The 41,052-nt window shown below is 40.8% G+C and carries 29 protein-coding genes; 11 read left to right on the forward strand and 18 right to left on the reverse strand.

Annotated elements, in window-relative coordinates; all coding sequences use genetic code 11:
* Nucleotides 1–66: 66 nt before the first annotated feature.
* The 8 genes from VB654_RS21230 to VB654_RS21265 all read right to left on the reverse strand — a co-directional run bounded on the left by VB654_RS21230 (nt 67) and on the right by VB654_RS21265 (nt 4,896).
* Nucleotides 67–2,121 (reverse strand): transposase-like zinc-binding domain-containing protein, encoded by a 2,055-nt coding sequence (locus tag VB654_RS21230; RefSeq protein ID WP_323215815.1) that lies wholly within the window; start codon nt 2,119–2,121, stop codon nt 67–69.
* Nucleotides 2,122–2,123: 2 nt separating this feature from the next.
* Nucleotides 2,124–2,249 (reverse strand): hypothetical protein, encoded by a 126-nt coding sequence (locus VB654_RS21235; RefSeq protein WP_323215787.1) that lies wholly within the window; start codon nt 2,247–2,249, stop codon nt 2,124–2,126.
* Nucleotides 2,246–2,908: a hypothetical protein gene (locus VB654_RS21240; protein WP_323215788.1), complete on the reverse strand. Its 663-nt coding sequence runs from the start codon at nt 2,906–2,908 to the stop codon at nt 2,246–2,248. Before VB654_RS21240 ends, VB654_RS21235 begins: the two co-directional genes overlap by 4 nt.
* A complete protein-coding gene (locus VB654_RS21245) occupies nt 2,901–3,092 on the reverse strand; it encodes a hypothetical protein (protein WP_323215789.1) in 192 nt (63 codons plus the stop codon). The genes VB654_RS21240 and VB654_RS21245 overlap by 8 nt, the downstream gene beginning before the upstream one ends.
* Nucleotides 3,093–3,162: 70 nt before the next feature.
* Nucleotides 3,163–3,498, reverse strand: coding sequence for a hypothetical protein (locus VB654_RS21250; RefSeq protein WP_323215790.1), 336 nt, complete (start codon nt 3,496–3,498; stop codon nt 3,163–3,165).
* Nucleotides 3,499–3,502: 4 nt separating this feature from the next.
* On the reverse strand, nt 3,503–3,691 hold the full coding sequence (locus VB654_RS21255; RefSeq protein ID WP_323215791.1) for a hypothetical protein: 189 nt from the start codon (nt 3,689–3,691) through the stop codon (nt 3,503–3,505).
* Between the two features lie 166 nt (nt 3,692–3,857).
* A complete protein-coding gene (locus VB654_RS21260; RefSeq protein ID WP_323215792.1) occupies nt 3,858–4,529 on the reverse strand; it encodes a hypothetical protein in 672 nt (223 codons plus the stop codon).
* Between the two features lie 4 nt (nt 4,530–4,533).
* Nucleotides 4,534–4,896: a hypothetical protein gene (locus VB654_RS21265; protein WP_323215793.1), complete on the reverse strand. Its 363-nt coding sequence runs from the start codon at nt 4,894–4,896 to the stop codon at nt 4,534–4,536.
* 281 nt (nt 4,897–5,177) lie between these two features.
* Between VB654_RS21265 and VB654_RS21270 the strand changes: the two genes are divergently transcribed.
* From VB654_RS21270 to VB654_RS21310, 9 genes are all read left to right on the forward strand, one after another.
* The gene (locus VB654_RS21270; protein ID WP_323215794.1) at nt 5,178–5,324 is read left to right on the forward strand and encodes a hypothetical protein; all 147 of its coding nucleotides are present in this window, start codon (nt 5,178–5,180) and stop codon (nt 5,322–5,324) included.
* A gap of 33 nt (nt 5,325–5,357) precedes the next feature.
* Nucleotides 5,358–5,705, forward strand: a complete 348-nt coding sequence (locus VB654_RS21275; RefSeq protein WP_323215795.1) for a hypothetical protein — start codon at nt 5,358–5,360, stop codon at nt 5,703–5,705.
* A 156-nt stretch (nt 5,706–5,861) separates the two neighbouring features.
* The gene (locus VB654_RS21280) at nt 5,862–6,104 is read left to right on the forward strand and encodes a hypothetical protein (RefSeq protein WP_323215796.1); all 243 of its coding nucleotides are present in this window, start codon (nt 5,862–5,864) and stop codon (nt 6,102–6,104) included.
* Between the two features lie 80 nt (nt 6,105–6,184).
* A complete protein-coding gene (locus VB654_RS21285; protein WP_323215797.1) occupies nt 6,185–6,907 on the forward strand; it encodes a hypothetical protein in 723 nt (240 codons plus the stop codon).
* Nucleotides 6,908–7,216: 309 nt separating this feature from the next.
* Nucleotides 7,217–10,591 (forward strand): hypothetical protein, encoded by a 3,375-nt coding sequence (locus VB654_RS21290; protein WP_323215798.1) that lies wholly within the window; start codon nt 7,217–7,219, stop codon nt 10,589–10,591.
* Between the two features lie 263 nt (nt 10,592–10,854).
* Nucleotides 10,855–11,919, forward strand: coding sequence for an ATP-binding protein (locus tag VB654_RS21295; protein ID WP_323215799.1), 1,065 nt, complete (start codon nt 10,855–10,857; stop codon nt 11,917–11,919).
* Nucleotides 11,912–14,572 carry a S8 family peptidase gene (locus tag VB654_RS21300; RefSeq protein ID WP_323215800.1) on the forward strand — a complete coding sequence of 887 codons (2,661 nt, stop codon included), beginning with the start codon at nt 11,912–11,914 and terminating at the stop codon, nt 14,570–14,572. Before VB654_RS21295 ends, VB654_RS21300 begins: the two co-directional genes overlap by 8 nt.
* A 140-nt stretch (nt 14,573–14,712) precedes the next feature.
* A complete protein-coding gene (locus tag VB654_RS21305) occupies nt 14,713–14,913 on the forward strand; it encodes a hypothetical protein (RefSeq protein ID WP_323215801.1) in 201 nt (66 codons plus the stop codon).
* 194 nt (nt 14,914–15,107) lie between these two features.
* Nucleotides 15,108–16,073, forward strand: coding sequence for a tyrosine-type recombinase/integrase (locus tag VB654_RS21310; protein WP_323215802.1), 966 nt, complete (start codon nt 15,108–15,110; stop codon nt 16,071–16,073).
* Between the two features lie 225 nt (nt 16,074–16,298).
* Here VB654_RS21310 and VB654_RS21315 read toward each other — a convergent pair whose 3' ends face one another.
* The 10 genes from VB654_RS21315 to VB654_RS21360 all read right to left on the reverse strand — a co-directional run bounded on the left by VB654_RS21315 (nt 16,299) and on the right by VB654_RS21360 (nt 36,306).
* On the reverse strand, nt 16,299–16,751 hold the full coding sequence (locus VB654_RS21315) for a hypothetical protein (protein WP_323215803.1): 453 nt from the start codon (nt 16,749–16,751) through the stop codon (nt 16,299–16,301).
* A 1-nt stretch (nt 16,752) separates the two neighbouring features.
* Complete coding sequence (locus VB654_RS21320; RefSeq protein WP_323215804.1) at nt 16,753–17,532, reverse strand: ParA family protein; 780 nt, start codon at nt 17,530–17,532, stop codon at nt 16,753–16,755.
* Nucleotides 17,533–17,789: 257 nt separating this feature from the next.
* Nucleotides 17,790–21,947: an amino acid adenylation domain-containing protein gene (locus VB654_RS21325; RefSeq protein ID WP_323215805.1), complete on the reverse strand. Its 4,158-nt coding sequence runs from the start codon at nt 21,945–21,947 to the stop codon at nt 17,790–17,792.
* Between the two features lie 419 nt (nt 21,948–22,366).
* On the reverse strand, nt 22,367–29,698 hold the full coding sequence (locus tag VB654_RS21330) for a non-ribosomal peptide synthetase (protein WP_323215806.1): 7,332 nt from the start codon (nt 29,696–29,698) through the stop codon (nt 22,367–22,369).
* Nucleotides 29,695–29,988 (reverse strand): acyl carrier protein, encoded by a 294-nt coding sequence (locus VB654_RS21335; RefSeq protein WP_323215807.1) that lies wholly within the window; start codon nt 29,986–29,988, stop codon nt 29,695–29,697. Before VB654_RS21335 ends, VB654_RS21330 begins: the two co-directional genes overlap by 4 nt.
* Before the next feature lie 127 nt (nt 29,989–30,115).
* The gene (locus VB654_RS21340) at nt 30,116–30,673 is read right to left on the reverse strand and encodes an FcoT family thioesterase (protein WP_323215808.1); all 558 of its coding nucleotides are present in this window, start codon (nt 30,671–30,673) and stop codon (nt 30,116–30,118) included.
* A gap of 233 nt (nt 30,674–30,906) precedes the next feature.
* The gene (locus tag VB654_RS21345; protein WP_323215809.1) at nt 30,907–31,785 is read right to left on the reverse strand and encodes a TauD/TfdA dioxygenase family protein; all 879 of its coding nucleotides are present in this window, start codon (nt 31,783–31,785) and stop codon (nt 30,907–30,909) included.
* Nucleotides 31,786–31,922: 137 nt separating this feature from the next.
* Nucleotides 31,923–33,179 carry an MFS transporter gene (locus tag VB654_RS21350; RefSeq protein ID WP_323215810.1) on the reverse strand — a complete coding sequence of 419 codons (1,257 nt, stop codon included), beginning with the start codon at nt 33,177–33,179 and terminating at the stop codon, nt 31,923–31,925.
* 65 nt (nt 33,180–33,244) lie between these two features.
* Entirely contained in the window at nt 33,245–34,822 is a 1,578-nt protein-coding gene (locus VB654_RS21355) for a long-chain-fatty-acid--CoA ligase (protein ID WP_323215811.1), read from the reverse strand.
* A gap of 101 nt (nt 34,823–34,923) precedes the next feature.
* Complete coding sequence (locus VB654_RS21360; RefSeq protein ID WP_323215812.1) at nt 34,924–36,306, reverse strand: transposase; 1,383 nt, start codon at nt 36,304–36,306, stop codon at nt 34,924–34,926.
* A 753-nt stretch (nt 36,307–37,059) separates the two neighbouring features.
* Here VB654_RS21360 and VB654_RS21365 point away from each other — a divergent pair.
* Together VB654_RS21365 and VB654_RS21370 are read left to right on the forward strand one after the other, a co-directional pair.
* The gene (locus VB654_RS21365; RefSeq protein ID WP_323215813.1) at nt 37,060–39,576 is read left to right on the forward strand and encodes a TonB-dependent receptor domain-containing protein; all 2,517 of its coding nucleotides are present in this window, start codon (nt 37,060–37,062) and stop codon (nt 39,574–39,576) included.
* A gap of 216 nt (nt 39,577–39,792) precedes the next feature.
* Complete coding sequence (locus VB654_RS21370) at nt 39,793–40,974, forward strand: MFS transporter (RefSeq protein ID WP_323215814.1); 1,182 nt, start codon at nt 39,793–39,795, stop codon at nt 40,972–40,974.
* Nucleotides 40,975–41,052 lie beyond the last annotated feature (78 nt).

Genomic DNA, 41,052 nt, shown 5'->3' on the forward strand with positions numbered 1-41,052 from the left:
ATATCCGGGTTCGTGGTCGCTTTTGGCTTGGTAGTTGCCACTAGTAAAGTATCTATTTTCCATTGCCTACACCAAAAAATTTTTATTGCAGTCTCGGCACTGTAATCGCTGTTTACCTTGTGCCTTGCCATTTTTCTTGTGACTTGTAGAGCCACAGTGAGGACAAACAGTTTGTCCCTCTACAGCTTGACCACGGCGCAATAATTCAATTTGGCTTAACTGGCCCTGGTAGGACTCCAAATCAATATCAACTGAATCGAAGTATGGCAACTGGTAAAAGACGGGCGAACGGTCTTGGCAAACCATAGCGATTCTAAATTCTCTGGCAGTGTCCGCAATGCTTTCGTTCTGTTCCTCCAGTTCTAGTTCTAGCTGTTCAAGGTTAGCGATCGCTCTCTCCACTGCTGACTTACTGTAGAAGCGATCGCCATACTGGGTTAAGAATGTTCTGATACTACTGGGGTCAATGTAAATATCAGTAAACATCTTCATATCATCAATTTTCAGGGCTTTGGTGTTGCTGACCATCGCACTTTGACCGAGAACAATGATGCCTATGTTGGTGTGTCCGCCGTCTTTGAGTGCTGTTTTAAATACCTTTGCGCCGTCTGGGTAGTCGCTCACAGCGTTATCAAACTCATCCATGATCCACAGATAGCCCACATTATCCTTATATTCAGAATTCAGGGGTAATTTCCGAAAATCATACTCACTGGCTAACCCACTAAATCCGGCTTTCGCTGTATCCCACTGCAAACAAAAATCTAAATCACTGCTGTTTTTCACACTGATGCCAGCCAAGGGGTTACAAAAAGCCAATTTCAAATAATTTAACTTTTTACCTGTGGGCATATTCCCACTGAGAAAACCACGTTTTACAAGGTGAGACATTAGCACTAAAGCCGTGGGAGTTTTACCCGCTCCAGGTTCGCCAATTATGCGAAGTCTTACGGGTTGGCTCAAAATGTAGTCGATAAAGTTTTGCTGGCTACGGTATAAAGTACCTTTATCGGCTTTTCGTTGTGGGCGATCGCGTCGAAACTTGACCACCAATACATCGGCATAGGGCAATTTTTTAACATCCGTGACGGCATAAATTCCCAGATTTTGGGCGATGGACTTGGAGGAATCTTTGATTAAATTAACCAGTCCATCTGGGTTAATCGCCTTTGAGTAGGAATAGCCAGCCGTCACAATTCCCCCGTCCTCTTCTGCACCTGTAACGCGGAGTGGGATTTGCTTTTGGGAATATAGCCAGAGTGCGATCGCGTTGGCAATCCGTCCCGATTCATTAAACCCAAAGTCTTTGTACTCCGGCTCTAACAAGTCGCCGGCTAACGCTTGCTGCAATTGCCCCACTCGCTCGTTTAACAGTTCGATTTGTTCAAGGTAGTTTGAGCGCTCGGCTTCTACTGCATTCCCAATCTGATCCAAATTTTGGTTGTAGGAGTTGGCAAGGCTTTTGATAATTTCCTTTTTGGAGTTGTGACCGTGTGCTACTTTCTCACTCCAACTTTGAAGCCGGCGAAACAGTTCCATTGATTGTTCTGTGATTTGGTCATGCTCCTGATAGATTTTTTCTAGTTCTGTCTGTTTAGCCAGTTTTAACCTGTGGGTAACTTCAGTTTCTAATTTGGCGGTAAAATTCTCCTCCCAAGCGATCGCTAATTCCTGATAGTAGGTAATTTTTCCCGCGTCGCCTTCTCGGTCTAGTTCTAATTGCTTGATTGTTTGGGTTAGTTGGTTAAGTTGCGATAGCAATCTTTCACACTCCCCAACACATTCTAATTTTCCCCTGCCCAGTGAGTTAACAGTGTTTCTGGCTTGTGCCAATTCACTCTTTAAATCCTCCAACTGGGCTGTAACTGTGGCTAATCTGGATTTGCAGCTATCAAAATCCCGGATAACTTTGTGGAGTGTAACACCAGCTTTGCGGTTGGTTTCTAGGGCTTGGTTGATTTTACTTTGCGCTTTAGAGTCAACTGCTAAGTAGGTGACAAAGGCTGTGGGGATCGCGGCGGCGGCGGCTAGGGCAACGTTAGATTTTAACCCAGAACTGGATAATAAAAAGCCAGCGCAAAGACTGGCAACACTTAAGCTTATGCTTGTAGACAATTTCATATTTAGATTTCCTCAACATTAGCTAATCTTGGGGCAGTTTGAGGCTGGCTTGAGTAGTAGATAATATTGCCTAAACCATAACCAAAAGCCAGAAGAATTAAAGCACAAATTGTTATTCTGACTTTCATCTTGATACCTCCATGTATTCCCCTAGTTGCTGCTTAAAACTGTTTAATTTACCTTGTGCTTCAATGGTTTTGAGTCGCAATTCTTCTGATTTAATTTCCGCCTGTTTTAGCTTTTCGTCTGAATCTTGTTTGGTGAGTACGGCGATATTACCGTTAACAATGGTTGCATTCTGATTAATGTCTAAGCCAATGCCTTTCTGCGAGGTTGTCTCTTTCTGGCTAAGATAATCGAGTACATTACCGCGCACTTTCTCGGTTTCTGTAGCAGCCATAACGCCAGCACCGAAAGCTTTTGAATGCTTGCCAATGACGGTAAATTTTTCACGGGTCAAGTCTAATGCAGCGCCAGTTAGTTTAATCGCCCGTGTTGCATCTTCGTAAACCTTCATCCCTGTGTCAAACTGGCTTTGAGTAGCTTGGGGGAGTGACTCAGGAGGGTTTAAAGGGTCTTCTATTTTGTACAGTTCTGGGTTGAATTTGGGCATCATTCCCGGTACTGTTTCGGGAGTTATTGTTAAAAGTCCGGGTAGTTTAGCATCGGTGAAATTGACGGGTGAGTTAGTCGTTGTAACTGGTGTAGAAGCTGGTTGCGAACCTCTAGCAATTTTTTCTGCGACCTCTTTTGATGCGGCTTTTTGAGCATTGGTTAATTTAGCCATTATTTAAGAATCTCCTAGCATTTTTCAAGGATTGGTATTGTATTTCTAGTTGGCGGAATTGCTGATCAATCTGGTTAAATTCATTCTCTAGAAGTTCATCAATGTCATATCGTTCTAGAGTCTGGTCTAACTGTTGTGAGTCCGTTTTGAGGGATTCTATCTGGTTGTGGATTTCATCTGGCATAGTGCTAAAATCCAAGGATATTTTTGTGTCATAATTTTTGGGCTTTCCAGTGACTTGGAAAGCCTTTTTTTTACGCGGCGAATAGTTCAAGTTGGTTGTGGTTGATTTGTGGGCGGTAATCTCTAAGTGTTGATTTGATTAGCTTCTGTGTTTGCTCCCAACGCAGTTCTAAATCGCTTTCTCCGTGGCAATTGAAACTAAATACAGCTTCATCAAAGATGACAACAATTGAATTGTCCCAACTGCGATTACCAATATCCCAACCAGAAGCAACGGTTTTGAGGTAGTCGATATCATCGCCTTCTAGGGTTCCTTCGTATCCAAAACCAGACTCAATGAGTGCGATCGCTACGGTTGTATTTTTGGCATCAAGCCAGCATGGGAGGGGCGAGGAATTAATTAGCATGGTTTCATCCAAATAGGGATAACTGAAAACATGAGCCAGATTTATGTTCGTAGTGGTCAAGGTCTGAGGCGTTGTACTGGTGAGTAATGCCATTCCACCAAGTCACTATTACTTTATTTCCTTGACTGGCGATGACTTTACCCGTTTTGTAAGGTGCGGCGGTAACTTCATCACCAGGGAGGTATTTACGCATAATTGGCAAACTCTCCCCCCAAGATGGTGTTGATTGTGAAAGCGATCGCGTTGTTGAATTGGTCGAAAATTTTAAACATAACCACGTCCTGAGAATAGATTGAAGGTTTTTTCTAGTGTGAAATTAAGGGCATCGAGAGGTAAGAATAAGAGATTACGCTTGACCCTTACCGGACTAGAGACTTCCCCAGTTGTTCAATGATGTTGTTGATTTCATCGCCTAAGTCTGTATCGTCCTGGGTAACTTCTGGCTTATCTTGTGCAAGTGCGGCCACATCTCGGATACTTCCCATGATTTGGTGCTTGCGATCGCTATGTCTTTCCTGAATTTGTTGGGCAAGTTCAGCATCACGGGCGCTGAGGTTGTTGAGGATAACGGCGTTCTTTACTCGGCTTAATCCGTCAACTGCTTCTATCTCCTGAGTGGCTTGACGCGCCAGCATTTCAACTAATGAGGCTTGGTAAGCATCGGAAGGTTGGAATGGCTTATCTAGCTTGTCTTGGCTTGGTTGCTCGGCTAATTGCCCTATAGGGTCATTTGTGGTTGGTTCTGTGGCTGGCTGTGAGTCTTGCTGTGTCAGCTTTTCGCTGTTATCAGCTTGTGTCGGCTCTTGTAGCTCTTTTGTGGCTGTTGCTGGTAGTTGTGGCTGCTGTAAATGCTTGGAAACTGCCTCTAAATCTAGGCTAGATAAGGTTTTGGTGGTATCGAAGTCGTCAGGGCGTATATGAGATAAAGCCAGTCTGAGAGCTTGTTCTGTGGTTCCCAGTTTGCTAGCCGCGTCTTTGATAGTTGTTTCTGTTGCTGGCGCTGTTGCTGTGGCTTTTTTACGTGCTGGCATGGCTTCAGGCTCCTATTTTGGCTAGTTGTTTTTGGGCTTTGGTGTAGCTGTACTTGCTAAAGTCGTTGGGATTTTGGAGGATATAACCCCTCACTCTCTCGGAACGGCGTAACTGTGCCATTAACCGACCTACACGGCTCAAAACCCAGGCTTGATAAGGGCTGAGGGGTGATTCTCTGTCCCTACTCCCATCTGCTTTCTTGGGGTAGGCATCCCTAAAGCTGGTAATTCTCCAAAAAGCTATATTTTCCCAGGTGACTAAAGTGGATCGTGCGACTCCTAATAATTCAGCCAAGTGGGATTTAGTAGCAGGAAAATCTAAAAATAAATCGTAATCTGTGGAATGCTTGCAGCGTCTCGGTTTCATGGGTCATACAGCAATCAATTTAAATCGGTATATGGTCATATAGCAATCAATAGCAGTATGGGTTATTGTGTCGCGTCAATTCTTCAAAAGCCTTTCGCAGCAAAGAATTACAGGCTAGTTTTGGGGGATATCGGGACTCAATCAGTATTTGGTTGCTGTTTGATTAGCTATGCTGTTATGATAGCGACAGGTGTCGCCACCTGTCAACATATTTATAAAACCAAAGACAGTTTAGGCAAAAGGAGCGAAAATAATAGTTACCTGATGACACCTATATATTTATGCCTTCTACTAAGCCTAGAATTACCATCCGAGTATCACAGGAGGAAATGAAAGAATTACAAAGTGCGGCTGATGAAGAATACCGCACTGTACCAGCACTAGTTTTAACTTTGGTAAAAAAATTTTTAGATGATAGACGTAAATAAAATTAAATATTGCACCCAATCAGGAGTAAACCAATGACAGACGCACAGCGCCTTAATCATTTTGAAGACGAATTAGACACAGTTAAGCAACTGCTAGTTGCTACAGCCAGATATGCGGAGTCGTCAGATCACAAAATTAATCGATTGATTGATAGGCAGGATGTGACCCAAAAACAGCTTGACGGTTTATCTGTAACCGTTCAGGTTATGGGCGAAAAAATTGAGCGATTTGTAGAAAATGCCAGCGATTTTATAGATACCACCAGGGCTAGGAACACCATTTTAGATGATGTAGTTCTGGAATTAAGAGATAGCCAAATTTCTACTAATGCTGCGATAGAAAGATTAGAGAGAATTTTAGAGCAATTACTTAGACAGTAAACTACCTACCACCAATATAAACTAGAGACTGGTCTGTAGCTGCATCTGAAGAATATTGCCAGCGAATAGCCAAAAACACGGGTAGGCGACTGTTAGAAATAATTGATACAGAGGATGAACCCTTACCAATAGTTTGTATTTTTGAGGATTACGCAGATGACTGAAACAGCAACTCTAATACCCCTAATTACATTTATTCCCATTTTCACAGCGATTAGCGAGCGCAATTGGTTACGGTTCAAAGAACTGGAACTAGAGTTTGCCGATAATTACGGCGTAGAAACTTGGGCAGATGTTTTTAATTTTCGGGTTATGCCCGCGTTAGAACCCGAAGCTAAGAGGTGGCTGCTCATTCAAAAATGCAGTCAAGGCATAAAATCTGTCAAAATTTTGAAGTAAAACTCCATGACAGTGAAAAATGCCGTGTCAAGCATTAATATCAGTATAGGTATTATTAATATGCATATCTGGTCACTCGAATGTTGTCGATGAAAGACCCACCTCCCGATTTTCAACTGCCGCCGCACAATGAAGCGGCGTTAGAGATGCTTAGGGAGGCGAAAAATGCTGACTCAGCTCTGGTGTTGGCGGTGGGTGGCTCTGCATTGGCTACAGGCGCAATGATTCCGGCGGGCTTGTTGCTTTTTGGGTGTGCTTACAAACCCTTAGTACGCATTGAAAAGATTGCACGACTGGAAAAATTGACAGCCCTACTTCTGGAAGAGTTCAAAAGCGAAGGCATAGAAGTCTTTCCGGTGCTGAAGCCCACAGACAAGAATCCGATTGACTTGTTTATCAGGTTTCCAAGAAAAACACACTTGTTTATCTCCATTCGTTCGCGGGGAGATAGTCAGGTGGTATACAACGAAAAGAGGGAAATTTTACAGGTAAAAAAGAAAAATAAACAGGGTTTAACAACGTGGAAACCCTGTCCACTGGTTGAGTTATCAGACTACGAAAGATGGCTCAACAAAAACCGCGAGTTGTTTTGGATGACCTCGAAAGAGGCGATCAAAACACCCGCAGCCAAAGTTCTAATTTTATGGCCTCCTACCCAGGCTGACCCAAATCATAATGATCATCTTTATACTGAGATGGGAAGTATGAGGATTTTGGCGCTCAGGAGAAAAGGCACTGCCTTTGTCATTCAGTCGGAAGAAATAACCGAGTTTATCAGGGCTTGGTTAGCCAGATACCAATAGGAGAAATGGCGAAAACCCCTTGGTTCTCGATGAGACACAGGAGTTTTCAAAGTCGATCCAATTGCTGGAATTGGAGAATTGGAGCTGGGATTGGGTTTTGCCGCCTAATTAATATCCCTAACAGCAATCTTATCTTAGATTTTGAGCTGTAAAGCTATTGTAACAAAACCATGTCACAGTGGCGAACTCAGACAAAAAAAGCGATTCAGAAATTTTCACCTTTGAGATTGACGAACGCTTGTACTAAAAGATGACTGCCACAGGACAGCTCCAATTCCTCCCCAATACACACTAAGGAGGATTGGTCAAATGTCAGAACAAGTATTTCAAGTCTCAACCACCAACAACCAGCCAGTAGAAGGTGACAAACAAGATCAATCATCTACCCCATTCAGTGCTACACCTGCACAACCGCAGCTGCGTCAGCCGTTGAATTCCGAACTGACTCCATTCGATATTCGCAACCACATTGATTCCCTGACTCCAGCAAAGGAAAAAAATAAATATATCTGTCCAGTTTGCGAGGGGCATAACCTCAGCATCCACCCTCAGACTGGCAAGTACCAATGTTTCAATGGGTGCGAGTGTAAGGATATCCGGGAAGCAATTCGACCTTGGGCGGAAGTGGTCAGCAGTAATGCCAACAACCAAACGAGGTTTATCACTCCCATTCGGGCGAAAACAGTCGAGCCAATTGCGGCACCACTCCCTACTAAACTCCATAATCAACTTCCTAGTCAGCCGTTAGCGATCGCTCGACTGAGTAAAGTTGCTTCCGATATCCCACTCCCTAGTCAGCCGCTAGTGATCGCTCGACTGAGTAAAGTTCCTTCAGATATCCCACAACCCACCAAACCGCACCACATACCCAAGTCGGTGACATCTCAGTTTGAGAAAAAGCAAGCCAGACCAGAAGAATTAACCCAAATTTCCGTGGTCGCCTACGACTATGGTGATGGTAAGCAGACCATCAGGTGGCAATGCCCTTGTGAAGCTGAATCAAAAGGGGCGATCAAAACCTTTACAACTTTACGCAATATCGACGGCAAACCCCACTACAACAAAGGTGATTACCCTTGGAAAGCTTACCGTCAAGATGAAGCCATTACAGCCATGATGGTAACGATTCTTGAAGGCATGGACGCTGATCAGGAAGTTATACCCGTTATTTTATGGCATGAAGGCGAGAAGTGTGTAGAAGCTGCTAGGGGTGAAAGATTAGCAAGTATTAGCGTCATGGGCAACGGTGCGGAAGCAGATCAAGTTTTTGCCATGAACGAATTAAAATCAAGGATGGGTGATGAAGAATTTATCATTGCTTATCTTGCAGATAATGATAGCACTGGCGAGAAAAAAGCCCATAAACTGGCTAAATTAGCGGCTAAAGCTGGTGTGCATTTTGTCGCCATAGACTTAAAATCAATTCATCCCAATTTATGTGATAAAGGGGATATAGTTGATCTTCTAAAATCTGGCATGGACGGCGACAAATTAGCAAGCGAAATACTCAAGCAAATAGCAGCTATCAGGCAAAAACAATCCGAACCATCAGATGATCTTGATATACCCGACTCAGGCGATCCCCATAGTACATTCTTGCAGCAAGGGTTCAAATTTTTATACGGTGACAAGCCTTGGATATCGGCTGAGAATAAGCTTTATTTCTGGGATGGGACACATTATAAAAATTCTCCTGATTCAGTGGAGCGTCCACGAATTGCGAGTTACTGCAACAGCTATTGCACCACCGATGATAAAGGTAATCTAGTATTCCCTTATGCCAAGCCCAGCAAGGTTAAAGAGTTGCTAGAGTGGGCAAAGTTCCGCGTTGAAATTGACCCCACATTACTTAACCCTCCTGGGGTTAATTGTATCAATGGGGTGGTTTGTATTAAGTGGATTATGAGAAACCCTATGCCAACATTAGAGCAACATAATCCAACCAAGCATTATTTCACCTATGAGCCACTAATCAAGTATGACCCTAACGCTGATCCTACAGAGTGCGATCGCCTCCTAGCTTGCCTAGATGAACAGCAGCAACAAATCCTACTCAGGAATTTGGGCGCTAGTCTTGATTTGGAAGAGGTGCGGAAGATTAGAGGAAGAGAGATTAAATTGCTTTTGGCTTGCGGTCTAGGTTCTAACGGTAAGGATGCCTTGAGGCAAGTGGTGTCTATCATTTACGGCAATCAAGCAATTACCAGTTGTAGTTTAGCTGATTTCTCAAACTATGACGATGGCAGAAAATTTTCCTTAGCTCCACTGATGAATAGCCGAGTTAATTGGGCATCAGAGAACCCACAAACACCAAGACTTGATCGGATTCAATCGTTAAAGTTGTTTGCTACTGGCAACGTTTTACACTCCGAGCGCAAAGGTAAAGACCATTTAGAATTTATCCCCAAGGCAACTGGAATTTTCAATTTAAATGAAACACCAAGTCTACATGGAACAATTCAGGCCATACAAGATAGAATCGCCCCTCTGAAGTTTCTCAAAACATTTAAATCCAATCCTGATCCAGACAACCCGAACGAACTGCAAGCCGATCCACGGTTTGCCTATGATATCGATTTTGTGCGGGAAAAAGTAGCCCCAGCATTTTTAAATAAGATGTTGGCAGGGCTAACAGCGCTGGTATCTGAGGGAATTGATTATAGCTGCACTGCTGAGGTATTTTCCTCAATGCAGAAAGAGAATAATCATCTATTCCAGTTTGCTGAGGATTGTAGCTTGGGCTATCGCAATGATGGGGAGATGTCAGCTAAAGTGCTGTGGTCTACGCTAGAGCAATGGTATAAGGACTCAGGGACATTGGTAGAAGAGGATGGCGGCCGCAAAGTTTGGATTGATCAGGTTCGCCCTTCGGATAAAAATGTCAAGGGTATAAACCAAGTTATCCCCCGCATCTTGCAATTATTCCCGAAGGCAAGCAAAGCCACTCGCTATGATGAAACGTCAAAACGGTCGATTCCTATCATCAAGGGCATAGGGTTTATTAAGTCAGAGTGGGATGATCAACCAGTGGCGGTTCATCAACCAGTGACAGTTCATCAACCAGTTGCAGTTTATCAACCAGTTGCAGTTTATCACCCAGCAGAAGTTCATCAACCAGTGGCAGTTTATCAACCAGTGGAAGTTCATCAACCAGTTGCAGTTCATCAACCAGTTGCAGTTCATCAACCAGCAGAAGTTCATCAACCAGCAGAAGTTTATCAACCACTGGCAGTTCATCAACCAGCAGAAGTGGAAAGCGCGATCGCATCACTCAAAACCGCTACTTCATGGGCTGAAATTAGCGGCAGAATAGTCCAAAGCTTGATGGATCAGGCTTGGCAATGCCTTAGCCAAGATGAAAAAGCTAGGCTACATCAGATGTATGCTGATTTTCAGCAACCCGCAGCAGTTGAGCAACCCGCAGTAACCAATAGCGAAGAGGCTATAAAAATTGTTGATGCTGCGATCGCTCAAGCCGATCCCAATTTTACAACGGCAGACTTAAACTTCCAAACCCCTGTAGGCAGGTGGAACAAGCGATTATGTGCTGCTATATCCATCAGCCCTGATATGGCAAAAATCATTTCTACTGCTGAAGAACTACAGCGAATATTCCCAAATGTTCTAGCAGTAATGCCTAACGACATTTCAAATCAATATCGCCAGCTACTTGAGTCCAAATAATTTGTGGTATTTAAGCCTCGTTGACACTCCCCACGATAAATCGACGGGGATTCTTGGTTCAACGAAACCACTTAACCTAGAGTACTTGCGTCGTCTAAACCAGAGGTGAGCGCCTCTGGTGCTTATGAAGAATTTCATAAAGGCAGTTACACGCAGCAGTAAGGCAATGTAAGATAACGAGGAATCGGGTATTTACAAGCAATCTTGCCTTGTCCCGCACCCAGTAATACAATAGTACTATTATATTGCAGTAAATTAACAAAATGAAAGGAGAGTTGCTCAAACGGCTATTTAGAGCGATCGCCAGTGAAGATCAAACTGCGATCCAAAGTATGCTATCTGTAGTCGTTGAAGAAGAGCGTAAAAAAGGACACTCTCTCCTGGCTGAACAACTCGAAAATATTACCCACAAAAGTAGTCGTCAATCTCCTCGCCTTGCACCAGAGAAGTCAACACTTTCGCCTAATATATCTCGTGATGTAATTCCAACTACATCTTCTAGCGAAACTATTTCAAAGACATCTGACGCTCACTCCCTAACTCTGCTGTCAAGTAAGCAGCGTTTTAACCATCCATTCATTGTTACGATTCCTAGAGAGCGTTTGCGACACCACATGATTCTTTCAGATGTTGTGGAAGATCGTTTTCGTCGTATCGAAAGAGAATATGTTGCTCGTGACCGATTGGCTCATCACGGTTTACGCTACCGCCAAAAAATTCTACTCTACGGTACTCCCGGTTGCGGAAAAACGATGGGGGCTGAACGTTTAGCTTGGAATACAGGACTGACTCTTGTAAAAGTACGCTTTGATGCAATGGTTTCTTCATTTTTGGGGGAAACAGCAACTAATTTGCGCGAAGTATTTGAAACAGCATCTCAAACTCCTTGTTTGTTGTTTATTGATGAATGTGATGCGATCGCTAAATCACGGGAAGATGTTCAGGAAGTTGGCGAAATTAAACGAGTTGTTAATACTTTTTTACAATTACTTGATGAATACGAAGCATCAAATGGATTGCTTGTTGCTGCGACAAACCTGACTAAATTTCTGGATGAAGCCGTATGGCGACGATTTGATGATGTAATAGAAGTGCCAAAGCCTACAGCAGCAGAAATCGAGGCTATATTAAAACAGACACTTTCCTCGGTTGAGGTTGGCATAATCAACTGGGAAATGATCGTGCAAAAACTGGATAAACTTTCAGCTGCACAGATTGTTCGAGTTGCTCAAGATGCCGCGAAACGCGCCATCCTTGATCGAGAAGAACTTGTCATCCAAGAACACTTTGAGGCATCTATTCAAGACGTTGTAATTTCCCATGTCTGAGCAATTGAATCAATTTTCTCATTTACCTCTACGTTTGACAAATCAAGGAACTGCTGCCCCACCTACAGGAGGTGGGAGGAAAATCTCTGCAACAACTCTGGCGAATCGAGGTAATGCTGGTGGACATGGTGGCAAGCTAAAGTCTTCCATCTCAACTATTGTCTCAAATTGGGAAGCAGAACGCGAAAAAAGGAAGGAAGAGGGTAAACCTGATCTCCCAGATGCAATTTCATTCATTTTACAAGTAGATCCCAATTTATTTGATGCAGATGCGCTGAAAAGTTTCGGGATTGAGGTTGTTGCCGATTTGGAGGAAGGCTACATTATTGGAGCTTCAGCAGACATAGAACTCTCGGAACTCAGAAAAAAGATTCAGCAATTCATTGATTCCCAGAGGGGTGGTGGCAAGGTTCCAGAAATATGGGAAATTTTGGACGGGACTAAGCGACCGGAGTATATTCTTTCACCTAGTCTTCAATCCCAGTGGGATCAGATTTCAGATCATCAAGAATACATTGTGGATGTAGGTATTTCTTGCATCAACATTCAAGAACAATATTCCAAATGTCCTAAGCGGGAACGCTGTAAGAGCGATGCAGATTTTCAAAAAAAGATTGATGAATGGTTGGATAACCATAATCTCACATCTGAAGAGTGGGATGATCTGTATTTAGTGAGAGAAGACCAGTTTGAGAAATTTATTCGACAACCACTATACCGTGGAGAAATTTTGCGGTCTGTTCAAGGCTACGAAGTGGGTATTTTACGCTTACCCGATAGCTTTTCCTGCCGGATTCGCATTCTTGGAAAAGGTTTGAAAGACCTTGTTCTCAATTTTTCATATATTTTCGATGTCAGTGAACCTGATGAATTTGGCGTTCCATCTGTTATACCCAATAACTCTAAATCAGATCACGAACAGTTTGAATTAGAACCACCTCAGCCAAACGCACCCAAAGTCTGTATTATCGACAGTGGCATTCAAGAGGTTCACCCTAAACTGAGAGTTGCTATTGACCCCACTCTCTCTACATCTTGGGTGCCTGGAGAAAATAATATGACTGCTGATTATGATTATTTTAGAAATGGTGGGCATGGAACAAGGGTTGCGGGAGCAGTTTTATACCCACGAGGCATTCCTAAAACAGGTCGTCAGCAGGCAGTGTGTTGGCTTCAAAATGCCAGGATTCTCAATGACCGAAAGCAACTACCTAGACTGCTATTTCCGCCTGATGTTTTAGAGGAAATTGTAGATATTTATTATCGCCAAACTAGAACCAGAATTTATAACCACTCAATAGGTGGAATTTCGCCATGTCGCACTCAATCAATGACTCCTTGGGCAGCAGCTATTGATAAGCTGAGTTGGGAAAATGATGTTCTCTTCATTGTTTCTGCTGGTAATATTGAGGCACGCGCAAACTATGTCACACGCCCTTCAATTTTCGCTCATATACAAGCAGGTCGTAACTATCCAGAATATCTGCTGCAACCTTCTGCAAGAGTTGCTAACCCAGCTCAAAGTTTTCAAGCTCTAACTGTTGGTTCTATTGCTCACCACACTTATAGTAGTCCGCCCTTAAGTTCGATCGCAAAAGAGAATTATCCTTCTTCTTTCTCCTGCTCAGGTCCAGGCATTTGGGACACTATTAAACCAGAAGTGGTTGAATATGGGGGTGACTACGTGATTGACTCTCCAAATTTACCAAATTTTACTACACCAGAGTCAGTCTGCCCAGAATTGGTTCGTTCAACCCGTGATGGTGGTCAAGCTGTCAGTGCCGATGCCGTGGGGACATCTTTTGCCGCTCCTAAAGTCACACATATCGCGGCGGCATTAGAAGCAGCATTCCCTCAAGAAAGCACACTGCTTTACCGCGCACTCATTGTTCAATCAGCACGTTTACCAGGGTGGACGAATAACTCGGATGCTAATCTCTATCATGCCATTCGGACTATGGGTTATGGTATTCCAGATATTAATCGCGCTCTGGGCAATTCCCCAAATCGTGTAACGCTAACAACTAGAGGATTAGAACGTATTAAAGCTCGACAAGCTAAGGTTTATCAAGTAAAAGTGCCAGAAAATTTCCTGCCTCAAGGAGAAGGATTTGACATTTTGATTGAAATCACACTTTCTTATGTCGCTGAACCTCGTCGTACCCGACGTAATCGCAGGAAATATCTATCAACTTGGTTAGATTGGACTTGTAGCAAACGAGGAGAAGATCCAGACCGATTTCTCGATAGAGTCCTCAGCGAGTACGATGCACCAGAAGAGGCTGAGAAAGGTGACAAGCTGTTCCAATGGACACTAGGGAAAAGACAGTTTAAGCCTACCAATGGACAAACACGACCAAATGGTATTGATGGCATAGTAAAAGAACTGTCCCGAAGTACAGGAACTGTTCAGAAAGATTGGGCGACTGTAAAATCCTATGAGCTACGCGAAGGCTTCTGTATTGCTGTAGTTGGACATACGGGATGGAACCAGGATACTAATGCTGATGTACCTTTTGCACTGGCTGTGAGTTTTGAAACTGTAAATTCAGATATCAATTTATATGCTTCTTTCGTGAAAGCAGAGATTGAAGCTGAGGCTGAAGTACAAGCAAAAGTTAGAGCGCAGCAGGAAATACAGCTACAGAGTTAGTAGTCCAAACTCTGCATCAAGTCCTGGGGCAAACGGAAGTCGCTGACCATCGTATAGAAGATGTTCTACACCACATCATCAACCGACTCTCAGCACTGGAAGCAAATCAGGTACATAATACTTCGAGTGTAGACAATCGCTTGCAACAAATTGAAACAGTCTTGGGGCATCTCACCCAGAGTATAGAAGAAAGTATAGAATCGACATCACCTCAACAACAAGCACAAAAGCTGAAGAATCACTTGTCAGAAAAGTTAGAAACTGTTACCAAAAGCCTTGCCCAACTTAATCATACACTTGGGCAGTGGCGACGCTGCGCGAACGGTAGCATCAGTCGGTGAAGCGTCAAGTGTTTCCCCGCACCTTTAGGTCGGTGAGTATGTCAAGAATGCACTGGGTCAAGTAAGAAACGCAGATTGGGTATTGATGAATTAAGTCTGTCTAGGGAGCGAGAAAATAAAACTCCATCTGAGGAGGAAACACCATAAAATACGTGATAAGTTAATTATCGAAAAGGTTTATTTTCGATAAAATTATGTCATCTGCTGATGGGTCACATTCACTCTCCTTGGTCAATCCCTTCGCCATTGCGGCCGAGCGTGACCTGTTGGCAGAACTGTTGGTGGATAAGCGCAATAAAAGCACTCGTCATGAGTACGCTAAAGATTTAAAAAAGTTTTTTATGTCGGTATGCTCTGAAGAACCTACACCCGCTTTGGTGGTGCAGTTCTTGCAGATGGACAGATACTCGGCTGTAACTCTGGTTTTGCGCTACAAAGCGGTGTTGATTGACCAGGGGTTAAAGGAAGCAACTGTGAATCGGCGGTTGGCAGCAATTAAGTCTCTGGTTAACTATGCCTATAAGGTGGGTAAATGTAACTGGACTTTGGCTGATATTAAGAGTGAGAAAATCAAACCCTACCGCGATACGACGGGCATTAGTCCAGAAGCATTTAAAAAAATGTTAGCAATGCCAGACCGGGAAACAATCAAAGGTAAACGCGATTATGCGCTACTGCGGCTGTTGTGGGCTAATGCCCTGCGCCGGGAGGAGATTTCCCACTGCAATATTGAGGATTTGGATTTAGAAGCTAGGACTTTGAGCATTTTAGGAAAGGGAAGGGGAACCCAAAAGGATAATATCGATTTGCATCCCAAGACCTGCAACGCCCTTCAGGATTGGTTGTGGGACAGGAAGGAATTAGACATTAAGCAACCGTTGTTTATTTCTTTGCGGCCTTACTACGGGCATCGGCTGACGGGGGATGGCATCCGTAAGATGGTGGTAGCCCACGCCAAGGAAGCAGGTATTTCTAAAATTGTCAGCCCGCATAAAATCAGACATTCATCGGTGACGGCGGCGCTGGATGTAAGTGGGGGAGATGTGAGAAGTGTGCAAAAGTTGAGCCGTCACGCGAATCTAAATACTTTAATGATTTACGATGACAACCGCACTAAAGCGCAGGGAAGAATTACAGCCTTATTGGAAGATTTGGTATGAAATTTGTAAAGGTGAAAAGGTCTGGTTCAGATGCTGTCACGGTCATATATACAGAAGAGAATAGCGATCGCGTGGGGAGTTGCCTACTGTATCGCTTTATGAGCCAAGGTTAGAAATTGTTCGATAACAATGAGCAATAATTCGGGTATAGACGGATTAATTGACATCCTCTCCCGCTAAGTGTATTGGGAAAGTCTCACTTGAGTATCGCCCTCTCAACATCTATCACTTTGACGAATTACTCAACATAGTAATTAACCGTTTAATTTGACCAACTCGCTTACGTTGGTCGTAGCGGCGCTTGGCTTGGGTGGTGATTTTTTCTAAAACTGCGTTATCGGCATTAGCAAAAGTCCAAGCAGCTTCTAGAAATACCTCAACTGTGATGCCCCTATCTTTACAAAAGCGAGTTAATTCTTGGTCGAGGTCTTTTTCGAGAACGATCGCTGAATGTCGTCGAGTTTCGGGGTATTTTTCGAGTTCGGTTTGGAGTTCGGCAATGGTGTCTGCTGGTGCAGCAGTTGGGTGGGCTGGTTCGCTTGGGCTGGGTTCTTGTGGTAAGTTTTGTTTGGGTGTTGGGGCTTGGGGTTGTACTTTCGGAACGAGTGCATCCTGGCGTGGTTCAACTGTGGAGCGATTGCGTTTGTTGCGTAGTTGGTTAAGTACATCATCTGACATTTTATTTACCCCCAAGTGAAGTGTGAATTTTGGCAATTAAAATTTCAAATGGATATTCCAAGTCGGTATATCCCAATTGCGAGAGAGTTGTACGTTTGTTGATGGCTTGTTTATAGCGTTCTGATTCACGGATTGAGGGTATAACTAACCCCTCGCCAACTTCATCACGCATTCCATCTACAGCCGCCCGACTTTCATGGGCTTGGGTGTTACCAAACCAGCGATCTCGGAAGGGTAAAACACCTAATACCTCAGCATTGGTTGCGCCGACATCTTGCAAGCCGCCAAGTAAGTCCAGCGTCCGCACCAGGGAACCGTAACCTTTGACCGATGCTTCGGCGGGGATAATCAAAAAATCTGCTGCGCCAATGACTGTTAAACAAATTTGCGATCGCTGGGGTGGGGCATCGATAATACAGACTTTGAAAATTTGGCTGATGGCTTCTAATCGGCGCTTGAGTAAGGTTGCACCAACTCCACTGTTAGATAAATAATCTTGTACGGTATCAAGTTGGTCGTCGGCGGGGATGAGAAATAAATTGTCGTTGTCTTGAGTTGGGTAGATGCAATCGGATGGCGCAACTGTTTTTTTGAGAAATTCCAATAGGGTTGGTTGGTTGGGTTCTAACTCAAACCCCAGATAGGTGGTGAGATTATGTTGGGGGTCGGAGTCTAGCATCAAGGTGGGCAATCCCTGGCGCGATAGCAGTCGCCCCAGGAACAGTGATGTTGTCGTCTTGCCCTGTCCGCCACTCAAGGAGCTTACGGTAATCGTCAACATATATATTTTTATTAATTTAGCTAATTAACTTAAACTAATTTATTAAATTTGTCAATTAATAAATTTAACTTTTTAGCTTTCTATATAATTAGTTTAAGTCAAAAAGCTAATTTTATTTTTTAAGAGGTGAGGTAGAGATTCAGGGGTATTCCGCGATTTAGCCCAAAATCCTGGTTGTGAGAAATCCGGGTTATTGAGTTGGCGCGATGGACTCCTCCAGGTGCGCTCCGCTCTCAATAAACAAGCCTGGTATGTAATTAAATGTACTCTTGTAATTGCTGGGCGAGTGTTGTGTTGCAGGGGGGAAGCATGATGCTAAAATGGTTGCCATCTAAGATTTTTGTGTGAGTTGCGTTGATAGTATATTGACTCCAGTTAGTACGGGGTAACTTAGCGGTGAGTTGCTGTGCAGCCCACCAGATGGAGATTTGAGCTTGAATTTGGGGAGGTTGGTGGTTTTTTAAGAGTTTTTGGTGAATTTCGGTTATTTCTAGTTGTTTTTGCAATATTTCAATTGATACTTCTGATAGTTCTGTTGAAAGTAAATTTTGTGATTTTCCCCAATTCATCATTAATTGCAGACGTTCAACAGAAGTTAAACTTATGAGTTGCTCTCGTAGTTGCTGCTGTTGAACAGTATCTAGCGTCATCAAAGCATCAACAAAAGTACCACCAAAGACTAATGCTAATTCATATAAAGGATCGGGTGTCAAAGTTGGTATACTATCTGGAAATAAGAACGCATCTACAAGTCCAAGAAAATCAACTTTACATCCTTGCTGTTCTAATTCTTTAGTAATACTAACAGCAATGACTCCACCCATAGACCAACCCATGAGATGATAAGCACCATCAGGTTGATGTTGGCGAATGATTTTGGCGTATTCCCCAGCCATATTTTCAATGCTATTATGCTCATCCAATGAGTTGTTGAGAGCGCGAGACTGGAGAGCGTATACAGGTTGATCTGTTCCTAAACAGGTGGCAAGATGTTGATACACCATTACTTGTCCTCCTGTGGGATGAATACAGAATAATGGTGGTTGAGTTCCCTGTGGTTGAATGGGGACTAAAGATATAGGTGTTGAGGAAGCGTGATGATTTTGGATGAGAAAGTTTCCTAATTGGGCTACAGTTGGATAGTGAAAAAGTGTACTGAGAGGTATACTTGTGTGAAAATTATGATTGATTTTAGAGATTAATTGTAGTGCTAAAAATGAGTGTCCACCTAATGCAAAAAAGTTGTCATGAATGCTGATTTGTGGAAGTTGAAATAATTCCGTCCAAGTTGTAATTAATAGTTCTTCTACTTGGTTGCGAGGCGGGGTAAAAGTTTGTGTTAATTCTGGTTGCGTAGCTTCAGGAATAGGTAGCGCCTGACGATTCAATTTACCATTTGCTGTGAGCGGGAAAGATCCTAACAACACAAAAGTAGAGGGGAGCATGTATGCTGGTAATTTGGTTTGGAGAAAAGAACGTATTTCTTGAGTAGTGATGTTTGACTCTAGTTGTGGAACAATGTAAGCAATTAGTTGATGTGTTTTTGGGGTTGTTGTAACGACAACTTCTTTCACGGTGGGATGCTGTTTTAATGTGGCTTCAATTTCACCGAGTTCAATGCGATAACCATTGATTTTAACTTGAAAATCTTCTCTTCCTAAAAATTCAATATTGCCGTCGGGTAAATAACGTCCCAAATCACCTGTTTTATATAATTTTTCTTTGGTAAATGGATGAATAATGAAACTAGCATTTGTTTTTTCTTCATCTTGCCAATAACCTTTTGCTAATCCCATTCCCCCAATATATAATTCTCCTGTTACCCAAACGGGGCATTTTTTAAAAGATGTATTTAAAACATAAATATATTGGTTTTTGAGTGGTTTACCGTAGGGAATACTTTTCCAGTTGGGGTCAATTTGGGTAATTGGATAATAAATTGACCAGATGGCGGCTTCTGTTGCTCCTCCTAAACTAATGATTTCGGCTTGTGGAGATAATGCTTGGATTTGAGTGGGTAAATTTAAGGGTATCCAATCACCACTCAATAAAATTAATCTGAGAGTATTAAATGTAACTTGAGGATGATTTAAATTATACTCAATTAACATCTGCATAAAAGCCGGAACTGAGTTCCAAATTGTGATTTGGTGTTTGGTAATTAATTTACTCCAATGAGATGGATCTTTACTGTTTGCAGCGTCAGGAATGACTATGGTTCCTCCGGCTGCTAAAGTACCAAAGATGTCGTAAACTGAGAGGTCAAAGCTGAAAGCAGAAATAGCTAAGATACGATCGCTTGAATTGATCCGAAAGCGTTCGTTAATATCTAAAATCGTGTTAACTGCACTTTCATGCGTAATCATCACGCCTTTCGGTGTTCCTGTAGAACCAGAGGTGTAGATGATATAGGCTAAGTCTGTGGGTTTTGAGATTTGCTGGAATGGCTGTTGAGATGATGACGTTTGTAATGAATCTATGGACAAAGTGGGAATGTTCTCTGGATATTTCAGACTATGAACAAAACAAGTTTCAGTCAGTACTAATTTGACTTGTGCCTGTTGTAAGCAGTACCATATACGTTCTTGTGGTAATCCTGGATCGATTGGGACATAGATACCACCAGCAGCAAGGATAGCCAAAGCAGCGACAACCTGTTTCCAACCTTTTTCCATTATGATAGCGATTACCACTCCAGAACGATCGCCTAGTTGTCCTGCTAATTCAGTGACGCGATCGTTTAACTCTTGATAGGTGAGAATGCGATCATTGTTAATAATGGCTTGTTGTTCTGGACGTTGAGATACTTGTGCAAAAAATAAAGTGTGAAGTAAAGTTGTTTGCGGGATTGGTGGATGAGGATGATGAATTTGGATTGGTGGTGATAATTCTATGGGTTCTGTCCACAATTCATTTTCTTGGGCTAAACGCTCCAGCAAATTACAGTAAACTGTAAACATTTCATCCAACATCCCCATTGGGAAAAGTGCTTCTACTGCATCCCAGTTAAAAATTAAGCTTCCATTGTGTTCTGCAACTTGGTGTTCTAAGGAAACTTGCGGGGTTTGGCTAATACCATACACCACTTCTCCCAAAAAGTTATATTCTAAATCTGCCTGAGAAAAATTACTTAAACCTAAAACACTACTAAATACTATAGGCATAGCTGCGGTTAATTCTGTTTGATTTTGACTGAGCAATTTCCGCAGTACTTCTACTCCACTAATATAAATATGGTCTAAATCTTGTAGTAATTGTTGTTGGATTTTTAAAGCTAGATTTATAAATGTATTTGGTGATGAATTGTCTATTACTAAGAGGTTTGTGTTGGTAAAATCGCCGATAATTTGATTGATTTGAGGATGGAAAGGTAGACGTTCCAGAACAGTTAAATTGAGAGTAAAGGAAGGCTTTTTACTCCACAAAGTTAAAATTTCTGCAAAAGCGGTTAGCAAAATGATAGAAGGAGTTAAACCAGCTTTTTGACCACGTTGTTTTAATTTTTGCCATATATGGGGTTCTAGTTTTCCTGCATAGCGTTTAAATGTATACTCTTTTAATTCACTAGGAAAACAAGCTAGAGGTAGTTCCGGTGCTGGTGGGAGAGTATCTAAACGATTGAACCAGTAAGTTTGCGATCGCTTGACTAATTCTGAGTCTTGGAGATAATTTTTAGCAATGACGTAATCTCGAAATGATAGTTCTAATCGTGGTAATGATAATTCGAGATTTTGATAAAGTTGATTCCATTCGTGAAATAAAATCCGAATACTTGCAGCATCTATCAGCAATAAATCCATGCTCAAATGCAGTCGAATTTGTTGTTGATTTAAATAAGTGGCTCGAATATCAAACCAAGGCCATTGGTGTGAAGGTAAGTTTTGCTGAGATAATTTTTCGCGGATTGCTATTAATTCAGTTTTGATTTTTGGGGGTTCTAATTCTCGCAAGTCTAGGATAGTAATTTGATAATCGGGAAATTTATCTAAGATTTGTTGTTCTCCTGTGGGTAATACTATCGCCCTGAGCATATCATGACGTTGAATGAGTTTTTGCCAAGCTGCTGTCAGGCGGGATATGTCTAAATTATTAGTTTCAAATTCTATGTAAACATGGTTGTTGACATGGCTTAAATCAAATACTTGATTGCGTCCTAACCAATGCGCTTGTTGGATGTCGGTGAGTGTAAATGGTTGGTGAAGTTGCTGAGGATTTGGTTTGATGATTGCTAGGGAAGTTGTTTTGATGTTGTTGAGATTTAGGAGTTTGATAATTTCTGGTTTATGTTCTTTGAGGGAATCGCGTAGTTCTGGTGTTAATGTTCCTTTTGGTGCTTCGATGTTTAATAGATCATTTTCTAACCAGAGTTTGATTCCTCGTTTTTCGAGTTCGATTAAAAGTTGGTTTTTGTTCATAATGTTTTTCTTCATTTTTGATTAACGAACACCGATGGCACGGATAATAATATAGATGTATTTTGATTTTTAGCATCCCAACTTTTAAAAAATTCACTTGATGATGCAAAAACCCTTTTAAATTCTCTTAACTTTGCGTACTTTGTGGTTCGTTTATTTATAGCATTTCCTAGTTTGCTGATGTACAAATCTCTGCGTACCTGTGCGCTTTACTTTGCGTCCCTTTGCGTTTCAAAAATTTGTACCTCATTTACAGCAATTTTCAGGTAAATGAACCATACTATTTTTATCTCACGCATTAGCGCAGCAAAGCACGAAGTGCGTTAGGCGCAAAGGAAGAAATAAGACCGTGGTCTAAATAGATGAAAACTGCTGTAACTGGGAATCGCTATAAATATCAGTACACATAAATACTACATTTAAATTTGGATTATTTCTTTATCGTCATCTTGTTCTGTAGGTAATGGTTTTTGTGTAATTTTGGCTATGATTAATTGCTCATCAATGGCTAATGCCAGTTGTTGAATATTTGTTGTTTCTACTAATAATTGGCGCATGGAAATGTTGACTTGAAGTTGATTTTGTAAGTAATTTTTCAACTGCACAAGTTTGAGTGAGTCTATTCCTAATTCAAAGAATTTATGCTGTATTCCCACTGTTTCAATTTGCAGCAGTTGTTGGATAAATTCGGCTATTGTTTTTTCGGTTTCGGTTTGCGGAGGGACTAAGGTTGCTGATTTAGCTGTTGCGAGATTGGGGGTTGGTAAGGCTTTTCTATCTATTTTTCCGTTGGGGGTTAGGGGTAAGGTGTCAATGAGAATATATTCAGCAGGTATCATGTATTGTGGAAGTTTCTGCTGTAGATATTCTCGGAATTGGCTAGAATTTGATTTGGTAGTTTGAGGATTTTTAAGTATTGACCATTGCTGAGAATCTGTTGGGTCTATTTTTCCACCAACAAAGCTATAAAGGAGAATTTGATTGGCTTCTAGTTGAAATAAATCTTGAATTTGGGGAAATTCTAAATAACCAAGGGGACAAAGACCAATTTCTTGAGTCGGTGCGCTGTTCATGAGTAATTGTCCGATGTGTCCTGCTTCTAAAAGACAGAAGTCTCTAGCAATTTCTCCATACATCGGTGCGATCGCACTTAGTTTCCCAATCAAATATATCGCAAAAGCGGATTGTTCAAAAAGTGGTTGATTCTCAAGGTAAACACTACTATCTATTTCGTTGGTGCTGTAGAGTAAGATTAAATTGTGGTCGCTGGGATGATAATAATATATTCCTGCGGGAAGGGTTTCGATGCTGTTGGGTTTGATAAATAAGTAAGTTTGTACGGGATAAAGACTCCCAGCAGAAGGATAGCGATATTTGGGGAGGGGATAATCACCCAGTTGCATTTGCTGGAGACAGTTGAGAAATTGGCTAAATTGTTCTAGGGAGATTTTTTGAAGTAAAAATTGTCTGTAACTTTGGCGTTCTAGATAAGCTGTTTGCTCAAGTTCAGATTTGGGTAAGTGAATAGTAATTGGCGATGATTCTGATTTGCGGATTCCTGGTTGCTGGAGTTTAAATTCAATGCGTTCTCCAGCGTCGCTTAATACTCCTGGTTGCTGAGTTGGTTGGTAAGCTTCCCCTAAATTGGGAGTTGGTGTATCGCTAACGATATAAGCAACTAATTGTGGTGTTTGTTCTACTGTGGTGACTACTGCTTCTTTAACGGTGGGATGCTGTTTTAATATGGCTTCAATTTCACCAAGTTCAATTCTATAACCGTTGATTTTGACTTGAAAATCTTCTCTTCCTAAAAATTCTATATTCCCGTCGGGTAAATAGCGTCCCAAGTCGCCTGTTTTATACAATTTTTCTTTGGTAACTGGATGAGTAATGAAACTAGCGTTTGTCTTTTCTGCGTCTTTCCAGTAGCCTTTTGCTAAACCAATACCGCCAATATATAGTTGTCCTGTTACCCAAACAGGAGTTTGCTGCAAATTGTGATTGAATACATATACTTGTTGATTATCGAGTGGTTTGCCGTAGGGAATACTTTTCCAGGTAGAATCGACTTGGGTAATTGGATAGTAAATTGACCAAATGGAAGCTTCTGTTGCTCCTCCTAAACTCACAACTTGGATATTTGTCCACAATTTTTGGATTTGATTTGGTAAATTTAGAGGTAGCCAATCCCCACTCAACAAAGCTAAACGTAGAGATGAAGGTTGTTGTGGTTGGTTGGTAAGATATTCTACCAACATTTGCATCAAAGCTGGAACTGAGTTCCATAGGGTAATTTGCTGAGATACTATTAACTCTAACCAGTGTGCGGGATCTTTGGTTTGCTGTGCTGAGGGAATAACTATTGTTCCTCCCGCCGCTAATATGCCGAAGATGTCGTAAACTGAGAGGTCGAAGTTTAATGCTGATAAAGCTAAGATGCGATCGCCTGATTTAACTCCAAAGCGTCGATTGATATCCAAAATGGTATTCACCGCACCTCGATGATCAATCATCACGCCTTTGGGCAAACCCGTAGAACCGGAAGTGTAGATGATGTAAGCTAAAGCTGATGGATTTTGAGGGTGTAGGGGTGTAGGGGTGTAGGGGTGTAGGGGTGTGAGAGAATCAATGTAAATACGAGTCAGATTTTCTGAGCGTTCTAAAGAATTATCTAACCAAGATTGAGTCAGAACGATTTTTGCTTGGCTTTGTTCGAGTAAGTATGCTTGTCGCGTTGCTGGTAATTCGGAATCGATGGGGAGATAAGCCGCACCAGCGATTAAAATTCCTAGTACAGCAACAATTTGCTCCCAACCTTTTTCCATGACAATGGCGATTGCCTCTGGCACAGCGCTCCGCGCTATCGCATTGTCGCTACTTGCTCCCAATTCTCGCAGTTGAGATGCTAATTGGAGAGCGTGTTGGTATAATTCCTGATAAGTTAGGGTACGCTCTGGGGTAATGACTGCTGGAGAATCAGCTTGGATCTGCACTTGCTTGATAAACAAACTGTGCAAAGTTTCCTCAGAAATGGGTGGGGTGGGATAATTTACAATTGTCGGTTGTTGTAATTCTCGCTGAATCTTGCTCCAAACAGCATCTGAGGTAATTAATCGTTGGAGCAAATCGCAGTAAGCAGCAAACATCTCATCCAGTAAACCTGGGGGGAAAAGTTCTTCCACCGCATCCCAGTTAAATATTAAAGTTCCGTTTTGCTCTCTCAGTTGATTATCTAACCAAACTTGTGGGGTTTGACTGATACTGTAAACGAGTTCGCCTAACTGACTTAATATTGATGTATCCTGACCAAGTGATTCTAAACCTAGTGTACTAGTAAATATCACTGGCATAAATTGGTAACTTTGGCGTTGACGGCTAAGTTCTCGCTCTACTTGCAAACCACTGATATAACCGTGATCTAAATCTTGCCACAGTTGTTGCTGTAATTGTTGAGCGTGGTTGCTAAAGCTTTGAGGAACTGAGCGATCGACTTCCAAAAGTGTCAAAGAAGTAAAGTCTCCCATAATCTCATTGACTTGGGGATGTAAAGGTAAACGTTTAAATAATGTGAGATTAATCGTAAACTTAGGATTTTTGCTCCATTGACTGAGGATTTCTGCAAAAGCAGCTAATAAAACTCCCGAAGGAGTTAAGTTAAATTGTTGAGCGCGATTTTGTAATTTGCGCCATTGTTCTGGAGACAGTTGAGAACTACGACGTTGAAACCGAGGATTGGTAATGGAATTGGGATTTTTCGCTAGGGGTAATTCTGGTGCTGGTGGTAAGGTATCTAGTCGGTTAAACCAATATTCTTGAGAACGTTGATATTGGGGTGTATTTTTTAAAGTTGATTCCCCAAGCACATAATCGCGGAAGGAAAGTTCTAAGGGTGGTAATACAAACTCAGAATTATTATATAAATCTAACCACTCCCGCATCAGCATAAACACACTCCAAGCATCAGCAATCAAAGCATCAAAACTCAGGTGGAGTCTGGTACGCTGTTCATCTATAGGTGTAGCTCGAATTCTAAATAGAGGCCATTGATCCGCAGGTAAGACTTCATGGGACATCTGCTCGCGCATCACCTCTAAATCTTGCAAATCCAAAACTTCTATTTCATAAGCTGGTACTGTTGTCAGAATTTGCTGTTGACCATCTGGTAAAATAACAGCACGCAGCATATCGTGACGCAAAATGAGTTTTTGCCAAGCTTGATTTAATCTTGTTAAATCTAGGCGATCGCAATCTAATTCTAAATAACCATGAGCAGCAATATTTCCTAATTCAAAAGCTTCATTGCGTCCTAACCAATAAGCTTGTTGAATGTCGGTGAGGGGAAAAGGTTGATATAGCTGTTCTGGATTTGGGATAATTGTTGGTAAATCAACTGAAGATTCTGTCTTTGTAAAAGATGTCAGTGCTTCACTCAATCCAGCCACTGTGGGAGATGCTAACAAAGAGCGTAACGGTAACTCAATATTTAAGGTTTGTTGTAATCGCGCCATAACTTGAGTTGCAAGTAGAGAATGTCCCCCCAATTCAAAAAAGTTATCGTGAATCCCTACTTGTGTGAGTCCCAAAACAGCAGCGATAATATTAGCGATCGCTTCTTCCGTTGCTGTGCGCGGTGGAACAAAATCTATTTCTCGACTCTGTTCCATATCTGGAATTGGTAAAGCACGCCGATCTACTTTCCCGTTGGGGGTTAAAGGTAAAGTTTCCAGAATGGCGATCACATTGGGAATTATATAATCAGGTAACTTCTGTTTGAGAAAGTTACGCAATTCACTAGTTGTTAATGATTGCTGTCCAGAAACAATATATGCAACTATAGATTTATTGTCAGTTTGTAGTTGTCGAAGCATCACCACTGCTGCTTGAACTTGGGGATGACTACTCAAAACAGCTTCAATTTCCCCTAGTTCAATTCTAAAACCCCGAATCTTCACTTGATCGTCAATTCGACCGAGTAATTCAATATTACCGTCAGGAAGATAACGCGCTAAATCTCCGGTTTTGTACAAAATAAAGTTGTGGGGAGAATAGGAGATGAATTTCTCTTTGGTTAAATCAGGACGATTTAAATAACCTTGAGCTAAACCAGCACCACCAATATATAATTCACCAGTAACCCCAATGGGAACTAATTGTAAATATCGATCTAAAATATAAACTTGCGTGTTTGCAAATGGACGACCAATAGGAACCAACCCAGTTCCTAATTTCCCCATCCCCAATTCAAAATATGTGCTATCAATACACGCTTCCGTTACCCCATAGGAATTAATCAAACGTGTTTGTTCGCCACAAAAACGCTGAAATTCTTCATATTCTTGCACATACAAGTTATCTGAACCGACTACCAACAATTTCATAAAATGGAGATTTTTCTGAGTTCTTTGCAAATACTCAACTAAGTTTCTCAACACAGCTGGAACAAACTCCGCGCTATCAATTTTCTCCCTTAGCATCAGTTTATACAGCTTATCCGGTTCCAACAGCCACTCACGCGGACATAAAACCAACTTAGCGCCACTACAAAGAGCGCGAATGACATCCCCTGAAAACACATCAAAAGCAAAACTCGCCATTTGTAAATGACTAGTCAAAGACTGGAGTTGATAAGCTTTTTCCCAAGCATAAAACGCATTTACTAAACTACAATGAGCGATCACCACTCCTTTAGATTTACCTGTGGAACCTGATGTGTAAATCACGTAGGCTAAAACTTGAAATGTAGTATTAATGACTAAATTGTCTTCCCTCTCCTGGGAAATAGCTTGCCAATCTCGATCTAAACAAACTACAGTTAAATCCTCTATTGGTAAACTCGTGACTAATTTTTGTTGCGTCAGCAATATCAATACTTGGGAATCACGCAGCATAAAGTTCAAGCGTTCTTGGGGATACGCAGGATCTAAAGGTAGATAAGCTCCACCCGCTTTCAGAACTGCCAATAATGCAATAATCATTTCTAGGGAACGTTCCACACAAATTCCCACTAGTTGATTTTCACCTATTCCCAAAGAACGCAGGTAATGTGCTAGTTGATTGGCTTTGCTGTTTAATTGTTGATAAGTTAGTTGCTGTTCTTGAAATACCACCGCAACCGCGTTTGGTTGCTGCTTGACACAGTTCTCAAACAACTGATGAATGACTCGATCTTGGGGATAATCAACTTGGTTGGTGTTCCACTTCCACAACAAATGATTTGCTTCAGCTTCCGTGAGTAGAGGTAAGGAAGCAATTTGCTGTTCTGGGTTAGCAATAATCCCTGGGAGTAAAGTTTGAAAATGACTTGCTATCCTGCTAATTGTCGTAACATCAAATAAATCACTGTTGTATCTTAAAATACCAATTAATGATTCAGTTGTTTCCATCATATCGAACACTAAATCATTCTGTCCTTCCTGCTGGGGAATCACAAAAGGTTCGAGAGTTAACCCTCCCCAATCTTCTCGCATCTTAGTTTTATTAGATACAGATAATTCATAATCTTGAGCAATTTCACTGAGTTTTAACAAATTAAAAGAAACGCGAAAAAGACCAGGAAGACTCGGATCGCGGTTGAGTTGAGATCGCTCAATTAGTAAAGTAGAGGGATAATCTTGATGGGCGATCGCATCTAATACAGTTTGGCGGACTTGAGTCAAAAGCTGAGAAAATGTCGGATTACCAGCCAACTTTACCCGCAAAGCCAGCATATTCACGAAAAAGCCTACAGTTTCGGCAAATTGCGGCTGACTTCTCCCCTCAATAGGCGCACCCACAATTATATCTTCCTGGCCTGACAAGCGGTAAAGTAACACTTGAAAGGCGGTTAACAAAGTCATGTAAAGAGTTGCTCCTTGAGCTTTCGCCATTTCTCGTAGCTGAGAAGTCAACTCTTGATTTACTTCAAAAGTATAGGAAGCTCCCCGATAGCTTTGAATCGGTGGTCGCGGTCGGTCTGTTGGTAATTTTAATATGGGTAACTCACCCGCTAATTGTTCACGCCAGTAATTCCATAGTTCATCGCCTACAGAACTTGCTAAAGTATTTCTCTGCCACTGTACAAAGTCTTGATATTGGTACTTAATAGCAGGTAAAGATATAACTCGATCTGTATTTTCCGCTTCGTAGAGGGATCGCAACTCATCAAGAATAATTCCCAAGGAAAAACCATCAATCACAATGTGATGTATAGTTAGTAATATTACATAATTATCTTCAGAACAAGTAAATAAATTTACTCGTAATAAATTACCTTTTTCTAAATCAAAGGGACGCTGATATGCTGCTATAACTTGGCTTATCAACTCATCTTCATTCTTAGCTGAAGCGTCAATATTTTCAAAATCGACTTTTTGGTATTCATGAACCTGTTGAACAGGTTCGCCATCCTTTTGTGCAAATGTTGTGCGGAGAGTTGGATGACGATTTATTAACTTCTGAAATGCTTGTTGTAAAGCCGAAATATTTAAATAAGAGCGGATGCGAGCTGTAAAAGCAACATTATAAGCTGCACTTGTGGGTGCAAGTTTATACAAAAACCATAAACCTTGCTGACCATGAGTCAGAGGGTAGGATTTAGAACTATGAAAACCTTGGCGCAGCAAATCAATAATTTCTGTTTTATGCTGCTTAATTTGATTTAAAACTGTGGAAGTTAATACTTCTTTGCGACCACGATAACGCAGTTTAGTATCTTCCATCCACAATTCTATATTCTGTTGCGACAGTTGTGTGAGGAACTCAACTAAATTCATAATTCTCCTTCCAACAATTCATCATCATTTTCTATTTTTGAGTCAGCATTTATACTCAATTTATCGACTAATATTGCTAAATTTGCAACATTAGTATCCTCTAGAAATTTTACTGCTGGAATATCTAATTCCAAGTCTTTTCTAAACTTATTTCTGAGTTTGACAGCAATTAATGAATCAAGCCCTAAATAATTTAAAGACATTTCCACATCCAATTCAGATGCGTTTATCCCAATTGCTTTAGATATTTCGTCTTGAATATAATTTGTAAAAAATGTGATTTTAGACATACTACTTAAGCAAAACAAAGTCCTTGTTTGCGTTCTCTTCTCTGCGTAAAAAATTATTTAGGCAAGATATATACTGTTCACTAGTTTAATATCGCCTTGTAAAAAAAAAGGATTAATTCGAGTAAACCTATACCGGAGAATTTACAATAACTAATTTCACATTACCACTGCAATTACCATCTTTATCATCCCAATAACGACATTTAGTAACTATATACATCATCCCAGATTTAATCCGAATATTAGTAAACTCAATCTCACCCCAAAACTTAGAAGACTGCATAGCACGTCGAAAGGAACTTTCAAAATTCACAATATAGACATCCGGTAGCTGTTTATTCCAATAATCTGCCATAGTCCACGACTGCAATGATGCCATCAGTCTTTCTTTCACGGATTTAGCTATGACATAATACATCATTTGGTTGTAGCAAATATTGAACTCTACTGAATTAAAATGACCAGTGTCATCAATATAACATGATTCTGGAATCGAGAATTCACATCGTCCGATTACACGTCCCCCATGCTGAGGATCGCCATCTTTCGTTATTTCAGCAAATTTAAGATACTGACAATGAGCTTTATAAGGTTTGAGGACTTGTGCCAGTAATATATCATCATTATTGAAATAGATGCTATTTTTTTTGACGCTTTGTTGACTTGAATCTTGAAAATTTAACATGATATTTTATCCTGATTAAATGACTGAATAAGGCAAATTAATTTTTAATTTTTGGTGGCGTTGCTGATTGAGAATATGGATTTAACTCACGCAGAGGGGCAGAGTCGCAGAGAGTAAGAGTTGAGAAGAGTGAATTTAAAAATTTCATATTCAAATTCAACAACGCCAAATATTTAATGCATCAATCGTGACTTTTAAAACCTCCTCTTAAACGCAGGGAGAATAAAATTGCTCTATAACTGATAAAATGGATAGCTATCGTGCAAGGTCAATCGAAATGTGACCGCTGGTTCTGAATTTGTAGCATAGTGAGCGCAATGGACTAAAGATCGATTATCCCAAATCCGTATATCCCCTAATTCAAATTCATGGTGTTCGATTAATGGATATTCAAAAGTTTTGTCTAACTGACCGGAATGAGTCAACAACCTTTGGAGAATATTTATATCTTGCGGTTTTCCCTCTGAATTATCTATGCGATAAGTAAACCCCTCGGTAATGTAGAGGATAGTTTCTCCTGTAACCGGATGAATCAAGGTCGTTGGATGGTTTGCGGGAGGTGTGACTCGTTCAATCTCGTCCAATATTTCCGAAATCGGACGATAAACATCTCCAGGACGAATTTTAAAAAAACGTCTGACACTGTGATAACAACTCGACTCATTGGCGATCGCTTTCAGGTCATCTGGTAAACTTTGATATACTTTGGACATATTAATAAAGTAAGTCCCACGCTCTTTACTAGGAAGGATTTGAGGATATACCATTGAAAATGCAAATGGCCTGGGCATAAACGCATAATCAGCGTGCCAAAATTTACCAGTTTTTGGGACTCCAACTTGCTGACCATTCTCAGAAACATTAGAGGAAACAAAAATCTCTTTTCTTTCTGGATGGTGATACATCGGCTGATAGTATTTTTCTACCTCCCCAAAACGATACCCAAAATCGCAATACTCATCAGGTGATAAATCTTGCTCCTTGAGTACAACAATTTTGTATTCATATATCAGTTGCTTAAGATCCTCAATATCTCCATCTGAAGCAGTTTTATGATTAAAGTCATAAACAACAACTCCCATTCGCTGATTGTCTTGATATTCAACTTTCATAATTTTTTCACTCGCTATATGGCTTTTATTTAATTATTTAATTTTGGAGAAGTCAGGTAAATTTCCTGTTCCCTGTTCCCCGTTCACTATTCCCAGTTTTTACAGAAAAATTAATCAATCAAACCAGATTTATCTAGTTAACTAATTTTACGTACCGATGGATTCGCCGCTAAAGAAATACTTGTAATCAACATAATGCTACCCGCAACAGTAAACATAATTATCAGATTTAAATTTACTAAAATCCCAGCTAAAGCAAAAGAAATAGGAGCAACACCAAAAGCAGAAAACATTCCCAAACTCATCACTCTTCCTAACATTTCAGGTTGGGTTCTTTTCTGAAGCCAAGTGATTCCTACTACAGTAAAAATACAACTGCAAAATCCCAGCACTGCAATTGTTATACTAGCTAGTCCTATATTACCAATAAAGCCAAGTAAAAATAAACCAAAGCCTTGAACACTCGCAATAGTCAGCAGTAAAACTCCGATGTTGGGGAGATTTTTGACAAATTGAGGTGTGAGTGTCCCAATTAACCCACCACCACCCCAAGCTGATTGCAATATTCCTAAAGCTACTGCACCACCTGGGAAGCGACTATGAGCCAGTGAAGTCATCCCAACTTGTAATGGCCCAATAAATAGAAAATTTAGGATTACCATTACCAGCAAAAAGATTCTCAGAGGCTGATTGTGCCATGCGTAGTAAAATCCCTCACGGATACCAGCAATCAAACTCATAGTTTTTTTAGTTGACGTAGAATTTTGATTTAATTCCCCATTCAATACTATTGCTTTTGCTGTTGTTCCCTTCATGAGCAAAAGGGTGATAGTTGTGATGGCGAAAGTTATCCCATCAATGACAAATGCGACTTCAATACCAGCAGTTGCAATCAGCAAACCACCCAAAGCCGGCCCAATTAGCAAAATCAGTTGGGAAGTTCCTTGGCTCAGGGTATTACTTGCTATTAACTGTTCTTTTGATACCAGACTGGGGATAATTGATTTAGATGCAGGTATAAAAAAGCTATCAAATATTCCGAAGCCCGCAGCAAAAAAGTAAATATGCCATAGTTGAATCATTTTAAGCGCAACGATGGTTGCAAATAAAACGACTAGTAACCCACGTAAAGCATTGGAAACTAACATCACTAATCGTGGTGAAAAGCGATCGCTCACCACACCACCAAACAACATCAAAACAGCACGAGGAATTGCTGCACTCATTAACACTGTACCTAATGTGATACCAGAGTTAGTTAATTGTATTGTTAACCAAGGTAATGCAACGATGTAGAATTGGTCGCCTAGAAGTGAAACGGTTTCACCGATATACAAAAGTAAAAAGTTGCGTACAGTTAGCGGTTTCCAAAGTGGAACTTGAGAATTATTCATTAGTCATTTCTTCCTTTGCGCTCCTCTGCGTTTTAAAATAAACCCAAATATTGGGGATACTTTCTTTAATTCACCCGCCGTTCATACCCTTGCCAATATTTCTCCCGAATCTTGGCTTTTTGTAATTTACCACTAGGCGTTCTTGGCAAAGATTCAGTAAACTCAACGCTTCTAGGTAACTTAAAATCAGCAATTTTACCCCGAACAAAATTAATAATATCTAGTGCGGTTGCTTTCATTCCTGTTTTTAACACCACAATCGCTTTGATTGCTTCTCCAAAATCTTCATCTGGAACACCAATTACTGCTACCTCTCTGATGGCTGGATGTTCATATAAAATATTTTCAATTTCTGCGGGATAGACATTTTCACCACCATAAAGAATCATGTCTTTAAAGCGATCGCAAATGTAAATGTAACCTTCTTCATCAAAATAACCAGCATCACCAGTATGAATCCAGCCATCTACTAAGGTTTTTGCTGTAGCTTCAGGTAATTTCCAATAACCAATCATATTTGCAGGAGATTTGATACAAACTTCACCCACTTGAGCGCAAGATAGTTCTTTATCTTCACTGTTGATGATGGCTACCGATACGCCAGGAAAGGGTTTACCCGCAGCTTTGAGGATGTTTTTATTTGCAGATGTATGGTCTTGTGCAGGTAAAGAAACAGCACAATTACCAGTTTCGGTCATTCCATATATTTGTACAAAATTACAACCGAATGTAGCGATCGCACTTTTTAGTGATGATTCAGCTATGGGAGAACCCCCATAAATAATGTATTCTAGTGATGAAAAATCTGTTTTTTGACATAATGGTTCGTTCAACAAAATTTGAATCATAGCTGGAACCATAAATGTCTTAGTGATGCGGTACTTTTCAATCGCTTCGAGAACCTCAACGCCGATAAAATTTTCTAAGACAATATTTTCTGCTCCTGATGCTAAACCACGAATAGCCCACCATAAACTACCGATATGGAATAAAGATAAGGTTAGCAAACTTTTGTCAGTTGCGTTCCAGTTGATCCAGGTTTGACCTCGTTGAGCAAATTCTTTGGCGATCGCAAAAAAACTGTAATGTCCTAGTTGGACACCTTTAGGTCTTCCAGTCGTGCCGCTAGTATACATTTGTACGGCTACATCATTGGCTGCAACAGCAACATTTGGTGGCTCATCACTATGTTCCTGTGACCAAATATCGTAACTCAGGCAATTACCGTCAATTTCTTCTAAGGCAATAATGGTTTTAACACCGTCAATCTCATTTATAATCGATGCTACTAACTGATAAAATTCTGCCCCAACAAAAAGAATATCAACATTAGCATCTCTGAGAATATAGCTGATTTCAGCAGCAGCTAAACGCCAATTAATTGGTACAAAAACAGCTTTTATTTTGCAACAACCAAATAAAATTTCATAACTCTTAAGTGAATCTTTCGCTAAAAATGCTACTCGCGCCCCTGATTTAACTCCTTGGGTTAATAGTGAATTTGCGACCTGATTACTTCTTTGATCTAATTGTATATAGGTAAGTGACTTATCCTTGAATATCAATGCTCTAGCGTCTGGAAATTGACGTGCTTGCACGCGCGGTAAATCTGCTAACGTTGTTATTTCACTGTTATACATCATCGACATTTCTCAGAAAATTGCTCAGTTTTTTGTGCAGTCGTAACAAGCTATGTGAACCAGCCCTCTAAATATTGACAAATAACATATTTTATGATGTTACTTCATGGGATAGCATCAAGAGTTGCTTTGTATTGCTTGAGCTTTCGAGCAATGGAACAGTGGGGATGTTTGCCATCAACCAAGAGAGGTGGTCGCTTCTTTTTGGGACTTCTGGGATGCTTGCGAAACGATTTCAGATGTACTTTAGTGGCCAGATGTTGGAGAATATCTACCATCTGAATGTCGGTAAACTCCTCAAAGCATTGCCAATGAACCGGAGGAATGGCAATCATCATGCCTCGATAGATACCGTGAATATCATCCACCAAATAATAATCGGATAATCCGGCATCGATTTTGTCTACCCCATGTACACTACCAAGGACTGCTTTCAGAGTCGCTAAAAGGTTGTAGACTGACAGCGCCAGACAATAGGAGAACAAAGCAGCTTTGGGATAAGCTAAGGTTTCAATCTCCCCATGAAAGTTTTGGGTAACAGTTTGGAATAAAGTTTCCACACTCCACCGCCCTTGATAGAGTTCTGCCACCAGAACGCCGTCGGCATCAGTGGGTGGTAAATTGGTAAAAATAGCAATTTCCCAATCTTGGTCACGGGTGGGACAATTCAGCTTGACAACGATACGGCGACACCGAAAAGTTCGTCCCTCATGGGTAATTTCAATCTGTTGTTCAAATACGGTTCCAGTTTCACATCGTCCGACTGACTGTAATTCACTCACGGGCGTGTATCCTAAATTCCCGTGTTGACGAATCACAAAAAACGCTCCCAGTTTGGCAATAGTATGCAGAAATCCGGCGGTACAGAAGTTACGGTCGGCAATCCATACTTGTTGGGGTTGCACTTGTGCCAAAACCTGATTGAACAAGGAGCGTTCTTGGGAATGACCGTCTTCACAGGGGATGACATCAACAACCAGTTTTGTCCCTGGGTCGAGAATGGTGATTGTTTTTCCGGGTAATGGTTTGGCTGCATGGGGACGCAGCGCTGCTAGTCTGCGTTCGGTTCCGGCTAAACAACTACCATCGACAATCCGCAGCCGATATTGTTTTCCTAGAGGACTAGGGCGTTCCACATTCAATCGGTGAAGTAACTCCTGGAGGTCTGATGCTGTTTCATGGACTAATGCCCGACTCACAGGCAGTTCAATTCGTTGCAGTTTGTTGTATAGTGCTGTGGCGCTGACACTTACCTCCACTGCCTTCTTCTGATAAGCGGCATGAACCGATGGATACATCCCACATACTACCAGACTCATCAAATCCACCTGAGTCGAAAACAGTAACTCTTGAGAGTATTGGCGATCGCTCTGATTCTCAAATAGCTGATTCATCCGTGAGGAGTTAAAAATATTTGACATCAGGACTCGCATCATGACACTGACGGGGCTGGCTTCTACAAATGCATCAAATATGGAAGATAACATCAGCGTTTAAGTATAGTTTTTGTTTTATCTCCTTAGAAAAATCACATAATGTACTTTTTGTCAATATTGAGAGGGCTGAATACTATAGGTTAAGCTAATACAGATTTTAGAGTATTGTCAATCTAAAATATCTTTATAACAATCAGTATAAATTAATACATATTAGCTTTGGCTATTTATTTTTTTTCTTCAAATTAATTAAAAGTTAAAAAATATACTCTCACCAGGCATCAAGTCCAACGCATCTAGAGTAGAATAATCCCTTAATAACAAGGGTTTGGGTGGTTAAAATTTAGGTTATTTTTTCATCAATATCCTTGTCCAGCAAAAGCTTCAGAGATTAAGTGCCTTGTTTAGAATCTGTTTTCAAGATTTGATACGTACAAAAAAACACAGTATTAAATACTACTGTTGATCACTAGTGTATTTATTAATAATTAATTTTATATATCTTTAACTTTTTATAGAAAAACTTTAATATTTGACAATAAGTCAAACTAATCTCAAATGCTTGTTTATTAACAGTTTTGAAAGTACATCAATCAACTGTTTTCAACCATAAGAATAATTAATCAATAAGTAATTTTTAATCTAGAACGCGATTTAGAAGTTTGACAGCTTGTCATTTGACAGATTTACCACAAAGCCAAATAATTGAGCAACATAAATGCTTGAGTCGATTTGCTACTAATAACTTTAATTTTGTCAATTTTTATTGATAATTTGAGATTACTTTTTTGGTGTGAGGATTAAATGAGGAAACTGTATCTACTGGAAAATTCAGGACTAGCTATCATACTTGCCATATTTTTAATAAATCAACAAGCTTTAGCTGTAACAAAAGAAGATCATCAAATTCCCCAGCTTTCAGATATTAAGCTTCCTCACACAAGTGTCAAAGAGTGGCTAGCTCAACAAGAGCAGTCTACTATCCTAGTAACAGGGATAAAGTTAGATCAGACAGCTAGTGGGTTAGAAGTTGTTTTAGAAACATCTGCATCTGATCAGCTGCAAGCCACAACTAAAATAGAAGGTAATAGCTTTATTGCAAATATCCCAAATGCACAATTGCTTTTAGCCAGTGGTAATACCTTCCGTCAAGAAAAGCCAGTTGCGGGAATTACGGAAGTATTAGCGGTAAACCAGGATGCAAATAGTATCCAAATTACTGTAGTTGGGACAACACAAGCTCCAAAAGTCGAACTATTTGACAGCAATGAAGGTTTAGTTTTAGGGGTGACACCAACAACACCTGAAACTCAACTATCAGCCGAGAGCCAAAAACCTAATGAACCAGATATTGAATTAACTGTTACTGCCCAAAAACGACCTGAAAATGCACAGAATGTACCCATTAGTATTACTGTAATACCTCGTCAGGAAATAGAAGATGCTCAAATCGATTCTTTGATTGATATTGCCAATCAAACGCCCAACTTTAATTTTCTTCCCACATCTTCCGGCGGTACAGAGTTTAGTAATTACAGTTTGCGGGGTTTGAACAATCAAAATTTCCTTACTGCTCAGGATAGCGTAGCCTTTTACATCGATGATATTCCAATTGACTATAACGGCTTTCTTGACTTAGCTTTACTCGATCTAGAACAAATAGAAGTGCTAAGAGGCCCTCAAAGTACGCTATATGGTCGAAATAGTTCTGGTGGGGTCGTCAATATCATTTCTAGACAAGCAACGCCAGAACCAGAAATACGAGTTAGTACAAGTTATGGTAGATATAACAGCCGCGAATTCCAATTCGCTCTCAATGATGCTTTGGTTGACGATAAATTATCACTGAGAATTGCGGGAGCTTACAGAGGACAGGATGGATTTATTAACAACCTCGCCACAGGTAATGAAATAGGTGAGCGATCGCGCCTAGCTGCAAGAGCGCAACTCCTGTGGACACCTACACCCGACTGGACAGTAGCTTTTAATAGCTATAACAGCTTTACAGATGACGGTAATCCCACTTACAACAAGTTAAATCCTGCTGACCCATTTGAGGTTAACTTACAAACTGAAGGATATAGTAAGCTAGATACAAATACTCAAGCTATCAGAGTTGGTTACAACGGCGAGGGTTTCCGAGCCACATCCATCACCGCACGTCGGTTTACCCGTCAAGAAAACCTTGTGCCGGGGAGTACAGGAGCGATACAAATTATTGATAGTATTGACTCCACATTATGGACGCAGGAATTACGTTTCCAATCTCCGGAAACTGCCGAGCGTTTTCAATGGTTGTTAGGTGGTTACTACGAATCTCGTGACTTTAACGTTGATGATTCTCAAATCGACTTTCCTGGATTTGGAAGATTCCGACGTACTGGAGACGATAATCGGCAAACCTACGCGGTATTTGGACAAGTAGATTATCAGCTTATAGAACCATTGACTGTATTTGCTGGTTTGCGTTACGAATCTAGTGATGCTTCTTCAGATAGTACTTATGAGTCAGTAAACCCTGACGGAACTCTCACCCCACTGCGTCCGGCATTTAACAATGAAAAAGTTAGCAACAGTGAATTGATTCCTCGCTTCGGTTTGAAATATCAATTCAATCCTAGTTTAATGGGATACGCGACTGTTGCCAAAGGTTACAGACCGGGTGGATTGAACTACCGCGCCAATAGTGAAGCAGAACTGCGATTTGGAGAAGAAAAAACTTGGAGTTATGAAGTCGGTTTGAAATCTTCTTGGCTGGATAATCATTTAATTGCTAACCTATCCATCTTTCAGAACGATGTAAATGACTATCAAGTTTTGCAATTTGATGAGAGTGGGTTTTTTGGCAGAGTTAACAATGTTGATCTCAAAGCCACTGGAGTAGAATTTGAACTGAAAGCAAAACCAGCTACAGGATTCGATTTAACTGCATCAGTTGGTTATGTAGATAGTATATACAAAAACTACCTAAATTCCGATACAGGTGTAGACCTAAGTAATAATAGAGTTCCCATAGCACCACAATTTACCTACAATTTAGCGGCTCAATATCGCAGTCAGTCCGGCTTATTTGCTCGTGCAGAATTGCGTGGTTATGGTATTACTTATTTCGATGATGAGAACCAAATCAAGCAAGAACCGTATGCCTTAGTAAATACTCGCATCGGTTACGAAGCTGAGAAATATGGCATTTACCTGTATGCAAATAACTTGTTTGATACTCGCTATATCACGTCTGGATTTTTATTCCCAGTACCGGATGGAACCGCAGGATTTGGCGATCCCGTGACCTATGGCGTGCAAATTAAAGCTAATTTCTAATTTAATTGTTGTGGCGATGGGAAACATTAACCGTTGCTGAGTGAGAATATGAATTTGTTTGACGCACAGACGCAGTTAGCTGGAAGCTTTCCCTCAGGGTGGCGCAGAGAGTGAGAGTTTAAGAGAGGCAATTTTTGATTTTCATATCTGGATTCAGCAACGCCAAACATTATTTTCCTGTCGCTATTTTTGATCTGTTATCCTCCGCACATCGCCATGCTTGCTAAATTAATCCTGCTCGCCGCACTTTATACTACACAATTCATTCCGACAACCTTTTTTATCCAAACTGTACCTGTTTTTATGCGACAACAAAATATGTCGCTGGATGCTATCGGGTTGTTAAGTTTTCTCATTCTTCCCTCAGCGTTAAAATTTCTGTGGTCGCCTTTTATTGACCGCTACAGTTTGCCAAGGTTAGGACACTATCGCGGTTGGATTATCTGTTTTCAACTTTTGTTAGCACTTGTAACATTTGGATGTGCGTTTATTGATATTCAAGAGAATTTCAATATCTTAGTTTTTTGTATGTTTCTCGCTTTTTTATTTTCCGCCAGCCAAGACATTGCAACCGATGCGTTAGCAGTAAATTTACTCAAACCACGAGAAAGAGGATTAGGAAACGCTATTCAAGCTGGGGGAAATGTTTTTGGCGCTATTATTGGTGGGGGCGGAGTGCTGATTCTACTAGATAGAATCGGCTGGCGGTATAGCTTGATAATTATGTCAGTTGTAATTTTACTGAATTTAATTCCAGTAATATTGTATAAAGAACAAGTTAGTAATAAATCTCAGAAATCAAACTTTTTTAAATCTTATTTTCAACCTTTTATCAACTTTCTCTCGCGTCCCAAAGCATTACCGTGGCTTTTCGTAGTATTGCTATATATGGGAGGCGAAATGATGTCAGGTACAATGCTTCGGCCACTTTTTGTTGATAGAGGTTTGTCGCTCTCAGATATTGGCTTAATGTTGGGTATTGTCAGTTACAGTGTCCGCATTGTTAGTGCTTTGATTGCAGGAATTTTGATTCCCCACTTGGGAAGATTATGTTCTCTAACTCTATTTGGTTTTGCTGCCAGCATGATGACGCTTTTATATATCATACCTGCAATTGGTATCAGTAGTTTACCTGTGCTGTATGCTGTTAGTATCACAGTCAATGCAGCCCAAAGCATGGCATATACTGCATTACTAAGTGCCATGATGGATAAATGCGAACTAGCTACAGCCGCTACTGATTATACGCTTCAAGTGTCAGTAGTATATCTGGGTGGAATTGCTGCTTCAGTTCTGAGTGGTGCGATCGCCACTGCTACGGGATATACGTTTATGTTTATCATTAGTGCAGCCTTGAGTTTATTGAGCGTACTACTAATAACCAACTTGCGGACATAGAAGCAACACATTCACAAGGTACACAGCCGAATGGCTAGCTACGACCGCCAGAAAAATTTAGTTACTGAAATTGTATTG

Origin of the sequence: Nodularia sp. UHCC 0506 (assembly GCF_034931045.1) — a bacterium.
Lineage (GTDB): Bacteria > Cyanobacteriota > Cyanobacteriia > Cyanobacteriales > Nostocaceae > Nodularia.

Excerpts from the sequence above, each read along its gene's own strand:
- VB654_RS21345 (WP_323215809.1), bottom strand. The coding sequence starts at position 31,785 with ATGAAAGTTGAATATCAAGACAATCAGCGAATGGGAGTTGTTGTTTAT.
- VB654_RS21265 (WP_323215793.1), bottom strand. The coding sequence starts at position 4,896 with ATGAAACCGAGACGCTGCAAGCATTCCACAGATTACGATTTATTTTTA.
- VB654_RS21240 (WP_323215788.1), bottom strand. The coding sequence starts at position 2,908 with ATGGCTAAATTAACCAATGCTCAAAAAGCCGCATCAAAAGAGGTCGCA.
- VB654_RS21275 (WP_323215795.1), top strand. The coding sequence starts at position 5,358 with ATGACAGACGCACAGCGCCTTAATCATTTTGAAGACGAATTAGACACA.
- VB654_RS21360 (WP_323215812.1), bottom strand. The coding sequence starts at position 36,306 with ATGTTATCTTCCATATTTGATGCATTTGTAGAAGCCAGCCCCGTCAGT.
- VB654_RS21370 (WP_323215814.1), top strand. The coding sequence starts at position 39,793 with ATGCTTGCTAAATTAATCCTGCTCGCCGCACTTTATACTACACAATTC.
- VB654_RS21245 (WP_323215789.1), bottom strand. The coding sequence starts at position 3,092 with ATGCCAGATGAAATCCACAACCAGATAGAATCCCTCAAAACGGACTCA.
- VB654_RS21250 (WP_323215790.1), bottom strand. The coding sequence starts at position 3,498 with ATGCTAATTAATTCCTCGCCCCTCCCATGCTGGCTTGATGCCAAAAAT.
- VB654_RS21315 (WP_323215803.1), bottom strand. The coding sequence starts at position 16,751 with ATGTCAGATGATGTACTTAACCAACTACGCAACAAACGCAATCGCTCC.
- VB654_RS21365 (WP_323215813.1), top strand. The coding sequence starts at position 37,060 with ATGAGGAAACTGTATCTACTGGAAAATTCAGGACTAGCTATCATACTT.
- VB654_RS21340 (WP_323215808.1), bottom strand. The coding sequence starts at position 30,673 with ATGTTAAATTTTCAAGATTCAAGTCAACAAAGCGTCAAAAAAAATAGC.
- VB654_RS21325 (WP_323215805.1), bottom strand. The coding sequence starts at position 21,947 with ATGAACAAAAACCAACTTTTAATCGAACTCGAAAAACGAGGAATCAAA.
- VB654_RS21270 (WP_323215794.1), top strand. The coding sequence starts at position 5,178 with ATGCCTTCTACTAAGCCTAGAATTACCATCCGAGTATCACAGGAGGAA.
- VB654_RS21330 (WP_323215806.1), bottom strand. The coding sequence starts at position 29,698 with ATGAATTTAGTTGAGTTCCTCACACAACTGTCGCAACAGAATATAGAA.
- VB654_RS21290 (WP_323215798.1), top strand. The coding sequence starts at position 7,217 with ATGTCAGAACAAGTATTTCAAGTCTCAACCACCAACAACCAGCCAGTA.
- VB654_RS21295 (WP_323215799.1), top strand. The coding sequence starts at position 10,855 with ATGAAAGGAGAGTTGCTCAAACGGCTATTTAGAGCGATCGCCAGTGAA.
- VB654_RS21300 (WP_323215800.1), top strand. The coding sequence starts at position 11,912 with ATGTCTGAGCAATTGAATCAATTTTCTCATTTACCTCTACGTTTGACA.
- VB654_RS21230 (WP_323215815.1), bottom strand. The coding sequence starts at position 2,121 with ATGAAATTGTCTACAAGCATAAGCTTAAGTGTTGCCAGTCTTTGCGCT.
- VB654_RS21280 (WP_323215796.1), top strand. The coding sequence starts at position 5,862 with ATGACTGAAACAGCAACTCTAATACCCCTAATTACATTTATTCCCATT.
- VB654_RS21350 (WP_323215810.1), bottom strand. The coding sequence starts at position 33,179 with ATGAATAATTCTCAAGTTCCACTTTGGAAACCGCTAACTGTACGCAAC.
- VB654_RS21285 (WP_323215797.1), top strand. The coding sequence starts at position 6,185 with ATGTTGTCGATGAAAGACCCACCTCCCGATTTTCAACTGCCGCCGCAC.
- VB654_RS21355 (WP_323215811.1), bottom strand. The coding sequence starts at position 34,822 with ATGATGTATAACAGTGAAATAACAACGTTAGCAGATTTACCGCGCGTG.
- VB654_RS21260 (WP_323215792.1), bottom strand. The coding sequence starts at position 4,529 with ATGCCAGCACGTAAAAAAGCCACAGCAACAGCGCCAGCAACAGAAACA.
- VB654_RS21335 (WP_323215807.1), bottom strand. The coding sequence starts at position 29,988 with ATGTCTAAAATCACATTTTTTACAAATTATATTCAAGACGAAATATCT.
- VB654_RS21310 (WP_323215802.1), top strand. The coding sequence starts at position 15,108 with ATGTCATCTGCTGATGGGTCACATTCACTCTCCTTGGTCAATCCCTTC.
- VB654_RS21255 (WP_323215791.1), bottom strand. The coding sequence starts at position 3,691 with ATGCGTAAATACCTCCCTGGTGATGAAGTTACCGCCGCACCTTACAAA.
- VB654_RS21320 (WP_323215804.1), bottom strand. The coding sequence starts at position 17,532 with ATGTTGACGATTACCGTAAGCTCCTTGAGTGGCGGACAGGGCAAGACG.
- VB654_RS21235 (WP_323215787.1), bottom strand. The coding sequence starts at position 2,249 with ATGAAAGTCAGAATAACAATTTGTGCTTTAATTCTTCTGGCTTTTGGT.